Annotated in this window: 53 protein-coding genes and 1 tRNA gene (2 of these 54 running past the window's edge); 25 read left to right on the forward strand and 29 right to left on the reverse strand. The window is 32.2% G+C overall.

Going from position 1 to position 57671, the window contains the following annotated elements; translation table 11 throughout:
* Nucleotides 1-404, forward strand: the 3' portion of a protein-coding gene (gene recA / locus IRZ83_RS06175; RefSeq protein WP_029271301.1) for a recombinase RecA. It extends 604 nt beyond the left edge of the window; the window shows 404 of its 1008 coding nt (coding positions 605-1008); its start codon lies off the left edge, out of view; the stop codon is at nt 402-404.
* 567 nt (nt 405-971) lie between these two features.
* Here the strand turns inward: recA and IRZ83_RS06180 are convergent.
* A complete protein-coding gene (locus IRZ83_RS06180) occupies nt 972-1727 on the reverse strand; it encodes a lysophospholipid acyltransferase family protein (protein WP_029271303.1) in 756 nt (251 codons plus the stop codon).
* Nucleotides 1728-1928: 201 nt separating this feature from the next.
* Here IRZ83_RS06180 and trpS point away from each other — a divergent pair, with 201 nt between their 5' ends.
* A complete protein-coding gene (gene trpS / locus IRZ83_RS06185; protein ID WP_194567547.1) occupies nt 1929-2903 on the forward strand; it encodes a tryptophan--tRNA ligase in 975 nt (324 codons plus the stop codon).
* 79 nt (nt 2904-2982) lie between these two features.
* On the opposite strand, the gene dprA is transcribed toward trpS, so the two are convergent.
* On the reverse strand, nt 2983-4083 hold the full coding sequence (dprA, locus tag IRZ83_RS06190) for a DNA-processing protein DprA (RefSeq protein WP_194567549.1): 1101 nt from the start codon (nt 4081-4083) through the stop codon (nt 2983-2985).
* Nucleotides 4084-4340: 257 nt separating this feature from the next.
* Here dprA and IRZ83_RS06195 point away from each other — a divergent pair, with 257 nt between their 5' ends.
* Together IRZ83_RS06195 and IRZ83_RS06200 are read left to right on the forward strand one after the other, a co-directional pair.
* Nucleotides 4341-5300 carry an SPOR domain-containing protein gene (locus tag IRZ83_RS06195; protein WP_029271309.1) on the forward strand — a complete coding sequence of 320 codons (960 nt, stop codon included), beginning with the start codon at nt 4341-4343 and terminating at the stop codon, nt 5298-5300.
* 130 nt (nt 5301-5430) lie between these two features.
* Complete coding sequence (locus IRZ83_RS06200; protein ID WP_194567551.1) at nt 5431-5874, forward strand: hypothetical protein; 444 nt, start codon at nt 5431-5433, stop codon at nt 5872-5874.
* 35 nt (nt 5875-5909) lie between these two features.
* Here IRZ83_RS06200 and IRZ83_RS06205 read toward each other — a convergent pair whose 3' ends face one another.
* The 8 genes from IRZ83_RS06205 to IRZ83_RS06240 form a co-directional block, all read right to left on the reverse strand.
* Nucleotides 5910-6668 carry a hypothetical protein gene (locus IRZ83_RS06205; RefSeq protein ID WP_194567553.1) on the reverse strand — a complete coding sequence of 253 codons (759 nt, stop codon included), beginning with the start codon at nt 6666-6668 and terminating at the stop codon, nt 5910-5912.
* Nucleotides 6669-6751: 83 nt separating this feature from the next.
* Nucleotides 6752-9031, reverse strand: a complete 2280-nt coding sequence (locus IRZ83_RS06210) for a helix-turn-helix domain-containing protein (protein WP_194567555.1) — start codon at nt 9029-9031, stop codon at nt 6752-6754.
* Nucleotides 9032-9129: 98 nt separating this feature from the next.
* Nucleotides 9130-9696, reverse strand: coding sequence for an OmpH family outer membrane protein (locus IRZ83_RS06215; protein WP_029271317.1), 567 nt, complete (start codon nt 9694-9696; stop codon nt 9130-9132).
* Nucleotides 9697-9936: 240 nt separating this feature from the next.
* Nucleotides 9937-10791: a class I SAM-dependent methyltransferase gene (locus IRZ83_RS06220; protein ID WP_194567557.1), complete on the reverse strand. Its 855-nt coding sequence runs from the start codon at nt 10789-10791 to the stop codon at nt 9937-9939.
* 85 nt (nt 10792-10876) lie between these two features.
* Nucleotides 10877-11383 carry a GNAT family N-acetyltransferase gene (locus tag IRZ83_RS06225; RefSeq protein WP_228520665.1) on the reverse strand — a complete coding sequence of 169 codons (507 nt, stop codon included), beginning with the start codon at nt 11381-11383 and terminating at the stop codon, nt 10877-10879.
* A gap of 111 nt (nt 11384-11494) precedes the next feature.
* Nucleotides 11495-13366 (reverse strand): tRNA uridine-5-carboxymethylaminomethyl(34) synthesis enzyme MnmG, encoded by a 1872-nt coding sequence (gene mnmG, locus IRZ83_RS06230; RefSeq protein ID WP_194567559.1) that lies wholly within the window; start codon nt 13364-13366, stop codon nt 11495-11497.
* A 488-nt stretch (nt 13367-13854) separates the two neighbouring features.
* On the reverse strand, nt 13855-14274 hold the full coding sequence (ybeY, locus tag IRZ83_RS06235) for an rRNA maturation RNase YbeY (protein ID WP_194567562.1): 420 nt from the start codon (nt 14272-14274) through the stop codon (nt 13855-13857).
* Nucleotides 14271-17645, reverse strand: a complete 3375-nt coding sequence (locus IRZ83_RS06240) for a coiled-coil domain-containing protein (RefSeq protein WP_194567564.1) — start codon at nt 17643-17645, stop codon at nt 14271-14273. The genes ybeY and IRZ83_RS06240 overlap by 4 nt, the downstream gene beginning before the upstream one ends.
* 161 nt (nt 17646-17806) lie before the next feature.
* Between IRZ83_RS06240 and gltX the strand changes: the two genes are divergently transcribed.
* Together gltX and IRZ83_RS06250 are read left to right on the forward strand one after the other, a co-directional pair.
* Nucleotides 17807-19312, forward strand: coding sequence for a glutamate--tRNA ligase (gene gltX, locus IRZ83_RS06245; protein WP_194567566.1), 1506 nt, complete (start codon nt 17807-17809; stop codon nt 19310-19312).
* Nucleotides 19313-19444: 132 nt separating this feature from the next.
* Nucleotides 19445-20425, forward strand: a complete 981-nt coding sequence (locus IRZ83_RS06250; protein ID WP_029271329.1) for an SPFH domain-containing protein — start codon at nt 19445-19447, stop codon at nt 20423-20425.
* Between the two features lie 22 nt (nt 20426-20447).
* Here the strand turns inward: IRZ83_RS06250 and IRZ83_RS06255 are convergent, their stop codons facing one another.
* The 5 genes from IRZ83_RS06255 to IRZ83_RS06275 all read right to left on the reverse strand — a co-directional run bounded on the left by IRZ83_RS06255 (nt 20448) and on the right by IRZ83_RS06275 (nt 25017).
* Nucleotides 20448-20702, reverse strand: a complete 255-nt coding sequence (locus IRZ83_RS06255) for a DUF6327 family protein (RefSeq protein WP_029271331.1) — start codon at nt 20700-20702, stop codon at nt 20448-20450.
* A gap of 3 nt (nt 20703-20705) precedes the next feature.
* A complete protein-coding gene (locus IRZ83_RS06260) occupies nt 20706-21056 on the reverse strand; it encodes a competence protein (RefSeq protein WP_194567568.1) in 351 nt (116 codons plus the stop codon).
* 53 nt (nt 21057-21109) lie between these two features.
* Nucleotides 21110-21436 carry a YtxH domain-containing protein gene (locus tag IRZ83_RS06265; protein WP_029271335.1) on the reverse strand — a complete coding sequence of 109 codons (327 nt, stop codon included), beginning with the start codon at nt 21434-21436 and terminating at the stop codon, nt 21110-21112.
* 91 nt (nt 21437-21527) lie between these two features.
* The gene (locus IRZ83_RS06270) at nt 21528-22007 is read right to left on the reverse strand and encodes a hypothetical protein (protein ID WP_194567570.1); all 480 of its coding nucleotides are present in this window, start codon (nt 22005-22007) and stop codon (nt 21528-21530) included.
* Between the two features lie 892 nt (nt 22008-22899).
* A complete protein-coding gene (locus IRZ83_RS06275) occupies nt 22900-25017 on the reverse strand; it encodes a glutamine--tRNA ligase/YqeY domain fusion protein (protein WP_194567572.1) in 2118 nt (705 codons plus the stop codon).
* Nucleotides 25018-25124: 107 nt separating this feature from the next.
* Between IRZ83_RS06275 and folB the strand changes: the two genes are divergently transcribed.
* Together folB and IRZ83_RS06285 are read left to right on the forward strand one after the other, a co-directional pair.
* Nucleotides 25125-25484 (forward strand): dihydroneopterin aldolase, encoded by a 360-nt coding sequence (gene folB, locus IRZ83_RS06280; protein ID WP_029271340.1) that lies wholly within the window; start codon nt 25125-25127, stop codon nt 25482-25484.
* A gap of 93 nt (nt 25485-25577) precedes the next feature.
* Nucleotides 25578-25648 (forward strand) — tRNA-Cys (locus IRZ83_RS06285).
* A 359-nt stretch (nt 25649-26007) separates the two neighbouring features.
* Here IRZ83_RS06285 and IRZ83_RS06290 read toward each other — a convergent pair.
* The 3 genes from IRZ83_RS06290 to rnr are packed head-to-tail and all read right to left on the reverse strand — an operon-like array spanning nt 26008 to nt 29577.
* Nucleotides 26008-26688: a LysE family translocator gene (locus tag IRZ83_RS06290; RefSeq protein WP_029271341.1), complete on the reverse strand. Its 681-nt coding sequence runs from the start codon at nt 26686-26688 to the stop codon at nt 26008-26010.
* Between the two features lie 14 nt (nt 26689-26702).
* Nucleotides 26703-27371, reverse strand: a complete 669-nt coding sequence (locus IRZ83_RS06295) for a head GIN domain-containing protein (RefSeq protein ID WP_194567574.1) — start codon at nt 27369-27371, stop codon at nt 26703-26705.
* Between the two features lie 25 nt (nt 27372-27396).
* Nucleotides 27397-29577, reverse strand: a complete 2181-nt coding sequence (gene rnr, locus IRZ83_RS06300; RefSeq protein ID WP_029271347.1) for a ribonuclease R — start codon at nt 29575-29577, stop codon at nt 27397-27399.
* A 109-nt stretch (nt 29578-29686) separates the two neighbouring features.
* Between rnr and IRZ83_RS06305 the strand changes: the two genes are divergently transcribed.
* Both IRZ83_RS06305 and rpiB read left to right on the forward strand, forming a co-directional pair.
* Nucleotides 29687-29920, forward strand: coding sequence for a DUF2007 domain-containing protein (locus IRZ83_RS06305; RefSeq protein ID WP_029271348.1), 234 nt, complete (start codon nt 29687-29689; stop codon nt 29918-29920).
* A gap of 809 nt (nt 29921-30729) precedes the next feature.
* Nucleotides 30730-31161 carry a ribose 5-phosphate isomerase B gene (rpiB, locus tag IRZ83_RS06310; protein WP_029271350.1) on the forward strand — a complete coding sequence of 144 codons (432 nt, stop codon included), beginning with the start codon at nt 30730-30732 and terminating at the stop codon, nt 31159-31161.
* A gap of 149 nt (nt 31162-31310) precedes the next feature.
* On the opposite strand, the gene IRZ83_RS06315 is transcribed toward rpiB, so the two are convergent.
* On the reverse strand, nt 31311-31580 hold the full coding sequence (locus IRZ83_RS06315; protein ID WP_029271351.1) for a DUF1294 domain-containing protein: 270 nt from the start codon (nt 31578-31580) through the stop codon (nt 31311-31313).
* Between the two features lie 114 nt (nt 31581-31694).
* Here IRZ83_RS06315 and IRZ83_RS06320 point away from each other — a divergent pair, with 114 nt between their 5' ends.
* Nucleotides 31695-33818: a Tex family protein gene (locus IRZ83_RS06320; protein WP_194567576.1), complete on the forward strand. Its 2124-nt coding sequence runs from the start codon at nt 31695-31697 to the stop codon at nt 33816-33818.
* Nucleotides 33819-33916: 98 nt separating this feature from the next.
* Here the strand turns inward: IRZ83_RS06320 and IRZ83_RS06325 are convergent, their stop codons facing one another.
* A complete protein-coding gene (locus IRZ83_RS06325; RefSeq protein WP_194567578.1) occupies nt 33917-35314 on the reverse strand; it encodes a glycosyl hydrolase family 8 in 1398 nt (465 codons plus the stop codon).
* A 109-nt stretch (nt 35315-35423) separates the two neighbouring features.
* Nucleotides 35424-35612, reverse strand: a complete 189-nt coding sequence (locus tag IRZ83_RS06330; RefSeq protein ID WP_029271357.1) for a twin-arginine translocase TatA/TatE family subunit — start codon at nt 35610-35612, stop codon at nt 35424-35426.
* Between the two features lie 210 nt (nt 35613-35822).
* Here IRZ83_RS06330 and IRZ83_RS06335 point away from each other — a divergent pair, with 210 nt between their 5' ends.
* From IRZ83_RS06335 to IRZ83_RS06365, 7 genes are all read left to right on the forward strand, one after another.
* Nucleotides 35823-36323, forward strand: a complete 501-nt coding sequence (locus IRZ83_RS06335; protein WP_194567580.1) for a peptidase — start codon at nt 35823-35825, stop codon at nt 36321-36323.
* An 11-nt stretch (nt 36324-36334) separates the two neighbouring features.
* Nucleotides 36335-37831 (forward strand): GH3 auxin-responsive promoter family protein, encoded by a 1497-nt coding sequence (locus tag IRZ83_RS06340; RefSeq protein ID WP_194567582.1) that lies wholly within the window; start codon nt 36335-36337, stop codon nt 37829-37831.
* A 172-nt stretch (nt 37832-38003) separates the two neighbouring features.
* Nucleotides 38004-39683 carry a DUF6909 family protein gene (locus IRZ83_RS06345; RefSeq protein WP_029271362.1) on the forward strand — a complete coding sequence of 560 codons (1680 nt, stop codon included), beginning with the start codon at nt 38004-38006 and terminating at the stop codon, nt 39681-39683.
* A 7-nt stretch (nt 39684-39690) separates the two neighbouring features.
* Nucleotides 39691-40683, forward strand: a complete 993-nt coding sequence (locus IRZ83_RS06350) for a hypothetical protein (protein WP_194567584.1) — start codon at nt 39691-39693, stop codon at nt 40681-40683.
* A gap of 6 nt (nt 40684-40689) precedes the next feature.
* Entirely contained in the window at nt 40690-41994 is a 1305-nt protein-coding gene (locus IRZ83_RS06355; protein WP_228515124.1) for an MATE family efflux transporter, read from the forward strand.
* Nucleotides 41995-42007: 13 nt separating this feature from the next.
* Nucleotides 42008-43072: a hypothetical protein gene (locus IRZ83_RS06360; RefSeq protein ID WP_194567586.1), complete on the forward strand. Its 1065-nt coding sequence runs from the start codon at nt 42008-42010 to the stop codon at nt 43070-43072.
* A complete protein-coding gene (locus IRZ83_RS06365) occupies nt 43044-44348 on the forward strand; it encodes an O-antigen ligase family protein (RefSeq protein ID WP_194567588.1) in 1305 nt (434 codons plus the stop codon). The genes IRZ83_RS06360 and IRZ83_RS06365 overlap by 29 nt, the downstream gene beginning before the upstream one ends.
* On the opposite strand, the gene IRZ83_RS06370 is transcribed toward IRZ83_RS06365, so the two are convergent.
* On the reverse strand, nt 44317-45393 hold the full coding sequence (locus tag IRZ83_RS06370; protein ID WP_194567590.1) for a glycosyltransferase: 1077 nt from the start codon (nt 45391-45393) through the stop codon (nt 44317-44319). The genes IRZ83_RS06365 and IRZ83_RS06370 overlap by 32 nt on opposite strands.
* A gap of 170 nt (nt 45394-45563) precedes the next feature.
* Between IRZ83_RS06370 and IRZ83_RS06375 the strand changes: the two genes are divergently transcribed.
* The 3 genes from IRZ83_RS06375 to IRZ83_RS06385 are packed head-to-tail and all read left to right on the forward strand — an operon-like array spanning nt 45564 to nt 48701.
* Entirely contained in the window at nt 45564-46547 is a 984-nt protein-coding gene (locus tag IRZ83_RS06375; RefSeq protein ID WP_029271371.1) for a UDP-glucuronic acid decarboxylase family protein, read from the forward strand.
* 19 nt (nt 46548-46566) lie between these two features.
* Entirely contained in the window at nt 46567-47934 is a 1368-nt protein-coding gene (locus IRZ83_RS06380) for an undecaprenyl-phosphate glucose phosphotransferase (RefSeq protein WP_194567591.1), read from the forward strand.
* Nucleotides 47934-48701 (forward strand): glycosyltransferase family 2 protein, encoded by a 768-nt coding sequence (locus IRZ83_RS06385; RefSeq protein ID WP_194567593.1) that lies wholly within the window; start codon nt 47934-47936, stop codon nt 48699-48701. The genes IRZ83_RS06380 and IRZ83_RS06385 overlap by 1 nt, the downstream gene beginning before the upstream one ends.
* Nucleotides 48702-48781: 80 nt before the next feature.
* Here the strand turns inward: IRZ83_RS06385 and IRZ83_RS06390 are convergent, their stop codons facing one another.
* The 3 genes from IRZ83_RS06390 to IRZ83_RS06400 are packed head-to-tail and all read right to left on the reverse strand — an operon-like array spanning nt 48782 to nt 51530.
* A complete protein-coding gene (locus IRZ83_RS06390) occupies nt 48782-49309 on the reverse strand; it encodes an ORF6N domain-containing protein (protein WP_194567595.1) in 528 nt (175 codons plus the stop codon).
* 41 nt (nt 49310-49350) lie between these two features.
* Nucleotides 49351-50661 carry a phenylacetate--CoA ligase family protein gene (locus IRZ83_RS06395; RefSeq protein ID WP_194567603.1) on the reverse strand — a complete coding sequence of 437 codons (1311 nt, stop codon included), beginning with the start codon at nt 50659-50661 and terminating at the stop codon, nt 49351-49353.
* Nucleotides 50661-51530, reverse strand: a complete 870-nt coding sequence (locus tag IRZ83_RS06400; protein ID WP_194567605.1) for a class I SAM-dependent methyltransferase — start codon at nt 51528-51530, stop codon at nt 50661-50663. The genes IRZ83_RS06395 and IRZ83_RS06400 overlap by 1 nt, the downstream gene beginning before the upstream one ends.
* A 130-nt stretch (nt 51531-51660) precedes the next feature.
* Between IRZ83_RS06400 and purD the strand changes: the two genes are divergently transcribed.
* On the forward strand, nt 51661-52935 hold the full coding sequence (gene purD / locus IRZ83_RS06405; RefSeq protein WP_194567607.1) for a phosphoribosylamine--glycine ligase: 1275 nt from the start codon (nt 51661-51663) through the stop codon (nt 52933-52935).
* On the opposite strand, the gene IRZ83_RS06410 is transcribed toward purD, so the two are convergent.
* Complete coding sequence (locus IRZ83_RS06410; RefSeq protein WP_029271378.1) at nt 52927-53157, reverse strand: DUF6341 family protein; 231 nt, start codon at nt 53155-53157, stop codon at nt 52927-52929. The two genes, purD and IRZ83_RS06410, sit on opposite strands and share 9 nt — an antisense overlap.
* A gap of 138 nt (nt 53158-53295) precedes the next feature.
* Here IRZ83_RS06410 and IRZ83_RS06415 point away from each other — a divergent pair, with 138 nt between their 5' ends.
* Nucleotides 53296-54225 (forward strand): DUF6427 family protein, encoded by a 930-nt coding sequence (locus IRZ83_RS06415; protein WP_194567609.1) that lies wholly within the window; start codon nt 53296-53298, stop codon nt 54223-54225.
* Here the strand turns inward: IRZ83_RS06415 and upp are convergent.
* Complete coding sequence (gene upp, locus IRZ83_RS06420; RefSeq protein ID WP_029271380.1) at nt 54220-54873, reverse strand: uracil phosphoribosyltransferase; 654 nt, start codon at nt 54871-54873, stop codon at nt 54220-54222. The genes IRZ83_RS06415 and upp overlap by 6 nt on opposite strands.
* A 111-nt stretch (nt 54874-54984) precedes the next feature.
* Here upp and IRZ83_RS06425 point away from each other — a divergent pair, with 111 nt between their 5' ends.
* Both IRZ83_RS06425 and IRZ83_RS06430 read left to right on the forward strand, forming a co-directional pair.
* Complete coding sequence (locus tag IRZ83_RS06425; protein WP_029271381.1) at nt 54985-55590, forward strand: DUF4254 domain-containing protein; 606 nt, start codon at nt 54985-54987, stop codon at nt 55588-55590.
* A 39-nt stretch (nt 55591-55629) separates the two neighbouring features.
* Nucleotides 55630-56637: a glycosyltransferase family 9 protein gene (locus IRZ83_RS06430; RefSeq protein ID WP_194567611.1), complete on the forward strand. Its 1008-nt coding sequence runs from the start codon at nt 55630-55632 to the stop codon at nt 56635-56637.
* A 105-nt stretch (nt 56638-56742) separates the two neighbouring features.
* Here IRZ83_RS06430 and IRZ83_RS19475 read toward each other — a convergent pair whose 3' ends face one another.
* Together IRZ83_RS19475 and IRZ83_RS06440 are read right to left on the reverse strand one after the other, a co-directional pair.
* A complete protein-coding gene (locus IRZ83_RS19475) occupies nt 56743-56988 on the reverse strand; it encodes a hypothetical protein (protein ID WP_228515122.1) in 246 nt (81 codons plus the stop codon).
* Nucleotides 56989-57425: 437 nt separating this feature from the next.
* Nucleotides 57426-57671: the 3' end of a ferredoxin--NADP reductase gene (locus IRZ83_RS06440; RefSeq protein ID WP_029271384.1), read on the reverse strand. Its footprint extends 807 nt past the window's final position; the window shows 246 of its 1053 coding nt (coding positions 808-1053); its start codon lies beyond the right edge, outside the window — the gene reads right to left on this strand; it ends in the stop codon at nt 57426-57428.

A 57671-nucleotide genomic window follows, 5' to 3' on the forward strand; every position in this document is an offset into this window, starting at 1 on the left:
GAGTTATGTTTGGAAATCCAGAAACTACAACAGGTGGTAACGCTTTAAAATTCTATGCTTCTGTTCGTTTAGATATTCGTCGTTCTTCTCAAATTAAAGACGGTGAAAATGTTATTGGAAACAGAACCAAAGTAAAAGTGGTTAAAAATAAAGTTGCTCCGCCTTTTAAAACTGCTGAATTCGACATTATGTATGGAGAAGGCGTTTCTAAAACTGGAGAAATTCTTGACTTGGCTGTTGAATTTGAGATTGTTAAAAAAGCAGGATCTTGGTTCAGCTATGGAGATACTAAATTAGGACAAGGCCGTGATGCGGTTAAAGCGCTAATTAAAGACAATCCAGAATTAGCTGATGAATTAGAAGCAAAAATTAAAGCTCATATCAAAGAATTAGCAAACGCATAAAACTATAAAGCCAGCAAATTGCTGGCTTTTTTTATTTACAGCCCGACATGTTTTTAACTTGTCGGGTTTTTTATTTCAAAAAAATAAAAAAATGACGCAACCATTTCGCAATAGCGCTATCTAGTTAAATAGACGTAAGAAGTTGATTTGGTACTTGGCCATAAGTACCACTTTCAGAGACTTTTTAGAATAAATTTGGTTGGTTTATGTCAATAAAAATCCGTCGGCTTAATTTGGTGCTGGCGGGTTTTTATTATTTTTTGGGGAAAAATTTATTTTAACGCAACCTTTTTGATTTTTAGCTCTCTTTTATATTATGAAGTTAACTTGAGTTTGACAAAACTCTTTATTATCAACCCATAATATTTTAGTCATGAAAGAGAAAATAGAAGTGTTGTACAGTAAAAACCGAAAAAAAACCAAATTAAAACTACGAAAAGTATTGCGTTTTATTTCAGAAAAAATAATACACAGATAAATTTTGGATATAAATAAGGGGTTATTTTAGTTCAAAAGAAAACCCGACAATCCTGATGCTTAAGGTTTGTCGGGTTATATATTTGGAAATTACTTTTTAGGTTTCTCTTTTTTAAATTCAAGCAATCCTTTGTATATCAATTGTCTAATTTGATCCCGAAGATCTTTTCGGTTTTCGCCGCCTAATCCTTTTGTTTCTACAAATGGCAGGACTTTTACGCGCATTTTTCCTGGGCTTCCACTTAAAAAAGTATATGAAAAACGCTCTTTGTTATCTGCAAAAACAATCGGAACTATCGGAATTTGATGCTCAATTGCTAGACGAAATGCTCCGTCTTTAAACTCATCCAGCAAAACACTTTCGTCATCTGGAACTCCTCCTTCTGGAAAAATACAAATACTAAGCCCTTGATTTAGTCTGTCTTGCGCTCTTTTAAAAACATCATTTTTACTTCTAGAAGAATTTCTGTCAACCAAAATACAAGTTCGTTTGTAAAAAAACCCGAATAACGGAATCTTAACCAATTCTTTTTTTCCAACAAATACAAACGGATTTCTAACTACTGCCAACATTAGCATGATGTCGGTCATCGAAGTATGATTCGCTACAATCATGTAGCTTTTGTTTTTTATTAATTTCTCTTGACGTTCGACTTTATAATAAAAACCCATCCCAAAAAGGATAAATTTAGCCCAAATGCGAGCCATTTTAAAGAAATACGGATATCCACTTTCTGATATAATAGAAATCAGCAAAAACGGCAACATAATCAATATCGGAATGGCCATCAGAATATAAAACCAAATGCGCCATAAAACCCAAAAAACAATCTTAATTCCTTTCATGGTTTCAAATGTAAGAAAAGAGAAATTAATTTAGATTCTTAGCTCATTAGATTTTTAGAATATTAGGCTTTTCTTTTAAAATAAACTTTAAATCCGCTATATGTAAAATAAACTTGCAGAGTTTGCGAAAAACTTTGCGAACTTTGCGGATAAAAAAAATAAACTTGCAATCTTTGCAGTTAAAGAATAAGAAAAACGAGAATGGCAAAAATACTTACTGGTGTTCAGAGTACTGGAACGCCACACTTAGGCAATTTATTGGGCGCAATTATTCCTGCAATTGAGTTATCAAACAATCCGGCAAACGAATCGTATTTGTTTATCGCTGATTTACATTCGATAACACAAATTAAGGACGGGAAAACTTTAAGAGAAAACACATATAGCACTGCTGCTGCATGGCTTGCATGCGGATTAAATCCTGACAAAGTTACATTTTACAGACAGTCTGATGTAACTCAAACAGCCGAATTGACTTGGTATTTAAGTTGCTTTTTTCCGTTTCAGCGTTTGACTTTAGCACATTCTTTCAAAGATAAATCAGATCGTTTAGACGACGTGAATGCTGGACTTTTTACTTATCCGATGTTAATGGCGGCAGATATTTTGTTGTACGATGCCGAATTTGTTCCGGTTGGAAAAGACCAATTGCAGCATTTAGAAATCACACGCGATGTGGCTTCCCGTTTCAATCATCAAATGGGCGAAACATTTGTAATTCCTGAAGCTAAAATTCAAGAAGACAGTATGTTGATTCCGGGAACGAATGGTGGAAAAATGAGTAAGTCGGCCAATAATATTATCAATATTTTCTTGGATGATAAAACACTTCGAAAACAAGTAATGAGTATAGAAACGGACAGCACACCGCTTGAAGAACCAAAAAATCCAGATACTTGTAATGCTTTTGCAATTTATTCGCTTTTAGCAGATGATGCCCAAATTGCAGCAATGAGAGCCAATTATTTAGGAGGTAATTATGGTTACGGTCATGCAAAACAGGCTCTTTTTGAATTGATTACAGAAAAATTTAAAACTGAAAGAGAAAAATACAATTACTACATCAACAATCTTGAAGAAGTAGATGCACTATTGAAAAAAGGAGCTTCAAAAGCTTCAGTTGTAGCTGATGGCGTTTTGGCAAAAGTTCGTCAAGTTCTTGGATTTGAAAAATAGAAATATGGGTCAGGAATTACAACAATTTCAATCAATGAATTTTTGAAAATTGTTGTAATTTTTGACAATTGTTTTTTTATTAGATTGCCTCAAACAATTTTCCCGGCAACGGCCTAATTATACCTTTAAGTTCCATATTCAAAAGAATTCCCGAAATTCTATATATTGGAAAATCGCATTGCAAAGCAATAACATCCAGCAATTCTTTTCCGTTTGTTAACAAGAAATCGTAAATCCTTTGTTCATCAGGTTCTAAATCGACAAACAATTGTTTTTGTATCGGTTTTGCTTTATTTTCAACATCCCAGTTCAGCATATAAATTAAATCGGCAGCACTGCTCAAAACATTTGCTTTTTGTGTTTTAATGAGATCATTACAGCCTTGGCTGTATTTATCTGTTACGCGTCCTGGAACGGCAAAAACATCACGGTTATAATCGTTGGCCATATTCGCCGTAATAAGCGATCCGCCTCGATCTGCAGATTCTATAACAATGGTGGCTTCGGTCATTCCGGCAACGATGCGGTTTCGGCGTACAAATTTTTCTTTATCTGGGTTTGAGGAGCTCCAAAACTCGGTAATAAATCCGCCATTTTCTTCCATTTTTGCAATATATTTTTTGTGCGTTTTTGGATAAATTTGGTTTAACCCATGTGCTAAAACTCCAATTGTCTGCAAGTTGTTTTCCATCGCCAATTGATGCGCGACAATATCAACTCCGTAGGCAAATCCACTTACAATAACTGGATCAAGAGGTGCTAAATCTTCGATTAATTTTTTGCAGAAGTCTGTTCCGTACGAAGTAATCTGGCGAGTTCCGACAATACTGATTAATTTTTTGTTTTTTAAATTTATTTTCCCAGACGAAAAAATCAAAACAGGAGAATCGATACAATGTTTAAGCCTTTCCGGATAATCTTCATCCTGAAAAAAGGAAACTTTTATACCGTCCGATTTAATAAATTCAAGTTCCTGATTGGCTTTTTCAAAAATGGTTTTGTCTTTTAAATTTCGAAGCAATACAGAACCAACTCCATCAATTCCAGATATTTGAGTTGGTTTCATTTTAAAAACAGATTCGGCATTGCCACAATGCATCAACAATTTTTTGGCCATAATATCTCCAACGCCATCCACTTTTAATAAGGCTAATAAATAAAATAATTCTTGATCTGACATGGCTTTTAAATTGTGTTAAGCGTGGCGAAAAATTTTTGAAATCAACATTTTGCAATCGATTTTTAAGAACGGCAAATATATAAATTAGAAGTAAATTCTTTCAAAAAATAAATAATTAAACATTTCTCCTGAGTTTTAATAAAACACTAAATTTATTTAACTAATTGAAAATTAATTGTATATAAAAATATTCGAATTGTTAATAAAAATTGTGAATAAAATTTTGATAACTATATTCGTTGCATAACTTTGTTACTATGAAAATCGAAACTTATATAGCACAGTTATTATATCGTTATCAGTGTGTAACGGTTCCAGGCTTTGGAGCATTTTTAACCGAAATTCAATCGGCACAGCTGAATGAAAGCACAAATTCGTTTTTTCCGCCTAAAAAAATGCTCTCTTTTAACAGTCATCTTAAAAACAATGATGGACTGTTGGCTAATCATATCGCTCACTCAGAAAAAACATCATATGGTTTTGCTGTCAGCGCAATCGCATTCGAAGTTTTAAGCTGGAAGAAAACCTTAGAAGAAGGAGGTTCAATCAGTTTGAAGAATATTGGAGAAATTCGTTTTAATTCTGAAAAAAATATCATTTTTACACCAAACGATCAAACTAACTATTTGGCGACTTCTTTTGGATTAAGCCCGTTTGTTTCTCCAATTGTAAAAAAAGAGATCTTCGAGAAAAAAATCGAGAAAATTACAGAAAAAGAAACAGTTGCATTATATGAGGACGAAGAAAAATCATCAAATTCTCTTTTAAAATATGCTGCATTTTTTGTCTTAGGACTTGGAATCACAGGAAGCATTGGATATCCTCTGTATCAAAATCAGATCGACAGCAAAACACTTATTGTAGAAAGTGCTGTTCAGAAAAAAGTACAAAACAAAATTCAGGAAGCTACATTTTTTATCCAAAATCCATTGCCTGCAGTAACACTTTCAGTTGACTCTGCAAAAGTAGAAATGGCTGAAAAAGTAATGCCTTACCATATTATGGCTGGGGCTTACAGAAGCGAACAAAATGCAAGAAAAGCGTATAACCAACTAATTAAGGATGGTTACCAAGCAAGAATGCTGGGAGAAAACAAACACGGATTATTTCCTGTTTTGTACGGAAGCTACGCAACAATGGCTGAAGCCGAAAAAGCACAAAAAGAAATACAAAAAGGCGAAAATCCAGATGCTTGGATTCTCATCGAAAATCTATAAAATTTTAAAAATCCTATTCAGCCGAATAGGATTTTTTTTGTCTTATTTTATCTTTTTAAAAACCTCATTATACTCCCTACAGATAATTGTACGGCTATTTTTGCGCTTATTTATTATTAAAAATAACGCAATGAATTTTACATTAAAATTATGTTTAGCTCTACTTTTAGCGATGAGTTCTCAGTCTTTTTTTGCACAACAATTCAAAGACCAGAAAACTCAGGAAATTGAATTTAGAAATTCAGAAAATGAAGCAAGAAGAATTTCAGAAGAGAATCATAAAAGACTTGACGACAAAATTTCAGACTTAAAGAAACAACAAAAAGAAGTTGAAACAAAGAAGAAAAACCTCGTTAAATCTGAAAATGATTTAAAATCAACAAAAGAAAAAATCAGCAAATTGGAACTTGCAAATCAAAAGATCGAAAGTAAAATAACAACAACTTCGGTTTCTGATGAAGAAATTCAAAAACAAAGAATAAAAACTAAAGAAAACGAGGTAAGTATTCAAAAACTTAAATTGACGCAAATAACACAGCAAAAAGAGCTCGAAAAGGTTATTTCATCGCTGTAAACAAAAAACCCAATTCAATGAATTGGGTTTTTTGTTTATCGTGGAACAATGATTGCATCTTGAGAAAGTATTTCTTCACCGTTTTGGTAAATCGTGAGTGAAGCTGGCGGCGAATCTGAAGTGCCCAAAACAATAATGTAGCACTCGTAAAGATACGCACCTTTTTTAAAATTGAATTTGCTGTTTCCTCCACTTCCATCTGCAATCCATTTTCCGTTAGAAATTATTAAATCCGGTTCTTCGCTCATGGATTTTTTAATTGACCATGAAGCGTATCTGTAATTTTCATTTCCTAAATCGTCAATTCTTATTCGGAATTTTGATGTTTCTAAAATATAAAGCGGTTTTTTGAAAGTCGCAATAGATGAATGTAATTTTGTTTTCTCTCCAGAGATCAACTTATTTTTAAGAGCGGTCTCTGCTTTAGATTGGTAATTGATACTTATAATTTTTCCGTCAGTATCAATCCATAATGTACCCTGATTCAGCATAATACCGCGCCAGCCAACCTCAGACCAATCTTTCGCCGGATTCGATTTTACTATTTCTGCTTTTAAAGCAGCATCAAAAATTTGATCATATCTCTTTAAAAATTCAGCTTTGTTTTTAACAGCAGGAATAGGATATTCACGACTGAGCGGAAAAGAGATAAAAGAAGCAACTCCAGCTTTGTTATTACTTTTTACATTTGCGATAAAGCTTTTAACGAACTTTTGATATTCTGGTTTTAAATCCTGACTTACAGCATTCTGCAGTGAAAAAATAAGTAATGCAATGTATATTAACTTTTTCATGTTTTCTATTTTACATAATGTTTTTACGAGTAGCTTTTAAATCTACGTTTTTAGATTGTCAACCTAAGATACAAAATTTAAAATCAATTTATGCTGGCTTTGAACATTTTAAGTTCATCCCACGTAAATTCATCTCCATGTTTTTCTTTTAATCCGTTCAAAGATTCTTCCTGATAAAACTCAAAAGCATCACGAAGTGCCAAGATTTTATCGTACGGCAGCACATCAGAAATATCAACTTTTTTGGCTTGAATCAATTTGACTAAGTGCATTTCGATGGTTTGGACTGTGAGTTTTCGAATACGTGCAATATCTTCAATAGAATTTTTCTCGAGCCAAAGTTCATGCGTTTCTTCTACAGTGGTCTTTTTTATGGATTTTGGCTCATTTTTATCGAGTTTTTTCGCCACGTAACGCACAACAGGTTCATCGAGTTTAAAAATATCAGTATTGCTCATATTAAACTCCTCCCGAATTTTCGAAATTTTATCCGTTTTGAAATTCTTAATCTCGGGTGATGTTAGTTTTTCTTTAGAAATTGGTTCTCCAGCCACCACAATTTCTATAAGCAGTTTGGCTTTCATTAAACGCAAAACGGCTTTCGTTTGAAGATCATCTAGAAAAGCTAATTCTTCATAAAACTCTTTTACTTTTTTAAATTTCTGAATTTCAGCCATTTTCTGTAAAAGATCTGTTACCAACTTATCCATTGGCTTAAAGAAATAATCGTATGCCGCCACTACCCTTTCCTGCACAAAAAATAAATCTACAGTTTCTTTATTAAAAATTTTATTGAGCTGCTGGATAAATTTTTGAGCTGGATCTACGAGTGAATCCATTATTTCTAAACGTTTATGTGCCCAAGCAGAATGTTTTGCTTTTTCTGAATTTACGGCATTTTCATTATAACTAAAACGATGATTACGCCATTCTTGAGCGAGATCTGTCCAATTAAAACTGTTAATCAAATAGTTATGAATAAAATTTTTAGTTTCGAAATGCAAAGAATGCTTTAAAACTTCTTCGGTAGCTTTGTTCAAAGCGTAGTCCATTACATCTTGATCGTTAGAAATGCCATTCATTTGTATCGGAGAAAGCAAAATAAGCCCATTTAAAGACGTTAAACGCGATAATGCTACATATGCCTGTCCTGGCAAAAAAACTTGCGATACATCAAGCGCTGCTTTCTCAAAAGTTAAACCTTGACTTTTATGAACCGTAATTGCCCAAGCCAATTTGATTGGATAATGCGCAAAAGTGCCTAAAACTTCTTCTTCAATCTCTTTTGTGAGCTCATTTACTTTATAACGTATATTTTTCCACTCGTATTTTTCAACTTCAATTGTTTTGTTCTCTTCCGGAAAATGCACGAAGATTTCTTCTGGTGAAAGTGACTTGATAACGCCCATTTTTCCATTAAAATAGCGCTTTTCAAAAGATAAATCGTTCTTTACGAACATAATCTGAGCACCTACTTTTAGTTTTAAATTTTCTTCAACCGGAAAAATTTTCTCTGGAAAATCACCCACAACAAAAGGCTGAAAAGTATATTCATTTCCTGCTAAATCACTAATTGCCTGTTCGTTCATAGAATCAGCCTTCACATTATGCGTCGTTAATGTGATGTAGCCCTTATTATTTTTTAAATCGAAATCTGGTTTTACATATTCGTTTAAAATCTCAATATCCTGAGGTGTAATCTGATTGTTTCGAAGATTGTTCAAAACAGATATAAATTTATCATCTGTCTGACGGTAAATCTTAGATAATTCGATATACAACGGTGGATTTTGCTGCATTACATGCGAATGAAAAAAGAATTTTCCTTTATAAAAATTGCGTAAAGTGCGCCATTCTTCATCCCGAATTACTGGTGGCAACTGCAATAAATCGCCAATAAAAAGCACCTGAACGCCTCCAAAAGCGCGTGTGTTTTTACGGACTGTCTGCATCATAAAATCTATAGCATCCAGCAAATCAGCACGAAGCATACTTACTTCATCAATAATCAGCAACTCCATGTTTTTTATGACATTTCGCTTGACATTATTCATTTTGAAATGTCTTCTCAACGTTTCTTTATTCTCAAATTTTACCGTTTCAGTAAACTGTGAATTATTCTCATACGAAGGAATAAAAGCCGAAAATGGCAGTTGAAACATCGAATGAATCGTTACACCGCCAGCATTTAAGGCCGCAATTCCAGTAGGCGCTACAACTACAGTGTTTTTGTGAGTGGTGGCGATAATTTCGCGCAAAAGAGTGGTTTTACCTGTTCCGGCTTTACCAGTCAGAAAGATAGATTTTTGTGTTTGATTAATGAATTGTAAGGTGTAAGCTGCTGCTTCTGAAACGTTTTGCATTTGGCGTATATTGAAAACTAAAAGTATAGCATTTTTATAAAAGAAAAAACCTAAATCTTAAGAGATTTAGGTTTTTAAATAGTTAGTTAACTTGGCAGTTATTTTTTAGCCTCTTCTTTAGGAGCATCTGTTTTTGGAGTTGCTTTGTATTTTTCATTCAAAGCTTTAATCAAATCTTTTGTAATATCAAACTTATCCTCTGCATACAAAATAGTTGCAGCATCTCCTGTTCCGTAAATATAAGAGTAACCGTTTTTCTTTCCGTAGTCTTTAATGAATTTTTTAACTCCGCTTATCAAAGAATCTCTTTCTACACCAATTTCTTGTTGCAATTGTTGAGACAAAGCTTGTTGAGCATAACCCAACTGCTGCTCTCTTTTTTGCAGTTCCGCACCTCTTTGTTGTGCCCAAGCCTGACCATTAGCTTGTGCTTGACTTTGAAAATTAGCAGCGTCTTGTTTAAAACGAGTAATTTCGGCTTGTAATTGTCTTCCCTTTTCTTCTGCTTGAGCTTTGTATTTAGCTTCAAGATCTTTTGATTCAGTGTACTCATTCATCAAAACTGAAGTATCTACGTAAGCTGTTTTTACTTCCTTAACTTCCGTTGCCTTATTACACGAAACAACTAAAATTGAAAGTGCGATAATTACTAATGCTTTTTTCATTTTCTAAATTTCTAATTTTTTTTAAGTATTGAAGACAAAAATATAAAAAAATAAATAGCATTGACATAAAGTTTAAAAAATGCTAGAATTTTATGATATTGTTTTTATTTATGGAAAGAAAAATGTCAATAATTCAACACTATTAAAACTGGCTTTAATAGCTTTTATTAGAAACAACTTCTCAAAAAAGCCGTATTTCCACCTCAATCAAGGTGAAAAAACAGCTTAAATACGCTTAAATTACGTTTGGTTGTTTTTTAAGATGTAAATATGCGATGAATACTCTTTTGTACTGCTCGCCTTTAAATTTGACTTTAAGCCGACGAAAAATGCACTGACGAAATTCATTTTTCCGGTTTTGTATTTTTCAGATAACAAACTCACATAAAAAGAATCAAATTTCATTGGAAGCACTTTTTCTAACTTCATGTCGACTTTTTCAAAAAGAGATTGAATGGCTTTTTTTGAGAAATGCCAAAAGTGAATCGGCACGTCAAAAGCTGCCCAAAATTCTTTATAATGTTTTGCGTCGTACGATTTAAAATTTGGAACCGCAACAATTAATGTTCCAGTTGGTTTTAATAGTCGTTTCAATTCCTGAATTTGAAGTTCTAAATTTGGAACGTGTTCTAAAACATGCCACATTGTAATCACGTCAAAAGAATTACTTTCAAGATCGCTAATTTCATTTACAAAAGAAATTCCTTTTTGAATTGCAATATTTTTTGCTCTCTCACTTGGTTCTACTCCAACAGTTTCCCAGCCATCATTTTTTGCTGTTAATAAAAAATCTCCTGTCCCGGCACCAATGTCTAAAATTCTGCCTTTGCGAGATTGTTCTTTATTGATCAAATTTAGTTTATTCTTTAAGGCAATATTTTTTACAAAATGATATGCTTTTTCAAATAATGAACGTTTATTATCTGTATGCGAAATATAATCCTCGCTTTCATAATATTTTCCTAGATTTTCTAAATTAGGTTGTGGCGATGTAATCAGCATGTCTAAATTTTCGTCATGATACAATTCGAAAATTTCTTTAGAAACAGAATGGTCTTTTACAGTAAGAAAATGTTTTTTGTTTAAAACGTCCATTTTTAATTTTAAGTGTTTTTGGTTTAATTTTATAGTAAACCCCAAAATAGAAAAATTTATTTTAGGGCTCATTTTTATATTTTATTCAGCGTCTCCAATTTATTTTTACAGCCGACATTTTTTCGTTTTCAATTCTTATTTCTGTCAAAACAGTAAAACCATTTTTTAGATAAAACGGCATAGGAGATTTATAAAATTCATTATTTTGTTTTACTTCATTTTCATGATCAATAACCCAACCATTCAAATTAGTATTTTTATTTTTTATTTCATTAATCAAAAGTGAACCATTCCCTTTGCCTTGAATTTTGCTATTCAAAATTATAGCAAACCAATCTTCATCTTCTCTCAAAAAAGTAAATGTCCAACCTATAATTTTATTTGAATCGTCAAAAAGCAAATAATGTTTTGTGCTTGAAATTCCATTTAAATACAATTCAAAATCTTCACTTGTCTTCAAATGTAATCTTGCCGGATATTCGTCATTCCAAAGTTGTCGTAAAAATTCTTTTTCTTCTTTAGATAAAATTTCCTTTTCAACAATTTTCATATCATGAATAGTTTCACGTGGAACAATTTGAATTTGTTTCAAGTTTCAAGTTTCAGGTTTCAGGTTTCACTATACTTAATATCAGATTAAAGTTTTCGATTCCAACAAACTTGAAACTTGAAACTTGAAACCTGAAACTTGAAACCAAAAAATCTATCTCCCCATATAAATCAATAAAACTGAAATATCACTTGGTGACACTCCGCTTATTCTTGAAGCTTGAGAAATTGTTACGGGACGAATCTTGCTTAATTTTTGTTTTGCTTCAATCGACATTGATTTTATTTTATTGTAATCGAAATTTTCCGGAATTTTCACCTCTTCTAAACGAGTTAGTTTATCAGCGTTATTTCTTTCCTTTTCGATATATCCAGAATATTTAACCTGAATTTCGGCTTGCTCTAAAATTTCCTGATCAACATCATTAGCCTCTATATATTCTTTTACTTTCTCAAATTTCATCATATCCTCTAAATCAATTTGAGGACGTGAGAAAACTTTAAACATTTTATCACCTTGCGTAATCAGAGCTGTTTCTTTGGATTCCAAAATCGGATTCGTTTCTGCAATACTTACACTTGTTTCTTTAAAGAAAGCAACCATCTTTTCAGATTCATTTAATTTCTTTTCCATTCGGCGTAAACGTTTCTCAGAAGCAAGACCAATTTCATACGACATTGGTGTTAATCTGAAATCAGCATTATCTTGACGCAACAATGTTCTGTATTCTGCTCTCGACGTAAACATACGATACGGTTCTTCCGTACCTTTCGTAATCAAGTCGTCAATCAAAACTCCAATGTATGCTTCATCACGTTTTAGAATTAAAGGTGCTTTTTCATGCACTTTTAAGTGCGCATTAATTCCGGCCATCAATCCTTGCGAAGCTGCTTCTTCGTATCCAGTCGTTCCATTAATTTGTCCGGCGAAATACAAACCTTCAACCAACTTCGTTTCCAAAGTGTGTTTCAATTGTGTTGGCGGGAAATAATCATATTCAATTGCATATCCAGGACGAAAGAATTTCACTTTCTCAAATCCAGCAACAGAACTCAAAGCTTTGAATTGAATATCTTCCGGAAGCGAAGTTGAGAATCCGTTTACATAAACTTCACAAGTATTCCATCCTTCCGGTTCTACAAATAATTGGTGACGCTCTTTATCTGCAAAACGATTAATCTTATCTTCAATCGAAGGACAATACCTTGGTCCAAGACTTTTGATTCTTCCATTAAACATTGGCGAACGATCAAAACCCTCTCTCAAAATATCATGAACTTGCAATGAAGTATATGTCATGTGACAAGATCTTTGATGCGTTAACGGAACCGTCAAATCCGAATAAGAAAACTTATCCGGTTTTGCATCTCCTTTTTCTTCGTTCATTTTTGAATAATCCAAAGAACGTCCATCAACTCTTGGCGGCGTTCCCGTTTTCATTCGTCCCGCTTCAAAACCTGCTTTGACTAAATCTTCTGTAATTCCAGTTGCAGCGCTTTCGCCTGCTCTTCCTCCTCCAAATTGTTTTTCTCCAATATGAATCAAACCATTTAAAAAAGTTCCGTTTGTCAACACAACAGATTTAGATCGAATCTCAACTCCAAGCGAAGTTCTGATTCCTTTTATTTTTCCGTTTTCAATAATCAAACCCTTTACCATTTCTTGGTAGAAATCCAAATTAGGAGTTCCCTCCAGCATCATTCTCCATTCTTCAGCAAAACGCATTCTGTCACTTTGAACTCTTGGCGACCACATTGCAGGTCCTTTTGATTTGTTCAGCATTTTGAATTGAATTGCAGTTCTGTCTGAAACAATTCCAGAGTATCCTCCAAGCGCATCAATCTCACGCACAATTTGTCCTTTCGCAATTCCACCCATTGCTGGGTTGCAAGACATTTGTGCAATGTTTTGCAGGCTCATGGTAACCAATAAGGTTTTTGAACCTAAATTCGCGGCCGCTGCCGCGGCTTCAGATCCAGCATGACCTGCACCAACTACAATAACATCGTATTCTTCTAAAAACATTTTGTTTTATTATTCTCTGCAAACCGTTTAAGGCGGTTTTCAGAATTAACTTTATTTTTTTTGTTCCACGTGGAACGATCAGAGTTTCATGTTTTGAGTTTCAGGTTTCAGGTTTCAGGTTTCAAGTTTCAAGTTCATGCTCTGTTAAAGTTCCACGTGGAACATTTCTTTAAACATTATAAACTTAAGCTTTACTAAATTTAAAACGTTTCACGTGGAACATTTCAAAGCTTAAATTCGAAATATGTTTCACTTAAAAAACATTAAACTCTTTTATTGAAAAAACGTTTCACGTGGAACATTTACTTTATTCAAAAATGAAACTTTAAACATGAACTTTAAACATGAACTTTAAACATGAACTTTAAATTTAAAACTTGAAACTTGAAACTTGAAACTTGAAACCTGAAACCTGAAACCTGAAACTTGAAACCTGAAACTTGAAACCTGAAACTTGAAACTTAAAACTCTAAACCTAAAACATAATTCTACTGTTCCACGTGAAACATAGCTATTTTTTCGTCTTCTTTCGAACGCATTAATTCAGCATCTTTTTCTGATTTATCTTTATATCCACAGTAGTGTAAAACACCATGAGCCAACACGCGCTTTAATTCTTCTTCAAAAGAAACATTAAAATCTTTAGCGTTGTCCTCTACTCTTTCTACAGAAACAAATATATCTCCGTTGAGTTCATTTCCCACTGTGTAATCAAAACTGATAATATCAGTTAAAGTATCGTGGTTTAAATATTCTACATTGATTTTATGAAGATACTCGTCATCACAAAATATGTAATTTATCTCTCCTTCGTTTTTATTTTCAGAAACGATCACAGCACTTAACCAATCAGAAAATGCTTGTTCGTTGTCTAAAGTAAAATCGGTTTCGTAATTAAAATTGATCATTTTGTATTAAAATATTCTTGAACCTTTTGATTAAAATTCGAGCGCAAAGGTAGTGATTGTCTGTTTAATATCTCAACACTGTTTAAATATTCCAATAATGAGTTTGGTAATGCATTGGAGCGATTAGAAAATTCTGTCTTATTCGTTTCAGATTGACGCTTTGTATCCTGACCTTGTTGTTGAACAGCATTGTTTAATTTTAATAATTCTTGCTTAATATTTAAAATTCTTTGAAGGTTTTCATTTTTAAAACCTTTGTTTAAAAGTTGTTTTTCTGATTGCTTCATTTGATCAATAACAGATTTTCCTTGAGAATCTAATCCCTTCTTCGCTAATTCTTTTTGCAAAGCTTCACGAAGCTTTACTTGTTCTTTATATATTTCCATTATAGCTTCTGCATCACCTTCTCCATCATTTCCATCTTTACCATCGCTGCCTTTTCCTTCATTTCCCTTTCCACCATTCTTATTTCCTTGTCCGTCTTTTCCTTGTCCATCTTTTCCTTGTCCTTGTTTCCCTTCACCACTTTGTTGTCCTTGTTGACCTTCGCCGGGTTTGTTTCCTTCTTTCATTCCTTGCTTCATTTTGTCTCCAAGCCCTTTTTGTTTTTGAATGATATCTGGCAACTGCATTCCTTGTCCGTCTCCTGGTTTAGGTTTTCCAGAACCTGGTTTTGACATAGACATTTGCATGTTGTTTAATAAATCACTCAAAAAATCAGCCAACTTATTTGCAGATGAAGTTGCATATTGCTGGTGCGAAACTCCTTTTGGAACTTGAACATCGGTTAAAGTTTCAATAGCTTTATCAATATTGTACTGTACATTTCCAATTTCTTTAGTTACATCTTCAGCCACTTTAGGATTACGAAGAGAGAGTGCAAACAAACTGTCGTCTACATAACGAAACTGTTGTTTTAAATTTTGCTGAATTTTTATGTTCTTCGTATAGGCAGAAGAACCTAATTTCATCGATTTAAATTGTTTCATCACGTCTTCCTGCGATAAAGAATACGCTAAAAGATTATCTAGAATCTGACGTAACATTGCAACATCTTCTTCTAATTGTTCCTGCTCGCCACCCTCCATACTTTGATCCATTTGCTGTGCCATGCTTTTCATTTTCTTAGAAGCACTTTTTTGTTTTGGCTTTGCGGAAGCATTGTTTTTTTTACCTAATTCTTCAGAAGCTTTTTGCAAATCATTCTTTACATCTTTTTCTTTTGAAGCATCCGAAGGAAGGTCTAAAGGAGATTTTAAAGTTTTATTTTCATCTTTTAAGTCTTTTAAATCTTCCTGGATTTTATCGAATTCTTTATTAATTTCATCTTGCTTTTCTTTTGTATTCTCTTTTTCTTTATCTGAAAGCTGTTCTTGTTTCTCAGAAAGTTTATCTAATTTTTCAGCAACTTGTTCTGCTTTCTTAGACACATAAAAACGTTTGGTCAGTTCAACCAATTGTTCCAAATTACGAGATTGGTTTTTACTGATTTGTTTGAACTTTTCCATTTTATCAAACAGTTCTTCACTGTTTAATTTATCATTTAAGTTCTTCAATACATCTAAAAGTTTTTGATTTTTCTCTAAATCTTTCTCGGCATTATCTAAACGTTTTTGTAAATCATCTGCCGTTTTATCTTTTTTATCGTCTTTGAATTTGTCTAAATTCTTATTCATTTTCTCAGAAAACTGTTTCATTAATTCGTCTTGCTGTTTCTGGCGCTTGATAAAATCGTTAATCTTTTGCTGATCTTTAAATTCTAAATTGTCTTTTTCTTTTCCTGTATTCTGAATCTTATCCATCTCAGAAAATTGCTTTTCCTGATTCTTTAAAGATTTAGATAAGCTATTAATATTTTGATTTTGCTGTTGCAGTTCTAAATCATGAACTTCATCTGTAGTAGAAACTCTATCTGAAAAAACAGATGACTTTGTACTCTTAAAACCGTGTGGGGCATCGTTATCAAAAACTTCAAAATAGTATTCATATAATACTCCTTCTTCAACTGGCAAATTACTTGGGAAAGAAAAAACGAACTGATCAAAGACTGCTTGCTTTACCGGAATGGTTCCACGCTTGGCAGTGTTTGGTTTGTTACGTTCATAATATACCACTTGCAATTTTGACAATCCATAATCATCTCCCAATCTACCCAAAACATAATTTTTATCCAGCTTTAAACTGTCTGGAGCAGTACTCACATTGATAGTTGGATGCTGATCTTTAATCACTGACAGCTGATAATTCAGCTTTTCGTAGTTTTTAACCTTATTGTTAGATGTAAGAATTTGATATTCTGTGTTTTGACTGATACTTTTAGCTAATTTAAATTCATTTTCAGCCTTATTGAACTTAAAAGTTGCTTTATCCTCTTTCCATACTATTTCCTGAGTAGATTGTGTATTCATTTTCCAGGTAACTAAAGTTCCTTCAGGCACAATTGCGTTTCCAGTTCCTTGAATGATTTCTGATTTTTTCTTTAGATAAGATGGAAAATTCAACACCATTTCAAAGTTGGCAATTGAGGGAACCGTAATTACTTTCAACTCATATTCCGCAGATGAAACTGAATTTCCTTCAAAATAAAACTCAATATTTTCAACTGGCTTTTCAATCTTGAATTCAAACTTTCCTGGTTGAGACGATTCCATAAAATAACTTTCGTCACCAATATGAATCATTACATTTTCAGGAACTACATTTCCAACTGATTCCATTTTGATAACGAAATCTTTGTTTTGTTCTGTTTGCAAATTAGAATTTAAAACCACAAATTTGAAAGGAGCCGGAGGCAAAAATGTAGCATTGAAATGCACTACTCTATTTAAACTTTGAGAAATAATATTACTGTTTCCTGAAATGTAAAACACGGCAAAAAGCAAAATTGGAATAATTGCTAATGGCAAATATTTCTTGTTTGATTTAAAATTGACAGCATTTCCAAACGGAATTGGCTGCAATGAATTTGCTTTTTGTTCTATTGAAGCCAACATTAATTCTGAACTTTCGGCGGAATTTTCAGAAGCTGAAAGCTGCAAAAAGTTAGTTAGTTTATCGCTTACTTCTGTAAAATGATTTCCGATAATTTTCGAAGCCTGATTATAATCAATTCCTTTTTGAAGTTTGAACAACTTGAAAATTGGAAACAAAATAAATCGAAATAAAAGAAAAACTTCTACTCCTATAAAAAGCCAAAATAACAATGTTCTTCCTGTTGGTTTTAGCCAAAGGAAATACTCAATAAAAAGCGTGAACAAAAAATACAATAATCCAAAACCGGTAAAAAGAAGTATTCCTTTTATCAATTCATTCGTGTAATATTTTTTAATAAAAGCCTCTAACTTTAAATATATAGCAGATGTTGTTTTCAAAATAAAATCTCTTATGATTATAACCTATAAAAGTAGTAATTTTAATTAGATAATGATCAATGAGATAAATAGTCAATAAGCTATAAACAAAACATTAACTCATTAAAGTCATTTTCTAATTTTCTAATTAGAGTTGTATCTTTGCATCAAAATTTAAACAAATGTCAAAGCAAGTTCGTGTGCGTTTTGCACCAAGTCCAACAGGACCTTTACATATTGGCGGTGTTCGTACTGCCCTATTTAATTATTTATTTGCCAAAAAAAACAATGGTGTTTTTTATTTAAGAATTGAAGATACAGATCAGACTCGTTTTGTTCCAGGTGCTGAAGCTTATATCATGGAAGCACTAGAATGGTTAGGAATTGCTCCAGAAGAAACCGTTGGAAAAAACGAAAAATTTGGTCCGTACAGACAAAGTGATCGTAAAGATTTATACCAAACTTATGCTGATCAATTGATCAATTCGGGTTGGGCGTATTATGCTTTTGATACTCCAGAAGCTTTAGATGCACATAGAAAACAACATGAAGCAGAAGGAAAGACATTTATTTACAATCATCATAATCGTGAAAAACTAGATACCTCTTTAGTCATTTCTGCTGAAGAAGTTTCTAAAAGAATAGCAAATGGAGAGCATTATGTAATACGTTTTAAAACGCCGGTAGATGAAACTTTACATCTAAAAGATATCATTCGCGGCGATGTAAAATTTGAAACTAATCTTCTAGACGATAAAGTTTTATTTAAAAGTGACGGAATGCCAACCTATCACTTAGCGAATATTGTGGATGATCATTTGATGGAAACCTCACATGTAATTCGTGGTGAAGAATGGCTTCCATCGATGCCACTTCACGTTTTATTATACAGAGCTTTTGGCTGGGATGCTCCCGAATTTGCACATTTACCTTTGATTTTGAAACCAGTTGGAAATGGAAAATTATCAAAAAGAGATGGAGACAAATTAGGATTTCCTGTGTTTCCTCTTGAATGGAAAACGGAAGAAGGCATTTCATCTGGTTACAGAGAGAAAGGATTTTTTCCAGAAGCAGTTGTAAACTTCCTTGCTTTGTTAGGTTGGAATGATGGAACTGATAAAGAGTTGTTTTCATTAGAAGAACTTGTTGAATCTTTTGACTTAAACAGAGTTCATAAATCTGGAGCAAAATTTGATCCAGAGAAAAACAAATGGTTCAATCATCAATATTTAATCAAACAAAATGATGCTGATTTAGCGAAAAGCTTCTCTCCTATTTTGATTGAAAAAGGTGTTGATATATCTAAATATGATGTTACAAGAATTGTTTCATTGATTAAGGAAAGAGCTCATTTTGTATCTGAATTTTGGGATCTAACAGATTTCTTTTTCCAGGCGCCTACATCATATGATGAAAAAGCAAGCAAAAACTGGAAGGAAGAAACTCCAGCTTTAATGCAGGAATTGATTTCGACACTTGAATACATTGACGGTTTTGATTCAGCAAATATCGAAGCAATCGTAAAAGATTGGTTAACTAAAAATGAAATTGGAATGGGCAAAGTAATGCAGCCTTTCCGACTAAGTTTGGTTGGCGCTTTAAAAGGCCCACACCTATTTGACATCGTAGAAATAATCGGAAAAAAAGAAACTATTTCGAGAATTCAAAAAGCGATAACTACATTATAATTAAAAATTCGATTTATATACAAACGCTAAGAAACATCTAAAAAATGTTCTTAGCGTTTTTTTATATTTTAAAAAATTTAAATAAGGAGAATTTTCGTAATTTACCAGATCAAAATCTAAATCAATATCACCATGAATCCAGTACTTATTATCTTTTTAGTCCTCGCTTTCTTTATTTTCATGTCTTCCTTTTTTACTGTTAAACAGCAATCATCTGTTGTAATCGAAAGATTTGGTAAATTCTTAAGTGTGAGAAATTCAGGATTACAATTAAAAATTCCAATAGTTGACAGATTGGCCGGACGTGTAAATCTTAAAATTCAACAATTAGATGTTATCATCGAAACCAAAACCAAAGACAACGTTTTTATCAAAATGAAAGTTTCGGTTCAGTTTAAAGTAATTCAGGAAAAAGTATACGATGCTTTTTATAAATTAGAATATCCACACGATCAGATTACAGCTTATGTTTTTGATGTCGTTCGTGCTGAAGTTCCTAAACTAAAATTGGATGATGTTTTTGAAAGAAAAGACGATATCGCCATTGCAGTAAAAAGAGAATTGAACGAAGCAATGACAACTTACGGATATGATATCATCAATACTTTGGTTACTGATATTGATCCGGATATTCAGGTAAAAAATGCAATGAACAGAATCAACGCAGCCGACAGAGAAAAAACTGCAGCTGAATTTGAAGCTGAAAGTTCAAGAATCAGAATCGTTGCAAAAGCAAAAGCTGAAGCCGAAAGTAAGCGTTTGCAAGGTCAGGGTATTGCAGATCAGCGTCGTGAAATTGCAAGAGGATTGGTAGAAAGTGTTGAAGTTTTAAATAATGTTGGAATTAATTCTCAAGAAGCTTCTGCCCTAATTGTTGTTACGCAGCATTATGATACATTGCAAGCAATTGGAGCTGATGCAAATTCGAACTTAATTTTACTTCCAAATTCTCCACAAGCCGGAAGTGATATGCTGAATAATATGGTTGCATCGTTTACAGCTTCAAACCAAGTTGGTGAAATGATGAAGAAAAACAATAAAAAAATTGAAAAACCAAAACCAATTCAGCCACAATCAGGTTATGAAGATGACATTCAACCTGAAACAAAATAATGACAAAAAACAAAAAAGAGGCTTAATTGCCTCTTTTTTTATTTATAAACCAATTGATCGCAAAAGGTAAAATCGATTGCAAAATCTTTGGATAGTTGTTAGAAAAATAATCTTTATAAGAAGAAAAAAAGCCGTTTACAATTTTTTGCGGTGTGATGCTTTCTTTGGTTTTCTGAAAACTTAAAACTAATTTTTGATAATTAATATCTTTTTGGAGTTTCAAAATTTCTAAATCTCTTTCGATTTCTGCGTATGATGAGTATTTTTTTGGCTCCATAAATTAGTCGTTAAAAAAGATTTCTGAAAATTTCTCCAAAATAGGACCTTCTACAAATTTGTCTTTTATAAAGAAAAGTAAAATTGTAAAAACAAGATAGATCCCTCCTACTGTCAAAAATCCAAGTGCATTGCTTTCAAATAAAGATGCAAAACCGTACGCTGCCGCAAAAGATCCAAAAATCAAAACCATACTAAAGCACAATAAGATCAATGTAAATTTAAAAATTAAAGTTGTTGATTTCATGGCAACCTTAAAACCCCAAAGTTTATAATACGCTAAATGACTATCTAGATAAACTTTAGCTTGATCTTGAATATTTTCAGTGTTTTCTTTTAACTCTTCAAAAGCCATATTTATTATTTTGATTAAAAAAACTCAGAATTGCTTCTGAGTTTTTTGGATTATTATTTCTGAAGTTTCGCATTTTGCGCTTTTAAGTCAGCTAGTTTCGATTCTAAAAATGTAATTACTTCTTCCGTTTTATGACTTACATTTGATAATAAATCATCTAAAGTTCCATCAAGATTTTGCGTTGCACTAGAAAATTTTTCACGAAGAACTTCAGAACTTGCATCTATAGAATCCTTCAAATTATGCTTTGCATCATCTAAACCTTCTTTCAATTTAGCACGCGTTTTTGATCCTTTATCTGGAGCAAATAAAATCCCGATCGCTGCTCCTGCCGCCGCACCTGCTAAGATGGCTGCAATAGTATTTAAGTTCTTTGACATAATATTAAAATTTAAATGATTAATAAAGGTAGTCTTTTTTTGATTTATAAAATATTGATAAATTGATATTTACAAAAATTTAATAATACAATTAATAAACATAGGCAACAGCTTCATATTTACCATCTGGTTTTTCAATAATGCTCACAAAAGGATAACCGTTTAAAGCTGACTTACCTTTGATTCTTAAAGCTGTTTGGTTTTGATTTGCAATTGGCGATTCGCCTTTTGTTCTTGTCGAAACACCGCTAAAAGTTGCCGCTTGTTTTAAACCAATTGTCTTTTCTTGAGGCAAAACGGTTACCATTTTGTAATCATCTTTAGAATCAACTATTACCTTATCTGAAATTTTTTGCGTTTGTTTTGTTTGTTTATTGGTAATTTGAGAAACGGCATATTTGCTAATTTTAATTTCTTCAGCACTTTCATTCAGCGAATAATAAATCAAATCATTTTCACTTTTAATAAAATTAACTTCCAGCTGTTCTCCATTATGTTTTGTAATTTGATGCGTCTGAGAAATTGCAATATTGGCAAATAAAATAGATAGCGTAAAATATAGGATCTTCATAAAATATAATTTAGGGGATTACTCATTTCTGTCAAATGAAATTCAAAATTCAAAATAATCTATTAAACCAATTTCATGAAATTTAAAATTATGAAATGCTTTAGAAAAATATTTTTACGCTCGAAATATTACCAAAACAAAACCACAATTAGAATTGATCATAAAATCAATTTTTAGAATCTGTACTTTGAATTAATTCTAAAATCAAAAAATATATATTTTTTAACTTTTACAATAATCCGATTAGATTCTTAAGCATCATTTTGAAATTCTAACATTTCAGATTGACCTTGATAAAAATACCAACTTTATAAACAATTGTATGTTAATAACCCGTTAAACTACGAAAAACAACGTATAAAACTTAAATAAAGCTTAAAAATCAACAATTATTCAAAAGATGAGTTAAGAGATAGAAGAAGTAAAAAAATGTCTTAAAAACGATTTATGAAAGCTGATTTTAATCTATTTATATTATAAAATTTATATTTTTAATAGATTTTATATATAATAATAAATACCAATTAAAATTTAATTTTAAATAATTAAATATAATAATTAGTACGATTAAAAAACTGGGTTACTTTAGCTTAATTTTCTGCTTTTAAAAATCAATTTTAAATCTAATTAATAAATTCAACGTTATAAACAATTTGTTGTTAATAAGCTCTCAGACGCTGTAAAACAAGAGCTAAAACTAAAATTAAGCACTCTGTTCAATGATTTTTTAAAAGATGATTAATGAGTCGGAAGAAGTAAAATCATAGTTTAAAAACGATTTATGAAAGTCGTTTTTAAACTAAAAATTTTATAATTTTATTAATTTCAATAGAAAATATTAATAATAAAAAAAGCGCTTATAAAAAGCGCTTTATCATAGATTCTATTTATTTTACTTCTTTACCATTTCTGATAAAATTTCAATTTCTCTCTCCGAAGTATTTTTGGGAGGATTTGAATATAATTTTAAAATTTCATCATCAAACTGATTTTTGAAACTTGCTTCTTCAATATCTCTCAAATTTAATAATGCTTTAGATCGAACATAAGTTGATTCACTTTTTAAAGACATTGAATATAATTTCTTAATATCTTCTTCTTCAAAATCTGTCGATTTCCAGATGCCATATTTCAAAATAAATTGAGCAAACAACAACGAAGCCTTATTATTATTGATATTCTTCTTTAAAGAATTCTGTAAAAGTGAAAAACTAGTAACATTTTTGATGTTCTCCCCTATTGCGCTTTCAATTGCAATACGTTCTGGTTTGCTTTCAACTTTAAAATATTTGTTGATTTCTTTTAAAGAATTATTAATGCTGTTTTCTTCTTTTTTACCTTTTTCTTCCCAGGCATCTTTAAGTCCAACAGTTTTGTTAAACACTAATTTTGAAGTAGTTGAGTCTTTATCAACAGTGAAATAACCTAAACGTTGAAACTGAAATTTATCCTCATTTTGAGCTGTTGATAAACTTGGTTCAACATATCCAGTAACGATTTCTAACGAATTTGGATTCACAAAATCTAAGAAATTTTTCTCTTTATAACTGTCTGGAGCTTCATCTGTAAACAAACGATCGTATAAACGAACTTCTGCTTCAAGCGCATGTTGAATAGAAACCCAATGTAATGTTCCAGATACTTTTCTTTGGCTTGCTTCTGTTCCGCTTCCGCTTAAAGAATCAGTATCATAAGTAACATGAATTTCTGTAATATTTCCATCAGCATCTTTTATAACAGATTCACCTTTAATGATGTATGCATTTTTAAGACGTACTTCTTTTCCTAATGTCAAACGGAAAAATTTAGCCGGAGCTTCTTCTAAAAAGTCTTCTCTTTCGATGTATAATTCACGAGAAAAAGGTACTTTTCTGAAACCTGCATTTTCATCTTCCTGATTATTTTCAGCTTCTAACCACTCTTCTTTTCCTTCTGGATAATTTGTAATTACCAATTTTACTGGATCTAAAACAGCCATTACACGAGGTGCAATTTTGTTCAAATCTTCGCGAATACAAAATTCTAAAACCGATACATTAATCAAATTATCACGTTTTGCAATACCAATTGTATTGGCAAAATTACGTAAAGAAGCAGCTGTATAACCACGTCTTCTTAACCCTGAAATGGTAGACATTCTAGGATCATCCCAACCGTTAACATGCTTTTCTTTAACTAGTTGCTGTAATTTTCTTTTACTAACAACAGTATGTGATAAGTTACGTCTTGCAAATTCTCTTTGCTTCGGACGCAGTTTATTTTCGTCTAAAATCTGGTCTAAAAACCAATCGTATAATTCACGGTGAGGCAAGAATTCAAGTGTACAAAATGAGTGTGAGATTTCTTCTAAATAATCACTTTGTCCGTGTGCCCAATCGTACATTGGATAAATTTTCCAGGCATCTCCAGTTCTATGATGATGCTTGTGTAAAATTCTGTACATGATAGGATCACGCATCAACATATTGGTTGATTTCATGTCTATTTTTGCACGAAGAATATGTGTACCAGCCTCAAATTCACCGTTTTTCATTCTTTCGAATAAATCTAAATTTTCTTCAACAGAACGATTTCTGTACGGACTATCTGTACCTACAGTTGATGGCGTTCCTTTTTGAATGGCCATATCTTCAGAAGACTGGCTGTCAACATAGGCTTTATCTTTTTTAATTAATAAAACAGCCCAATCATACAATTGTTGAAAGTAATCAGATGCATAACGTTCTTCTGCCCAGATATAACCAAGCCATTCCACATCTTTTTTAATGGCGTCAACAAATTCCTGCTCTTCTTTTTCTGGATTTGTATCGTCAAAACGTAAATTTACAGGTGACTGATAATCAATACCTAAACCAAAATTTAAAGCAATAGAACTAGCGTGTCCAATGTGTAAATAACCGTTTGGTTCTGGTGGAAAACGAAAATGAAGTTTAGTTTGCGAAAGACCTGATTTCAAATCTTCCTCTATGATTTGTTCAATAAAATTGAGTGATTTCTCTTCTGATGCCATTATTTTATAGTAATTTTAGCAAAGATAAAAAAAAGGTTTCAGGTTTCAGGTTTAAAGTTATTTAACTAGCATAAAACCTGAAACTTTAAACGTGAAACAATACAAAAATGGGAGTTATAAAACTAAAAAACATTCGCACTTTTTCATACCATGGATGTTTAATTGAAGAAGGAAAAATAGGATCTGACTATACTGTTGATCTGAAAATTACAACCAATTTACAAAAATCAGCACAAACAGATCATCTTTCAGACACGGTTGATTACGTACATTTAAACAAAATTGTTACTGAAGAAATGGCAATTCGCTCGCATTTATTAGAGCATGTAGCAAAAAGAATCAATATTCGTGTATTAGCTGAAATTGAAACCATACAAAAAACAACAGTTTGGGTTTCTAAAATAAATCCGCCTATTGGTGGTGATGTTGAATCAGTTACTATAAAAATGACTGAAATTAGAAAATAAGTATTCGCAATAAAAACGTAATTTTTTAAAATACTTTACATTAAGCTTTTGAATTTTAAAGATTTTAGTTACTTTTGCCGTCCGTTCAACTACGGCGTCGTGGCCGAGCGGCTAGGCTGGGCTCTGCAAAAGCTCCTACTCCGGTTCGAATCCGGACGATGCCTCTAAAACCTTCAAGGAAACTTGGAGGTTTTTTTTATGTATAATTTTTGTAAAAAATTAGATAAAGATGTAGGTTCGAATCCAGACGATGCCTCAAAAAGAGATACAGAAATGTGTCTCTTTTTTTTGTGCTCATTTTTTCGCAATCTTTTCATTTCGACCGATGGGAGAAATCGCACTCGTATATCGACAAAGATTGGCTATCATAGCTACGGAATTACTTGTGCGATTTCTCCCTTCGGTCGAAATGACAAACTTTGTGTGAATAACTTAGTAAGATTGCTTCGTTCCTCGCAATGACTTATAACCATAAAAAAACCTCTGAAATTCAGAGGCTTAATTTATATTTTTGAGTTATTAACTACTTCTTTTCAATTTTTTCAAAAGCATTTCTAACCATTTCTTTTTCTTTTGGAAACCAGCCTTGCGTTATTAATACAAATCCAAAAACCATCAAAACAATACTAATTCCTTTTTTGATTTTAAGGATATTTGTTGGTGTCATTTTAGATTTTAATTGTTTGGCCAATAATATTTTAAGGCAATCAACTATTAAATAAGTAATAATTACTGAGGCAAAAAAAGTAATCATTCTTGAGTTTTGCATTTCTAATTTTGGTCCTACAGAAATGATAACTGCCAGCCAAAAACCTAGAACTCCAATGTTGATAACGTTCAATAAAAATCCTTTTATAAACAAACTGCCGTAGTTTCTTTTGATGATATCACGATCTATTTCTTCGTCATCAATTTTTTCGTCATTTCGTAATCTTATGAAAGAAATAATGCCATAAGCCAGCATAATTATGCCACCAAAAATAAACAGCGCCGGTTTATCTTTTAAACTCTGAATTAATCTGTAACTTCCTAAATAAGCAATTGCTATAAAAAAAACATCACCTAATACTACACCAAAATCAAAGACAATTGCAGCTCTGAATCCTTTTGTAATACTGGTTTCTAGTAATATAAAAAATACTGGACCCACCATAAAACTTAAGAAAAGTCCCCATGGCAGTCCAGCCAAAATATCATTTATCATTCAAATACAATTTGTTATTTTACTTCTTCGATTTTACCTCCAAAAACTGTTTTTTGATTAATTTGTTTAGGTTTTCCATAAATGTAAATAGAGCCTCCTGCGCTTACTTTGGCATCTACGAGGGTAGAAGCATTTACATCTGCTTTTCCTCCCGCAGAAACGCTGACAGTAGTTTGAGACGTACTTAATTTACTTGCTAAAAGATATCCTCCTGCACCAAGACTTGCATCTTGATTATCTGCTTTACCAGTTAAAGTAATTTCTCCGCCAGAAACTGAGCTTACTTTTAGTTTATTAACATCTAAATCAACGTTAATTTTTCCGCCTTCTTGGGCACTTACTTTTAAAGCAGTTGCTTTAATCGCTTCTGTACTTGAAACATACGCACCTTCATTAACATCTATAAGCTCAATATGTTTGTAATATACGGTAATATCAAGATCATCTCCAGATAATAATTTTGGAAAAGGCATTCTTAATTTTAATAAACCCTGTTTGTTGACAACTTCAACTTCTGATTCTCTTGCTCCTTTAATAACAATTTTATTTTCAGACGACTGAACTAGTTTTACACTTAATTTATCGAATACTTTTACCGAATCAAAATCTCCTAAATCTTTGGTAACCTGACCAAAAGACAACTGTGCAAATAAAATTACAGCTCCTATAATTAACTTTTTCATACTTTTATTTTTTTTAAATTAAACCTTATTCTGCTCGTCGTAAAAAATGAAAATCAAGTTGTTTTTTAACTAAATCTGCATTTTTTACTTTAACATAAATTTCATCTCCTAATTGTAAAATACTATTTGAAGTTGCTCCAACCAAAGCATATTGCTTTTCATCAAAAGTATAGTAATCATCTTTTATTTCTCTGATTCTTACCATTCCCTCGCATTTGTTAGAAACAATTTCAACATAAATTCCCCATTCTGTAACTCCTGAAATAACTCCCAAAAATTCTTCGTCCTGATGATCCTGCATGTATTTAACCTGCATGTATTTAATACTGTCACGTTCAGCGTTTGTCGCTAAACTTTCCATATTCGAACAATGCAGACATTTTGTTTCGTACATTTCTTCATTTACAGAAGCTCCTCCATCTAAATAATATTGCAGCAAACGGTGTACCATAACGTCTGGATAACGACGAATTGGCGATGTAAAATGGCTGTAATAATCAAAAGCTAAACCATAATGTCCAATATTTTCTGTCGAGTATTTGGCCTTGCTCATACTTCTAATCGCAAGAGTATCAATTAAGTTTTGTTCTTTTTTACCGTTAACTTCTTCCATCAAAGCATTCAGTGATTTCGAAATATCGCCTTTGTTACGGAAATCTATTTTATAACCAAATTTAGCAATTACGGTTTGCATCGCAATTAATTTGTCTTCGTTTGGTTCATCGTGAATTCTGTAAACAAATGTTTTCTTTTGTTTTCCAATATATTCAGCTACTTTTCTGTTGGCTAAAAGCATGAATTCTTCAATCAAATGATTCGCATCTTTTGAAACTTTAAAATAAACTCCTTCCGGTTCTCCTTCAGCATCCAAATTAAATTTAACTTCTACTTTATCAAAAGAAATAGCGCCATTCTGCATTCTTTTCTTTCTTAAAATCTTCGCTAATTCATCTAATTTTAAAGTTGCTTCTGTAATTTCATCTGAAACCACATAAGATTCTCCGGTAATTGAAACATCAACAGGAATTGTATTGTCTTTTGTTTCAATGATATATTGTGCTTCTTCATAAGCAAATCGCTGATCTGAATAAATTACTGTTCTTCCAAACCATTGGTTGATAACTTGTGCGGTTGGAGAAACTTCAAATATGGCAGAGAACGTATATTTCTCTTCATTTGGACGCAATGAACACGCAAAATTAGATAAAACTTCCGGAAGCATTGGCACTACTCTATCAACCAAATAAACCGAAGTTGCACGTTGATAAGCTTCATCATCTAAAATTGTTCCTTCTTCCAAATAATATGAAACATCGGCAATGTGAATTCCAATTTCGAAGTTTCCATTTTCTAATTTTTTGAAGGACAAGGCATCATCAAAATCTTTGGCATCTTTTGGATCTATCGTAAACGTAAGCGTATCACGCATATCACGGCGTTTTGCAATCTCAGATTCCTGAATCGAAGTATCTATTTTTTGTGCAAATACCTCTACTTCTACCGGAAAATCTGCCGGTAAACCATATTCAGCTAAAATGGCGTGAATCTCAGTATTGTGTTCTCCAGGTTTTCCTAAAACTTTAATTACAGATCCAAACGGACTGTCAGCTCTTTTTGGCCAGTCTTCAATCGTAACCAAAACAACATCACCATTCTCTGCTTCTCCAATTTTATCTTTCGGAATAAAAATATCCGTATACATTTTAGGATTCGCAGTAGAAACAAAAGCAAAATTTGCCTGAATGTCAATAACTCCAACAAATTCTGTTTTATTTCTTTCTATAACTTCAATTACTTCACCTTCAGGTCTTTTTCCTTTTCTTCGGTTATAAACGTAAACTTTTACTTTGTCTTTGTCTAACGCACGATTCAAATTATTCGTCGGAATAAAAACATCTTCAGTAAAATCAGGACAAATAAAATAGGCCGTCTTTCTGCTGGTCATATCTATTGTTCCTTCGTAATAATCCTGGCTTTCAGCTTTTACTAAATATTTGCCAGGTTCTGTCTCTATAATCTTCTTTGAAGCAGCCAGAATTTTTAAATCTTTTATAATCTGATTTCTGCTTTTCGTATCATCAAGTTCTAACTTTGCTCCTATCTGCTTATAATTGAATGATTTATTAGGGCTTTGCGATAAAATTTTTACTATCTTACTAGAGAAATCTTTCTCATTATTTATCGGCTTTCTAATTTTCTTACTCATATATCTTTTCTTAAAGGTTTAAAATTACAAATAAGATATCAGATAATAGATTTTAACAATTAGAATTATTAAAAATATAACTTTTCGTACATTTACAAAAAGACTCTATATGGAAAGCTTTAAAACCATTGCAGTATTCAATTATACGCACGAAACCGTCGTTCTGAAACACTTATTAGAGCAAGAAGAGATTCCGTATTTTTTTGAAAATGAAATAACGCTTTCTGTTGCTCCAATGTATTCGGCGGCCTTGGGTGGCATCAAACTCAAAGTTCACCCAAACGATTTCGAAGAAGTACAGCAAATTTTAGACAGTCTAAACAATCCACTCAAAATCGTTTAAATCGTTTCTTTTTTCTTCTCAAAAATTTTTTTTTCCTTTTTCAACTTTCAAAGTTGTCAACATATATTAAATACAACAAAAAAGAAATTTTAAATTTAATTAATTTTTGATGGTTATTATAGCTTGTTAATATGTCGAATAATTTTATTTTTAAATGTATTGAAATGAAGTTTTGCTTAGTTATATAGAGTTATCAACATACTTATATTTAGTTAAAGGATTAATTTTTAAGCCTTTTTCATTTTTAATTAACAACGGTTGACAACCAAATTTGAGTTCATTTTGTAGATAAGTTCATATCTCGATTTTTGTTGAAAATGACATTTTTGATATTGATAACTTTTCTAAAAATTCATGAAAGTTTATTAGGTTTTTTCATTCCAGTTTTGGATTAGGTTTTTTTTCGACACAACCAAAAAAAACTTCTAATTTTCTATCCGAACTTATCAACAAATAATGTTAATTTAAAGTTAACTGAATATCAACGAATTAGCATTTGGTATTAACATTCTAAAATTTTAACAAAATCCATGCTTATTATTTATTGATTATGAGATACTTATAAAGTTATTGATAATGTTAATAAGTGTCAATGATTTGATAGTAAGACTATTGTGAAATATGATTTTTTTCCCACCAATTCCCTATATCTTCTAATTTTAATTTGAATATAAAATGTGTTTTTAAATGTTTACAAAGAAAACAATTAGTACATATTCGTGAAATTCTTAGCGAACTTTTTTATAATTAATGTGTGGCTGCAAATTTCTTTGGTTAAATTTGCAAAACACAACTTAATAGTATTAAAAATGAAAATTTCGATAGGAAACGACCACGCAGGACCGGATTATAAAAAAGCAATTGTTGCAATGCTTAAAGCAAAAGGATATGAAGTAACCAATTACGGAACAGATTCTGAAGATTCTGTTGATTATCCTGATTTTGGACATCCAGTTGCGAATGATGTGTCTGAGGGAAAAGCTGATTTTGGAATTGTCATCTGCGGAAGCGGCAACGGAATTGCCATGACTGTAAACAAACATCCAAAAGTTAGAGCTGGCTTATGCTGGACTAAAGAAATTGCATATTTAACACGCCTGCATAACGATGCGAATATTGTGAGTATTCCGGCGCGCTTCACTTCTATTCCGCAAGCGGTAGAAATTGTTGAAACGTTTTTAACTACTGCATTTGAAGGCGGAAGACACCAAAATAGAGTGAATAAAATTGCTTGTTCGTAAAGAGTAAAAAAAATCGGGTGCTTCGCACCTAAGAAATAGTAAACCGGGCGGATTTTTTAATTCATCCGGTTTTTTGTTTAATAATCTTAAAGTCAGTTGCTTAATAAAAAATTAAAATACCTCTTAGGAGTTATTAACATTGTGAATATCTATATTTTATCCGTTAATTTAAGATAAATCAAAACGGCCTGAATCAAAAGAATTATTATGAATTTGATGATAAAGGAAGTCTTGCTTGTTTTATGCCTAAACAAAAACATTGCTGTTAATAAGCCTATTGTGCCGCCAATTGCTTCCAGAAAAAACAATGTATTCTCAGGAATTCTCCGCTTATTTTTTCGGGCTTGATATTTATCGTATCCAGCAAGAACGAATAGGATGATATTTATAAATAAAAAATAAAATAATAAAACTTTCATTGGCTTAAAATTGAAACAAAGATATTATTTTAGCCGAATGATTAATGAATTTGTTTCTGTATTTTAACAAGTAAATTATATCATTTTATAACAAGAATTTATTTCATTAAAAGTATGACTAATATTCAATTCATTGCCAAGTCTGTTCAAACAGCAGCGATCAACATTCAAAACACGGTTAAATTATTAGAAGAAGATTGTACGATTCCGTTTATCTCTCGTTACCGAAAAGATACAACCGGAAATCTTGACGAAGTTCAAATCGAGCAGATTGCAAAACTTCAAAAAGAATACGAAACACTTGTAAAACGTAAAGAAGCAGTTCTTAAATCTATTGAAGAGCAAAAAGCACTTACTCCAGATTTGAAGCAGAAAATCGAACAAAGTTTTGATTTGCAGGAAATTGAAGATTTTTACCTTCCATACAAAAAGAAGAAAAAAACAAAAGCAGATGTCGCGCGCGAATTTGGTTTAGAGCCTTTAGCAAAAATCATTATGTCTGAAAATGATGTTGATGTCGATTTTATTTCGACACAATACATTAATGAAAATGTTATAAATGAAGAAGCAGCAATTCAAGGTGCCAGAGATATTATTGCCGAATGGATTAACGAGAATATTTACGTTCGTAAACAATTGCGTCGTTTATTTAATAGGAAAGCGACAATAGGAACTAAAGTAGTAAAAAAGAAAAGCGAAGAAGAAGGCGCACAAAAATTCAGTCAATATTTTGATTGGGAAGAACCTTTGACAAAAGCACCCTCACATCGATTATTAGCCATGCTTCGTGCAGAAAACGAAGGTTATGTAAAGTTGAAAGTTGATGTTGATATTGATGAAGCATACGATATTATTGATGAAATAATCATTAAAAAACAAAACAGCACGACGGCTCATTTGCAATTAGCAATCGAAGACAGTTATAAAAGATTATTGAATCCAGCGATTGGAAATGAAACTTTGCAGGAAGCAAAAGCAAAAGCCGATGCTAATTCAATTCAGGTTTTTGCTAACAACTTGGGACAGTTATTACTGGCTCCGCCTTTGGGCGAAAAAAGAATCTTAGCAATTGACCCAGGATTTAGAAGTGGCTGTAAAGTAGTTTGCTTGGATGAAAAAGGCGATTTGTTATACAACGAAACGATTTATCCACATGCGCCTCAAAATGAAGAAGCAATGGCGATTAAAAAAATCCGTTCGATGGTAAATGCTTATCAAATTGATGCTATTTCTATCGGTAACGGAACAGCTTCGCGCGAAACTGAATTTTTCATAAAAAAAATTGCGTTCGACAAACCGCTGCAAGTTTTTATCGTTTCTGAGGCCGGAGCCTCTGTTTATTCGGCTTCAAAAATTGCGCGAGAAGAATTTCCAAATTATGATGTAACCGTTCGTGGATCAGTTTCGATCGGAAGACGACTTTCAGATCCATTGGCAGAATTGGTAAAAATTGACCCAAAAGCAATTGGAGTAGGACAATACCAGCACGATGTTGACCAGACTAAACTAAAAGAAGAATTGGATAACACCGTAATTCGCTGCGTAAACTCGGTTGGAATTAACATCAACACCGCAAGTAAACATTTACTGAGTTATGTGAGTGGAATAGGAGAGAAGCTGGCTGAAAATATTGTACAATACCGTTCAGAAAACGGTCCGTTTGAGGACAGAAAACAGCTGAAAAAAGTGCCTCGCCTAGGCGAGAAAGCGTATCAGCAAGGCGCGGCATTTATCAGAATTTCGAATGCAAAAAATCCGCTGGATAATTCGGCAGTGCATCCAGAGGCTTATCCGGTTGTAGAGAAGATGGCGAAAGATTTGAAACTTTCAGTAAACGACTTAATTGCGAACAAAGAGAAAACAGCGCTTATTAAGGCAGAAAATTATATTACACCTGAAATTGGTTTGCTTACGCTGAAAGACATCATAAAAGAGCTTGAAAAACCCGGATTAGACCCAAGAAAGTCGGCAAAGGTTTTTGAGTTTGATGCAAACGTAAAATCGATCAAAGATTTGAAAACCGGAATGATATTGCCTGGAATTGTGAATAACATTACCAACTTTGGCTGTTTTGTTGATATCGGAATCAAAGAAAGCGGATTGGTTCATATTTCGCAATTGAAAGCTGGTTTTGTCAGCGATGTAAACGAAGTGGTTAAATTACACCAACATGTTGATGTTAAGGTTACAGAAGTCGATGAAGATAGAAAGAGAATTCAGTTGACTATGGTTTTGTAGAAAATCCTAATTTTTAAATTCCAAATTCCAACTTTGGAATTAAACATAAAAAAAACTCCCAAACGAAAATAGTAGTTTGGGAGTTTTTATTTTTAGGATTATTTCAAAATCACCTTTTTGGTGACGCTTTTAAAATCATCATTGGCTATTTTTATAAAATAAATTCCTGGAGCATAATGAGCTAAATTTATTTCTGTAGTTTCTGAAGTTGTTTTTTGTTGAAGGATAACATTTCCTAAGATAGAAATTACTGAAATAGTTGATTGCTGAGGTGCGTTAACTGTAATTCGATCAGCACTCGGATTTGGAAAAAGCGTAACAGTAGATTTTTCAATATTAAAATGATCATTAGACAGATTGGCATTTAATGGTAAATAGAAATTACCTGTTAACAAAAAGGAGTATAATGTTTTTAGGGTATGATTAAAATAACTGTTTGGTTCGTTTAAGTTTTTTAAATCAAGGTAAGAAGCATCTAAATGTGTTTGATTTTCTCCTCCCATAGCGGCGCAGGCAAACGCGCCTACAAAAGTAGCATTGTGCCATTGTCCGCTTAAAGATCCGTCCTGATTGTAACCGTCTTTTATATTTAAAGATCCGCCTAGATTGACACGCACAAAATCCGAAGATTTTTTAGAATACGTTTTTGCATCTGCAGTCCCGTACCATAAATAATCTACCGCAATGCGCCAAGGAGTTCTTGCAGCGTCGTACGAATAGGTTTTTCCTCCTTTATTATAACCGCCTGCTTGCGAAGAATAAGCTCCTGAAGCTTCACACCAGTCTGAAACTAAACCACCCACAGCATTGTTTACAGTAAGATTGTTGTTGATAATGGTATATGATTTTGCAGCAACTGAATTCCAAAAAGCGGTGTCATTTGTAAAAGTTCCGAATACTCTGTAATAAGCAGGCGAAAAATAAGATGGATTGGTAATTTGGCTTCCGCCGAATTGATCTCCAGGCTTTAGAACAAATGTATTAGCCTCTATTTCGTGCGCCTTAATTGCAGCGATTAAGGTATTGGCATCATTTTTATAATTAATAGTTCCGGCACTTGCCCATTGAAAATCGGCAACGATAAGTGCAAAAGCAACATCTAGTTCGGCATCAGTTGCGCCATTTGCGCCATTAATTCCTGAACAGCCGTTGATTTTCCAATTCATAACACCATTTGCATTCACATTGTCTTTGTAGTAAAGCCAAAGACCATCAAAAAGAGTTTTGTCGGCAGCATAAACCGCTAGAAGCATTCCGTATCCAATTCCTTCAGAGACGGTTTGATTTGGGTCATCAAACTTAACTCGAAATCGGCCATTGCTGCAGGCTTCTACAAAATTGGTTTTCCAAAGGTCGTAGTTGTTTTTGGCATCCTGGCTGTTTTTAGAACTAGCCATCAAGCCATTGGCAAAGGAAATATTTGCCGGAAAGGGTTGCTTTTGTGCGTTACTTTTGAGGCACAAAAAGGCAACAGTAATCAGAAGTAGGTTTTTCATAATTATTGTTAATTGATTTAGGGACTCTAAAAGTAGGTTATTTTACACAAATAAAAAAAAACCCCAAACTGCATTTGCAGTTTGGGGTTAATAATAAGGTTATAAATACTTATTTAATTTCTTCCTCTTCTTTTTTAACAGGAGGTACAGGTGCAGTTTGATCGTCTTTAGCAGCGTTCTTGAATTCTTTGATTCCGCTTCCTAAACCTTTCATTAATTCTGGAATTTTTTTACCTCCAAAAAGTAATATCACAATACCTACTATTACGAGGATTTCTGTAAGACCTAATCTTCCCATGGTTGTATATTTAATGCCGAAGCAAATTGTTTTTCTAATTTTAAGCAAAGGTATATAGAAATATACGAACAAAAAGTGTTTTTGGATTAAAATATTTGATTCTGGTCACGTTAAATATTTTATAAAATCGTAAATTAAGCGGATTGGTTAAAATTTATCGAGCATCAACAAGACGATTAATTATTATATTTGCTCGTATAAAGAACCAAAATGGCCAAGAAAAAACATGATTTCAGAAAAAAATTATTCAACAAAAACCGGCTGGTAATTTTGAATGAAAATACTTTTGAAGAAATTTTCTCTTTCAAACTCAACCTTATGAATGTTTTTGTTGTCTTTTCTTTAGGCGGGATCTTCTTAATTTTAATCACCACTTTTATTATTGCTTTTACGCCTTTGCGGGAATTTATTCCGGGATATTCTTCTTCTGAATTGAAAAAAAATGCAACCAAACTAGCCATAAAATCAGATTCGCTAGAAACAGCCTTAAAGAAAAACGAAGCGTATATTCATGGCATTCAGAAGGTCTTGAGAGGCGAACTGGATTACGCAAAATTTAATAAAGATTCTATTTTAGCAGATACAGAAGAGCATTCAGGCTTAAAAATGAACGCTTCTGAAGAAGAAATTAAATTAAGAGAAGAAGTTGGAAAAATAGAGAAGGAGCCGGGCGAAAAAGTGCCAAGTAAAAACAAAACCAACAAAAAATAATACCACAGCAAATGTCGATTAAATCTGTAGCTGCAAAATTATTTGCCAGCAAAATATATTACAAAACGCTTGCCTGGTCGAATAAACCAGTTGAAACGCAGCAAAAAGTTTTTAAGAGTTTAATAAAAAGCGCAAAAGAAACTCAGTTTGGTGCAGATCATCATTTTAGTAAAATAAAAAATGTTGAAGATTTTCAAAAAAATGTTCCGGTAAGAGATTATGAGGATTTAAAACATTACATCGAAAAAGTGGTCAAAGGTGAAGAAAACATTCTATGGAAAGGAAAACCGCTTTATTTTGCAAAGACTTCAGGCACAACTTCGGGGGCAAAATTTATTCCGCTAACGAAAGAATCAATGCCGCATCATATAGAAGCCGCGCGAAATGCGATTTTACATTATATTCATGAAACTGGTAATGCCGATTTTGTTGACGGAAAAATGATTTTTTTGCAAGGAAGCCCTATTCTGACTGAAAAATACGGAATTAAATTTGGACGACTTTCTGGAATCGTAGCGCATTTTGTACCTAAATATTTGCAGCGAAACAGAATGCCATCTTGGGAAACCAATTGTATTGATGATTGGGAAACTAAAGTTGATGCCATTGTCGACGAAACGATAAAAGAAGACATGTCTGTTATTTCTGGAATTCCGTCTTGGGTTCAGATGTATTTTGAACGTTTGCAGCAAAAAAGCGACGGAAAAAAGATTGGCGAAATATTCAAAAACTTTAATTTGTTTATTTACGGAGGTGTTAATTACGAGCCATACCGCGCTAAGTTCGAAAACATGATTGGCAGAAAAGTAGACAGCATAGAATTGTTTCCGGCTTCTGAAGGTTTTTTTGCGTATCAGTCCCGAAATTTTGGGATCAAAAACGAAGAAGGAATGCTGCTGTTATTGAATTCGGGTATTTTCTACGAGTTTATAAAAGCAGATGAATTTTTTGAAAAAAAACCAAAAGTGCTGACCATTGGAGAAGTAGAAATAGGTATAAATTATGTTTTGATTATTTCTACAAATGCTGGGCTTTGGCGTTATAATATTGGAGACACGGTTCAGTTTACAACTTTATTTCCGCATCGTGTTATCGTTTCTGGCCGAATCAAACATTTCATTTCTGCTTTTGGAGAACATGTTATAGCCAACGAAGTCGAAAAAGCACTGAAAGAAGCAACTCAGGGAACCAAAATTGTAATAAACGAATTTACTGTAGCACCACAAATAAATCCGTCAAGCGGATTGCCGTATCACGAATGGTTTGTAGAATTTGAAAATGAACCTGAAAATTTCGACGCCTTCGCGGAAGCGATTGACGACTCAATGCGAAAGCAAAACATTTATTACGACGATTTAATAACAGGAAATGTTTTGAGAAAAGTAGTGGTAACCAAAGTTTCTAAAAATGGATTTCAAGAGTATATGAAATCGCAGGGAAAATTGGGCGGACAAAATAAAATTCCGAGATTATCGAATGATAGGAAGATTGCGGATAATTTGAAGTAAGAAAAAGAAGAGAATATGAATTATTCAAATTGTCAATCCTAATTTGAAATAAACGTTATAATTAAATCACATTTTTAGTTTTCGATTGAAATAATAGTAATATTTCCTAATTTCGTTTAATTAAAACACTTAGATTATCTTCTCGACAAGAAGATTTTTAAAATAAAAATACATGAAAGAAACCAAACATATATCAAGATCTAGAGCACAGGAATCATCTGCAGCGATAGAAAGAATGTACATTACAATGCGCCACTTATTCAACCGCGGTTTTTATAAGCCAATGGGAGTTTCGGGCGATGGCTTAAGAGAATCATTATTGGCATTGCGCCCAGAAATCTACGGAAATATAGGAGAAGAAAAAGTAGAGTTAAACGGACTTTTGTATGTTATAGAAAGACTTCCGATAGGAATCGAACAATGCCGTTTTATCAATTTAACTTCGGATGAAGGTTATTCTAAATCGCATTTTCAGGCAATTGTTCCTCCAAAAAGAAGAAGAAATTGTTACCGAATTGACGAAGAACAAATGAATGTCGAAATCACGCGCGGGCGATCTGACATTTACGATATTCTGACGCATTTGACTTTTATTTTCATCGAATCCCATAAAATTAAAAATAGAGTTTTACTAGACGACGGAGGCGAAGTTTCGCGTGACTGGCTTAAATTAGAACAAGCCGTAATGCAGACGAAAAAATTGTCTTTAATAGAAAAAGAAAAAGCAATTTCGCACGTTGCCAATATCTTAGCAAGAACTTTTGAAGAGGTTTTAGATATTTACGACGCTTTTGGATCTGAAAATGCACCAGACCGTTTCCTGCACGTTATTTATTGGTTAGGAAAACTAGCCATCGAAGAAGTGATTGAAAACAATAAAAGAACAATAACATTCAGTCCCGTTTTAAGAGAACGTTTAGGACACCATATTCACGGTGAAATTTGGGCAACAAATATCAAGGAAGTTTTAAAAGCTAATGATCTTTTAAAGCGGCCAATTCATGTTATTAGTGCGAACATGCACAGTGTCATGAATTCGATTTTTGCTACTCCTTTATTAACATCAAAATTCAAAGGCAAATCAGATTTCTTTATTTATGAAGAATTAAGCAAATCTGGCGCAAAAGACACCAGAGCTGTTGTTGAAGAAGTGGCGTTGAAAAACGGAATGATTTCAATATTAGATACATCAGGAACAAACATCGATGTTCAGATTTTTGATACTGCAAAAATTGACTGGACAAAAACCGCATTTCCAAAAGCAGCACTTGACGAGAACAAACCTGTTATTATCGTAATGGATTATGCCTTTGGAGAACAAGCATACGAAACAATCGACGAGCTTTTAAAACCATATAAAAAAGAAACTTTATTGAATGTTCAATCTGTCTCTATAATGGGTAAGGCTGGAATTTTAGAAGGCGGAAAAGGCGATATTATGATTCCGTCGGCACATATAAATGAAGGAACTGCAGATAATTATTTCTTCGAAAATGAACTTACAGGCGCTATGTTTGAAGGAAACGACATTGCCGTTTTTGAAGGCGCAATGGTTACTGTTTTAGGAACTTCTTTGCAAAACAGAGATTTGCTGAAATTCTTTCACGAATCGACTTGGGGCGTAATTGGTCTTGAAATGGAAGGTTCTTATTATCAAAAAGCGATTCAATCGGCATCAAAAATTAGAAAAAGCGTACCGCATGATATTAAAGTTCGTTATGCATATTATGCTTCAGATAATCCTCTTGAAACCGGAAGTACATTAGCTTCTGGCGGATTAGGAACAACTGGCGTAAAACCAACGTATTTGATTACCATTAAAATTTTAGAACAAATTTTCAACGTAAAATAACCAATAAATGAGTACAAAAGTACCCCATAACAACTCCGATCAGGAAATTGATATTTTTCAGCTTTCAAGAAGTATTGGTAATTTTTTCGAGCGCGTTAGCAGATCTGTTTTTCGAGCAATTCAGTTTTTTATTCGAAACTGGATTATCGCGCTGATTCTAGTTGTTTTAGGGTTTAGTTTAGGCTGGTATTTAGATTCGAATAAAAAATCATTTCAGAATCAAGTTATTGTAACGCCAAATTTTGAAAGTGTTGATTATTTATACGCCAAAATCGATTTGATACAATCTAAAATTGTTTCTGGAGACACGGCTTTTCTTAAAAATGTAGTTGGAATTTCGCATCCAAAAACAATCAGAAAAATCGAAATCAAGCCAATTCCTGACGTTTATAAATTTATCGAAGACAAAGAACAAAACTTCGAACTGATAAAAATAATGGCTGAGGTTGGCGAGGTAAAAAAGGTTTTAGAAGATAATGTTACAAGCAAAAACTATACTTTTCATACCATCTCTTTTATTTCAAATCAGCTAGCAAACGAAAAAGAAGTTGTTGATCCGCTGTTGAAATTCTTAAACAATTCGACCTATTATGCTGAAATTCAAAAAATTGGATATAAAAATTTAGAACGCGAAATTGCACAAAACGACACGATAATTGCTCAGATTGATAATGTTTTGAATGGCTTTTCGAATACAGTAAAAAACGGTTCTAAAAACGAAAAACTGGTTTATTACAATGAAAATCTGCAACTCAACGACATTATAAAAACCAAACAAAAACTGGTTCTTGAACAAGGAAAAAACCGAATTAAATTAATCACTTTTGGTAAGATTATCAAAGAGATTAATTCGACGCTTAACATAAATGAAAATAAAACTGTAAACGGAAATTTCAAAATTTGGCTGCCGCTTTTCTTTATTTTGATTTTTATTTTGACTTATCTTTTCAAGAAATTTTATCGCAAACAACTTGCAATTTCAAATGCAAATCAACTTTAAAAACAATTGAAAACCATTCTTATTTTCAAAAGATTTTCTCAAAATCCGTTTTTAAGACAAAGTTTTAACACCTTGTTTTTAAGAATTTTAGGAGTTCTTTTGTTATTTGGTTTTACAGTTTTTCTAACAAAATCATATAGTCCAAAATTGGTTGGGCAATATGATTTTGTTCGTTCTTTTCTTCTCTCCATCGGAAGCATTTGCCTGCTGGGTTTTGATCAGTCTATTTTATATTTTAAAGGAAAACTGGCAAGTCAGGGTGCGCTGGAAGAATTGAAAAATATATATATCAAAATGCTGGGAATGCTTTTTTTTACTTCCGTTTTAGCATTGCTGATTATTGCCCTTTTAAGCAAAGAATTAATTAACAATTATTTTGCGGATCAGCAGGTATATTCGATTTTATTAAAAGGCGCCGCAACCTTGTTTTTCTACGGAATTTCGACTTTAAATACAGAAATTTTCAGAGCTTTAGATAAATTATATGTTGCCGAATTGTTTCGGAATATCTTGAAATATATTCCTTTAATTATAGGCTCAATTTTGCTTTTTTATTGGCACGAAGAAACCTATTTGGTGGATGTTTTTTTACTCGGATTTGTTTTTCTTTCGGTTATAAGTTCCGTTTTTGTTTTTCTTTATTTTAATAAAACAGAAACCGTGAATAAACTTGAAAAATTTTCTCATAAAGAAGTTTTTTTAAAATCATATCCAATTGCGATAAGCGGTATGGCGATGTTTTTATTGATGAGTTTCGATATTATGTTTTTGAAAAAATACCGGAATGATGAAACAGTTGCCTTTTATTCTGTCGGCGTTAAAGTGATGACGATTGTTTCAGTTATTATTTTGACCATAAATATTACAGTTTCGGCTAAAATTGCGGAGTATTTTTCAAGTCATAATAAAACAGAATTAGTTAAGATGCTTAGAAATAGCGCGCGATTAATCTTCGGAATAACATTTCCTGTAATTTTATTAATCAGTTTTTCTTCTGAACATGTTTTATCTTTTTTCGGACATCAATATATAGTCGCAAAACAAGCTTTTTTAATTTTGATAATTGGCCAGGGAGTTTGTTCTGCATTTGGTTCAGCGCCAGTTTATTTGAATATGACTGGAAGACAGCATATTTTTCAGGTTATTTTAATGGTGGCTGTTTTGCTTAATTTTGTTTTAAACCGATTTTTAATTCCAGAATACGGAATGATCGGAGCGGCGATTGCGTTTGTTTCGAGTTCGCTTTTTTGGAATATAGTTGCCGCTATTGTTATTTATCAAAAAGACCGAATCAAAATTTTTTTACATTAAGAATCAATTTAAAATGCAAAACAAGATTAAAAAAAGTACAGCAGCATTTTGGCTTATTGCCTCAGCCAATTTGGTTGTAGCATTTGCTGCCTATTTTGTTTTGCCTCCCAAGTTTTTTTACGACGCTGCAATTATAGCGTATGATAAAGGAAATGAAATAGGTTATTTTGGAAGTTATCCGCTTACGATTTTATTGTATAAAATTTCAGGTTTGCGTTATTTGCCTTTTCCGGTAATTGCCTTAATACAATTTCCGATTTTGATGTTTGTTTTATATAAAATCGGAATTCCAGATAACTTCGAAAAAATAAATATCAAGAACATTCTGGTTTATATGGGTATTTTGATGATAGCTATTTTTATGTCAATGCCTTCAAAAGAGTTTATTACGTTTTTGTATGTATCTCCAATTGTTTTCTTGTGCTTAAACGATCAAATTTCACTAAAGAAAACAATTGTATACGTTGTTCTTTTATTGTTGATTTTTGGCGCGTTTTATCGCCCATATTATGCTTTGATTCCAATTATTGGAGGCGGCATGTACTTGGTAAGCCGGGTAACTTTTAAAAACAAAACCGTAACCACCATTTTTTATGGTTTATTAATTGCTGTTTTTTTATCTTTCAGTCACGGAATTATAAAAGGGAAATACCTTTCAGAAATTAGCCGAGAAGTGGTAAACAGCGACCGAGTAGGTTCTGCAGATGCCAATTCGATAATTATTTCGCCCGTAAAAACAGATACTTGGTACGGAGAAATTGTTGGTATTTTTTATGGATTTTTCACTGTTAATGTTCCGGTAAACGGATTAAAACATATCTTTTCTCCTCAAATCATTACCTTTATAATCTGGCAGCTTTTCTTGTTTTATATTTTGCTGGTTCGTTTTTCAAAATGTTTAAAAGAAAGAAAAAGATATCCAAAAGAACTTTTAATTTTACTGATTATCTTTTCGTTTTTTATTGTACAAGGCGTTTTTGAACCCGATTTAGGAACCGCCGTTCGTCATAAAATTGGTATTTTTCCATTAATTTATTTTGCGTTATACTATGAATATTTCCGAAAAGAACTTCAATAAAATATTCAATGTTTTCTTGTGTGTGATTGCGATTGCAATGATTTTTAGAAAACCGTGTTCGCTTTTTATTATTTTTTTTGGGGTTTTTAGCTTGATTTTCTTCAAAAAACTAAAATTTAATAAAACTTCATTCATTTTAATTGTTTGTATTGCCTCACCAATTTTGTTGGAATTATTGCTTTTTTGGAATAACGATTCGTTCTCAAAAGGACTAAAAGCAATAGAAAAAAGTATCTCTTTATTATTATTTCCCATTTTTATTATTGGGAATTATCAGCGTGTAAATTTTTTGAAAACGGCTCAGATTTATTACATCGTAACAACTATTATAATGTTGTTTTTCTTGATTCGATTTAATGTTGTTTATCCGGAGTTAAGTGCAAAATATTTTAACGGAATTGATTTGTTCGAAATAGGATATAAGTTTGCAGACAGCATTGGTATTCATGCTCCGGCGTTAAACATGCATTTGGCATTTGTTTCTGTCTGTGCGCTGTATTTTGTTTTTTACAGCTTTCATAACAATGAAAAAACGGCAATTAAAATGTTGCGTTTTGTCATTTTTCTTTTGTCATTTTTCTTTGTTCTTTTCGTAAATACACGAATGGCTTTAATGAATGTCTTGGCAGGATTTATAATTGTTTTCTTTTTTGAATTTAAAACAAAATTCAACTTAAAAAAGATGGCAATAGCAAGTGGAACGGTACTAATGTTATTAAGTGGTATTTTGTTTTTCTATGTAAAGGAAAATCCATACATGAAAGAAAAATATTCGACGGCGACTTTTGCTTATATGGATAAAGTTGGAAAACTAGATGAAATTGATCATCCTGAAATTAAAGTTTACAATTCACTGGTAACGCGAGTTTCAATCTGGAAATCAGCTTGGGAATTATCAGTTAAAAATCTTCCTTTTGGAGTTGGTGCATCTGATGGAAAACCAGAATTAAACAAATATTACAAGCAGACCAATCAAAAATTTTTAGCAAAATACGAATTTCCGACACACAATCAGTTTCTCGATTTTTTATTAAAGTTTGGAATTCTGGGACCAATTGTAGCGTTGCTTTACATGTTAACTATTGGCTATCTGGGCTATGATCTCAAAAATGCGATTATACTTTCGTTCTTTCTGATCTTTTTCACGTCAAATTTAACCGATGATTTTTTGCTTCGTTTCGACGGAATTGCCTTTAGCGGTTTGTGGTCATCGATTTTTGCAAGCTATTGGCTTCAGCAAAAAACTACTTCTGGTAAAGTTCCAGAAGCTGTTTAAAATTTTTGTTTTTATCGAATAAATCTTCGCATCTTTTTAAAGCATTTTTACCGAAAGAAATTCGGTTTTTCTCATCGCTTAAAACTTTAAAATAGTCATTTAATTTCTCAATTTCATCAAATAAAAATCCGGTTTGATTGTGAACGACGACATCTTTATTGCCAATAATATTAGTTGCAATTATAGGCTTTTCTAAAACCATTGCTTCTAAAACGGCAATTGGCAAACCTTCCCAAAGAGAAGTCTGAAGGTAAATATCAATCGAATTCAAATTTTTAAAAACAGTATTTTTATCTAAGATCCAGCCCGTAACCTTAATATTAGGAGCTGTAATGAAAGGATTTAATTCGCCATCGCCAATCCAAAGAAAATTATAATCAGGAAATCGTAATGCAATTTCGTTAAACAATTTAGGATTTCTTGCAGCTGTAATTCTGCCCACAATTCCGATAGTCAATTTTGTATTTTGATGAGGTAAAAAATGTCTTCTAATTTCACTAATATCAACTCCATTTCGAATTAATTTTGAAGGTCCTATTTTTTGCGCGATTTCAAATTCGGTATCGCCACAGGCAACGATTGTTCCTCCAAAAAAACGTTGAAAATTTTTTTCGATTCCCGCATATAATTTTTTTGAAGAGTTAGAAATATCAGTTCTTAGAAAAGCATAACCGTGCGGCGTGTAAAAAATTTTCTTTTTTCTGAATAGAAAAAAATATGCGATTCGGCCTAAAACTCCAGCTTTAGATGAATGAAGATGAATAACATCTGGATTGATTTTTTTGAGTTCTTTTCTCAATTTCAAAATCGATTTTAAATCTTGAAAAGGAGCAATTTCGCGAACCATACTAATATGAACCAAAGGAACGTTTGGAGAAAAATCAGCTTTTATTTGTGTCGGGTTCACGCCATTTCTGTGACCACTATAAATAATAGCAGTTGTTGCAGTTTTGGCAATTTCTTCATTCCCAAAGAAAGTAGACAAATCTTTAAAATAAGTATAAACGCCGCCCTCAAGTGCTTCAACAACATGTACAACTCTCAAAACAAATAAAATTTAGTTTTGTAAAAGTAGAATAAACCAATTGATAATAAATTAAAAATTTTAACCCTGTATTTTAGTAAAATTTTTAGCGAATTTAAAAGGTCAGATATTTTAGTACATTTGTGGATATTTGCAGCGAATATCAAAAACAAAGGTTCAAGAAAATCATTATGAAAAGAATACTTATTACCGGAGCGGCGGGTTTTTTAGGATCACATTTGTGCGATCGTTTTATCAAAGAAGGTTATTATGTTATCGGAATGGATAATTTGATCACTGGCGATCTTAAAAACATTGAACATTTATTCAAATTAGAACATTTTGAGTTTTATCATCACGACATTACGAAATTTGTTCATGTTCCTGGTGATTTAGATTATATATTGCATTTTGCTTCGCCTGCAAGTCCGATCGATTATTTAAAAATTCCGATTCAAACTTTAAAAGTCGGATCATTAGGAACGCATAATTTATTAGGTTTGGCAAGAGTTAAAAAAGCGAGAATTTTGATAGCTTCAACTTCAGAAGTTTACGGAGATCCATTGGTTCATCCTCAAACCGAAGAATATTACGGAAACGTAAATACAATTGGGCCAAGAGGAGTTTATGATGAAGCCAAACGTTTTCAGGAATCTATCACAATGGCATATCATACTTTTCACGGTGTAGAAACAAGAATCGTTCGTATTTTTAATACTTACGGACCAAGAATGCGTTTAAATGACGGACGTGTAATTCCTGCTTTTATTGGTCAGGCGCTTCGTGGAGAAGATTTAACAATTTTTGGAGACGGAATGCAAACGCGTTCTTTCTGCTATGTTGATGATCAGGTAGAAGGTATTTTTAGATTACTGCATTCAGATTATGTGTATCCGGTAAATATTGGAAATCCAGACGAAATTACAATTAAAGATTTTGCAGAAGAAATCATTAAACTTACAGGTACAAACCAGAAAGTAGTATATCATCCGTTGCCAATAAACGATCCGCTGCAACGCCAGCCAGACACTACAAAAGCTAAAGAATTATTAGGCTGGGAAGCAAAAGTGAGCCGTTCTGAAGGAATGAAAATCACCTATGATTATTTTAGATCACTTTCTAAAGAAGAGCTTTCAAAAGAAGAGCATAAAGATTTTTCGAGTTACATAAAATAGCAGCTGAAAAAAAACATTTATGACCGCGTTTCAAACAGGAAGATACTCAAAATATATCAGGCCAATTAGTATCTTAATCGATCTAATGGTTATTGCTGTTTTGAATTTTTTTGTTTTTCAAAAATTGGTTTCAAATTTTTGGCTATACATTTTATATCAGTATGCAGGATGGGGCTTAATTGCTTTTTCTATAAAGTTTTATGATGTTTACAGATTTACGACACCAATTGAAATCATTTCAAAAATAGTAAAGCAGGGAATTTTATTTCTCTTAATTGTAATTGCTTTTTTTCCGTTTTTTAAAGAAGCTGTTTTTAGCGAAACTGCGATTGCTTTGTTTATTTCTTTAGTGATTTTACTGGTAACGATTTTTAAATTTTCATTGTTTTTTTATTTAAAAGAATATAGAATAATAACGGGAAGCAATTATAGAACGGCTGTTATTATTGGGTTTACTCCAGAAGCAATTCGGCTTAAAGATCTTTTTGAAACCAGAAAAGATTACGGATATCGGTTTCTCGGATATTTTTCAGACAAAAAAGCCAATCAGAATATTGCCGGAAAATTAGCCGATTTAAAACCTTTTGTGATTGATAATTTAGTCGACGAAATTTATTGTTCTCTAAACGAAGTGTCCAACAATTATTTGAAAGATTTAATTGATTTTGCAGACGAAAACAATAAAACAATAAAATTTATTCCGGACACAAAAGAGATTTTTTCTAAGAATTTAAAGATAGATTATTACGATTTTTTTCCGGTGCTTTCGCTAAAGCAAACCATGCTGAATGAGCCCGCGATAAAATTTTTCAAACGTACTTTTGATGTTGTTTTTTCTATTTCTGTAATCGTTTTTATATTATCATGGCTTGGTCCGTTATTGGCGATTTTAATAAAGTTAGAATCTAAGGGGCCTGTTTTTTTCAAACAAGGAAGACCCGGAATTGATGAAAACGAATTTGTTTGTTATAAATTTCGTTCGATGCGAATTAATAAAACAACTGAAAAAGAGGCTTCTAAAGATGATCCACGTGTTACGACAATTGGTCGATTTATGCGAAAAACAAGTATAGACGAATTGCCGCAATTTGTAAATGTTTTATTGGGAGACATGTCTGTTGTGGGTCCGAGGCCGCATCTTTGGTCACAAAATAAAGAGTACGGCAATAAAGTAAAAAAATATATGATCCGTCATTGTGTTAAGCCAGGAATTACCGGTTTAGCTCAAGTCAGTGGTTTTAGAGGCGAAATTACAATGGAAAGAGATATGATTAACCGCATAAAATTTGATGTTTTTTATATCGAAAATTGGTCGCTTATTTTAGATTTAAAGATAATTTCTCAGACGGTAATAAACATTTTTAAAGGCGATAAAAAAGCATATTGATGAATGAATTAGTCTCTATTATAACGCCAACATTTAATACCGAAAAATACATTCGGGCAACTTTGCAATCGGTTATAGAGCAGAGTTATCAGAACTGGGAATTAATTCTGGTTGATGATGCATCTACAGACCAAACTGTTGCAATTATAAAAGAGTATGCTCAAAATGACAGCCGGATAAAACTAACTGAATTAACCAAAAATTCAGGAAACGGTTTTGCGAGAAATGTTGCCTTAGAAAAAGCAAATGGAAAATACATTGCATACTTAGATGCGGATGATTTGTGGTTTACGACGAAGTTAGAAAAGCAGATTCAGTTTTTAAAAGCAAACAATTTACCTTTCACTTTTAGCTTTTATGATTGTATCGATGAAGACGGAAATTCATTAAATAAAAGAGTAGAAGCGCCACTAAATCTCACCTACAATCAATTGTTTTTCTGCAATTATGTTGGAAATCTAACCGCTATTTACGACGCTGATTATTTTGGTAAAATTGTAATTAAAGCGACTCAAAAAAGACAAGATTGGCGTTTGTGGCTTACAATTTTAAAACAAATTAAACAAACAAAACCTGTTCCGGAACCTTTAGCCTTTTATAGAATAAGAAGAGATTCTATTTCTTCTTCAAAATTCAAATTGATAAAGCACAATTTTGGCGTTTATAGAGAATTCCACGGTTTCAATTTTGTGTTTTCTGTTTTGTTGATGACTCGGTTTTTGTTTACACAGTTGGTTATTAAACCAAGATATATAAAGAACATATAATTCTCCATCTTTTAGGTCGCAATTTGCGACAAACAGTTTTGTTCAAAATTTGAGATAACAAATTGTTACCTTGAAAAATATTATTTTTTATATCCAATTTTCACCCTTTTAGTTTCATCTTCCTTTTTATCAGTCAATTCATCTAAATAAGAAAAAACCAATTCAATATTTTTATCATGATTCTCTAATTTCTTCTGAATCTGAAGAATATCAACTTTAATTTCTGTTGTATCGAGAAGCATTTGCCTCACTTTCGTGAAAATACGCATGATTTGAATATTAGTTTGAATTGCTTTGTCGCTATTTAAAATACTTGAAAGCATTAATATTCCATGTTCTGTGAATGCCATTGGTGCATATCTTAAACCAATCTTATCAGAATTGGAGGTCGCAATTTGCGACCTCCAATTTTCAAATTCCTCTTTAGTTAATTCAAACATAAAATCCTCGGAAAAGCGATTTCGATTCCTTTTGACTTGTTCTTTTAATCGTTTTGTTTCTACTCCATAAAGTAAAGCCAAATCACGATCCAGCATCACTTTTTGTACGCGGATAAAATATATTTTATTAGAAATTGTTTCTTCAGAAAGTAAAGATTGATCGTCCATGAGTTTTTAAATAAAAAAACAAATGTAAGATTTTATTTATATTATAAATGAGATTTGAATTGCTTTAATTTGCCGCGATTGGTTCTTTCTAAAACTGTTTTTCTGGTAAAAGTGAAGTTTAAATTAGGTTCAAGATATAATGCAATTGCTTCTTCTATTTTCTGAATTTGATCTGAAACTAATGCTGTTTCAGCAACATATTCAATTTCAAAAGAATCTAATGTAGTTTGTTTGATAATAAATTCTTTTACGTTTCCGTCATCTTCAATAATACTTTTGGTTACGTAGTAAAACGTCAATCCAGGCGATTTTTTTCCGCTTGGTAAAATGGCTACGTCATTTGTTCTGCCAATTAGTTTTTTAAGAATTGGTTTTTGTAATGTACTTTTTTCATCTAAAATTCCAATATCGCCAATATCGTATCGAATAAAAGGATTTGCTTTATTGAATAGAGAACTAATGACAATTCGGCCCTCTTTCCCGTAAGGGAGAACTTTATTGTTTTCATCTAAAATTTCGACAAAAAGCGTTTCAGCATTAATTTGCCATTCGCCCTGTGGATTTTCAAAAGCAATTAAATCAAGTTCTGATGCACCGTATTCATTGATAATGGGAATGCCAAATTGCTTTTCTAAAAGTTTTTTATCCGATTCAAAAAGCATTTCTGAAGTCACAAAACAGGCTTTTAGTGTTGGACATATTTCATTTAAAACAATATTTTTCTTCTCTAGATATTTAGCAAATAAAACAATAGAACTCGTATAACCGTTGACATAATCGAATTTTTTCGATTTGAATTTTTTCAGAAATTTTTCTAATATTTCATCAGATAAATCAAAAACCGGAAATCGAAAACGTTGGCTTAGAAAATCCTTAAAACGTTCTTTTTGGTATCCAATAAAATCCATCGGAATGCCATAAAAACGCGCCTGATAAGAATGATTAAAATCGATCTCGAACCAGCCGAAACGCATAATATTTGAAGCCCAGGTTAAGGCATGTGAATACTTATCTTTAGCAAAAATAAAAGGAGTTCCGCTCGATCCAGAAGTTTTGTTGAGGTAAACATCTTTTAAAGAATACCCTTTTGAAAGCCTTTCTTCTAAAGGTTTTTGAAGATTCTGTTTGTTTAAAATTGGCAAATCTTCCCATTTCGGAGCAATTGTACTTCCAACTAATTCCTGATAAAAGGAATTGTTTTTAAGATGAAAATCGACAATTTCCTTTTTCTTATTCTGAAGAAAAACAGCATATTTATCTTCAGATAAATTCACAATTTGATACAATTCGGCTTTGGCTTTCTTTATCGGAAAACCATTTAATCGAAGTGTGATATCAAACAGACGAATCATTATATTTTTAGAACAATATTAATACTGCCAGCGGTCAATTCTTTTTCAGAATATTTTGAAAAATCCTGATGTAATTTTAAATTTCTGAACTTTTGTTCTTGAGGAGAATTTGGTCCAGGATTATCGTGAGAAATATAAACAATTTCTAAATCTAAAGATTTAAAAATGTCTAAATATTGAGGCAATCTCAAACGGTTATGATAATCAAACCGTGTTTGTATTTTATCCCATTCTTTAGAACTGTATTTTAAAAACTCCTGAAGAGATAACGATTGATCAGAAAAAGCCCTGTGATCGCTGGGAGAAATAAAATGAATAATGTAAGATCCTTTATTTAAGGACTGCTTAAATTTTTCATGCATTTTAAAAATATCTTCGGGTGTAACATGTTCTAAAACAAATCTTGAAAATACAATATCGACTTTTGGAATATTGGCGTTTATTATATTTTGAGAAGGAAAATAGTGAACATTTTCTGGCAAGGAATAAGAGTTGTTTGTGCTTACAGCAATATCATTTTTGTATGTTTTTGAAAATAATGAATTGAATTTTTCAATGTTTATTTTTTGGTAATGCTTATTAATATCAAAACTATAAATTTCTTTAAGCTTATATTTATAAAGTAATATATAGGGAGAAATTGGCAGCCATCCTGAACCAATTTCAATCGCCGATTTGTTTTGTAAATCGACTTTCAAATTTGCAAAGATGTTTCCAAAGGCGCTTAATGTATTTTCAGTACTTCTTAATTTTGCTTCAATATTTTTATTCTCAGAAACATTTTGTAATTGGTGATAGATTTTCGAACCTAAAGAATCCGGAAGAATACTCAGGGTTTTAAAAATATAGGTTTTTAAATAATGTTTCATGAGGTAAATTTTCATCAAAAATAATATTATCCAACTACTAACACAGAAGAATCACGAACTTTTTAAGATTTAATTATTTTTTACGTACAAAAGCAATTATTTTTGCACCACAACTAAATACAACTATACCATGACAATTTTATTATTGGGATCAGGCGGAAGAGAACATGCTTTTGCGTGGAAAATGATTCAGAGTCCGCTTTGCGAAAAACTTTTTGTTGCACCAGGAAATGCAGGAACAGCTGCAATTGCTACAAATGTTGCAATGTCTCCAACCGATTTTGATGCGATAAAAGCATTCGTACTTGAGGAAAATGTAAAAATGGTGGTTGTAGGACCAGAAGATCCTTTGGTAAAAGGAATTTACGATTATTTTAAAAATGACGAAAATTTAAAACACATTCCGGTAATTGGGCCATCAAAATTAGGAGCTCAATTAGAAGGAAGTAAAGAATTTGCAAAAGAATTCTTGATGAAACATAATATTCCAACTGCCGCTTATGATAGTTTTACGGCTGAAACAGTGGAAAAAGGATGCGAGTTTCTAGAAACGCTACAGCCTCCATACGTTTTAAAAGCAGATGGTTTAGCAGCAGGAAAAGGAGTTTTAATTATTCAAGATCTTGAAGAAGCTAAAACAGAACTTAGAAACATGCTGGTTCACGAAAAATTTGGAGCAGCAAGTTCTAAAGTTGTTATCGAAGAATTTTTAGACGGAATAGAATTGAGCTGTTTTGTTTTGACAGACGGAAAAAGTTATAAAATTCTGCCAACTGCAAAAGATTACAAACGAATTGGAGAAGGTGATACCGGATTAAATACAGGCGGAATGGGAGCAGTTTCTCCAGTTCCTTATGTTGATGCTGTTTTGATGGAAAAAATCGAAACTAGAATCGTAAAACCAACAATCGAAGGTTTCCAAAAAGACGGAATCGAATATAAAGGATTTGTGTTTATTGGTTTGATCAATGTAAAAAACGAACCAATTGTTATTGAATACAATGTGAGAATGGGAGATCCGGAAACGGAAGTTGTGGTTCCGAGATTAAAATCTGATTTGGTTGAATTGTTTCTTTCAGTAGCAAATCAAAAATTAGATGAATTCGAATTAGAAGTTGATCCAAGAAGTGCTACAACAATTATGGTGGTTTCTGGCGGTTATCCTGAAGATTTCGAAAAAGGAAAAGTAATTACAGGATTAGAAAATATTACAGATTCGATAGTTTTTCATGCAGGAACAAAATTAGATGGCGAAAATGTCGTTAGTAATGGAGGACGTGTTTTGACAATTACATCATACGGAGACGATTTTCAACAGGCCATAAAAAAATCTTACCAAAACATAGATAAACTAAATTTTGATAAGATGTATTTTAGAAAAGATATTGGCTTCGACTTACTTTAAGAAAGAGTGAGCTGTAGTATCTTGATTTTCAGTTCCGGCGTCATCAAAAATGCGTAATTGTTTAATCCAATAAACGATTGCGCATGCGCAGATTATCATAAAAATCCAGTTAATTGTGTTTGCACCAAACCAAGTAATTAGTTCCAAACGACGCAAAAAGTCAAGAGGAGCAAACAAAATGTTAACGAATAAGTATTGTATTCCTTCAAAAAAAGCTGTCATAATTTATAAAATTATATGTTATTATTGTTTTTAACGCATTGAAGACAAAATTCAATTAATAGAATCTTTTTTCAACTTGTTGGTTTTTCCTTTTAAACAAGTATTATATTTACAATCACAAAAGTATAAAATATCCTTATGATAACAAGTGTTTTTAAAAAATCTACACCATTAAATTATTCATTGGTTGTAATTTTAATACTGGTTTTCTTTTTTCTGTTTCAAATTCAAGAACCATCTTGGGTAAGTTCTTCTTTTTTGGCTTTTCAAAAAATGAGTTTGCTGTGCTTTATTTTTGCTTCTTTTTTCTTAATTAATTTTATTGTAAAGAAGAACGGACTCAGCAAAGACAACGGATATACGATATTTTTCTATTTGTTGTTCCTTTTGTTTTTTCCTACCATATTTAATAACCCGAATGTAATATATGCCAACTTTTTTCTCCTGCTGGCACTTCGAAGATTAATATCACTTCAATCATTAAAAGCATCAAAAGAAAAGATATTCGATGCATCTTTTTGGATTTTAGTTGCTTCTTTATTTCAATTTTGGTGTATTCTTTTCCTAATTTTGGTTTTTATATCGATCATTTTTCACGTTTCTAGAGATTATAGAAACTGGGTTTTGCCCTTTATAGCGCTTTTAGCCGTTGCATCCATTTTTTATATGATCTCTTTAATTTTTCATTTTGATGCGTTTGAATTTTTCGAAAAACGCGCAGTAATGGATTTTAGGATCGATTATTTTAAAAATAATTACGAAAACGGAGCGCTTTCAATATATGTTGCCGTAGCCTTGTTTTTTGTAGTTTCGATTTTGACAACCTTATCAAACAGACCTCAAATTGTACATACTTCGTACAAAAAAGTAATCGCTTATTTTTTTATTGCTGCTTTTGTTTTTATAATTTCTCCGAATAAAAGCAATGATTTGCTGCTGTTTAGTATTGCACCTTTAAGCATTATGGCATCGAGTCATGTTGAATATATGAAGCAGAGACTAAATAATGAGATCGTATTTTACGTGCTTACTGCCTGCAGTTTGTTTACGTTTTTCTCGCAATTATAATTTACTACCGTAAGCCAGATCGCCGGCATCTCCAAGACCAGGAACAATGTAGTTTTTCTCGTTTAATTTTTCGTCTAAAGCAGCAACCCACAAATGACAGTTATCGGGAAGATTTTTTTCAAGATAAGCAACTCCTTCAGGTGCAGCAATAACAACTACAATATGAATTTCATTTGGAGTAGCATTTTCAACCAGTTTTTTATGAACCGCTACAATAGATTGTCCCGTTGCCAGCATGGGATCAAGAAGCAGAACTGTTTTATTGTTTAAGTCTGAAATCGCTTGATATTCAACTAAAATTTCAAATTCGTCATCATTATTTGGATGAAATCTGCAGGCCGAAACAAAGCTGTTTTCTGCATGATCGAAATAATTTAAAAAACCATTATGAAGTGGCAGTCCAGCTCTTAAAATTGGACATAAAACCAAATCACTTTCTATTTGAGTTGTTTTTTTAATGCCGAGCGGTGTCTGAATTTCAACATCTTTATAAGGTAAAACCTTGCTGAGTTCATACGCCATAATTTCTCCAATTCGCTCAATATTTCTTCGAAAACGCATACTGTCTTTTTGAACATTTACATTTCTGATCTGGCCCAAAAAATGATTTAAAACGCTGTTATTTTCAGATATATAATGAATTTTCATATGTTATTTTTAGTATTATCAATGATTTGTAAGATGAAAACGAAAAAATAATCGTTTTTTTCACACTATAAAAGTATAAAAAGTATCTTTGTCTCTCTAATAATTAAAGACATGTTTTCAAAATTAGCTTATTCTGTTTTCGAACAAAGCATCAAAGATTATCATCAATTTGATAATGTTGATCAGCCTATAAATAATCCTTATCCTAAGGATAAATTTGAACATTTATTATATTTAAAAAACTGGATTGACACGGTGCAATGGCATTTTGAAGATATTATTCGTGATCCTCAAATTGATCCGGTAGCCGCTTTGACTTTAAAAAGAAGAATCGATGCTTCAAACCAAGAACGTACTGATATGGTCGAATATATCGACAGTTACTTTTTGCAAAAATACAGTAATGTACAAGCAAAAGACGGAGCAAAAATCAATTCTGAAAGTCCAGCTTGGGCTTTTGACAGATTATCTATTTTAGCTTTAAAAATTTATCATATGCAGGAAGAAGCTAATCGTGCAGAGGCTTCACAAGAACATAGAGATAAATGTCAGGAAAAACTAAACATTCTTTTAGAACAAAGAAGTGATTTGTCTACAGCAATTGAAGATTTATTGACAGATATCGAAAATGGAGATAAATTCATGAAAGTGTACAAACAAATGAAAATGTACAATGACGATGATTTGAATCCTGTTTTATATCAAAACAAAAAATAATTGGCAGAATTGTCCAATACAATTAAGCATATAGCCGTCATGAGACTATCCGCAATGGGAGATGTCGCCATGACGGTTCCTGTTTTACGTGCTTTTGTAAAACAGTATCCAGAGGTAAAACTGACGGTAATTTCTCGTCCGTTTTTTAAACCATTTTTTGAAGGAATTCCGAATCTTGATTTTTTTGCTTTTGATGAAAAAGAACGCCACAAAGGGTTTCTTGGACTTGTGCGTTTATATACCGACGTAAAAAAACTCAGAATTGATGCTTTTGCAGATCTTCATAATGTTTTAAGATCTAAAATTGTGAGTTTGCTTTTCGCTTTAAGCGGAAAAAAAAGAGCTACTGTTGATAAAGGCCGAGAAGGAAAAAAAGAATTAACGAGAGCCGAAAACAAGATTTTTAAACAATTGCCAACTATGTTTGAAAGACACGCAAAAGTGTTTGAAGAACTTGGTTTTCATTTAGATTTATCCAATCCTACTTTTCCTGAAAAAGCAGTTTTAAGTGCCGAAATTTTAGAAATTATCGGAAATCAAAATCAAAAATTAATCGGAATTGCACCTTTTGCGCAATACGATTCTAAAGTTTATCCGATAGATTTAATGAAAGAAGTTATTGCAAAATTGGCTGAAAATCCAGCTTATAAAATTTTGCTTTTTGGTGGAGGAAAAAAAGAAATCGAAATTCTGGATTCAATTTCAAAACCATTTGAAAATGTAATTAATGTAGCTGGAAAAATTAAATTTCAGCAAGAATTACAATTAATCAGCAATCTTGATATTATGCTTTCTATGGATTCTGGAAATGCACATATTGCCGCAATGCTGGGCGTAAAAGTAATTACACTTTGGGGCGCAACTCATCCGTACGCAGGATTTTTGCCTTTTAACCAAAGTTTAGAAAACGCATTAGTTTCAGACAGAAATCAATATCCAAAATTGCCAACATCTGTTTACGGAAATAAAATCGTTGAAGGTTACGAAAATGCGATGAGAAGTATTTTGCCAAAAGAAATAATTGACAATATTCAGAGTTTAGTTTAAATTTCAACAAAAAAAATCAAATTCCAAAAGTGAGGAATGTCAAAATAAAAAATTCCAAATCCCAATTGTAAAGTTGGAATTTGGAATTTTCTATTTTCACAAAGATTATAAATCAAGAAAAAGATATCCCATTGGTTTCTTTTTGTTTCTATCAACTACAATTTTAACAAAATGATTTTCTTTCTCAGTAGCTAACAAAATGTGTTCAAAATCATCGGTTGAATTTCTGTAAACTTTTTGTACCAATTCAGATTCTTTAACTTTTTTAGATAAAATTTTAGCCGCTTTTAATTCACTTACATAAGGCCAAATATTAAAAAAACTATCATTAGAAATTGATATTTCTGTCATTCCCCCAGTCATTGATGAATTGTACTTTTCTTTTGAGAGTAGTTTGGGAGCTTTCTTTTTTCTTTTAATTATGAAGTAGAGGCATAAAAATGATGTTACTACAAAAAGTAATATAAAAGTTAAACGGAGGTAGTGATGCATTGCCATAATATTTAATGTTTTAAAAACGTGTTGACAATTTAGATATAGCTGATAAATACGATCTTTATATAAAGAAAGTACATTAGCACAGTACTAATATAGTAAATTTATGCCATGTTTTTTAAAAAATATTCAATTTTCTGTATCATTTTTTGCCTATTATGCTTTTGATCAGAAAATACCCTTCAAAGATACCCTGCAAAATGAAATTTATAAAAAAGAGTTGTACAGGATTATAAAAAAAAATTCCAACTTATTAAGTTGGAATTTCTAATTTTTAATTTGAGATCTAACGATTATACATCATCATAATCTACATAAATAGATTCTGAAGTTGGATGTGCTTGACACGTTAAAATTAAGCCTGAAGCAATTTCTTTATCAGTTAAAATTGAGTTTTTTGTCATTTCTGCAGACCCACTTGTAACGCGTGCTAAACAGCTGCTGCAAATACCGCCTTGGCAAGAATACGGAGCATCAATTCCTTGTTTTAATGCAGCGTCTAGAATAGTTTGTTTTTGAGACATTTCAAAAGAAACTTC

The sequence above is a fragment of the Flavobacterium sp. JLP genome (genome assembly GCF_015350755.1).
Taxonomy (GTDB): Bacteria; Bacteroidota; Bacteroidia; order Flavobacteriales; family Flavobacteriaceae; genus Flavobacterium.

Excerpts from the sequence above, each read along its gene's own strand:
- IRZ83_RS06210 (WP_194567555.1), bottom strand. The coding sequence starts at position 9,031 with ATGCAAAACGTTTCAGAAGCAGCAGCTTACACCTTACAATTCATTAAT.
- IRZ83_RS06410 (WP_029271378.1), bottom strand. The coding sequence starts at position 53,157 with ATGACAGCTTTTTTTGAAGGAATACAATACTTATTCGTTAACATTTTG.
- IRZ83_RS06375 (WP_029271371.1), top strand. The coding sequence starts at position 45,564 with ATGAAAAGAATACTTATTACCGGAGCGGCGGGTTTTTTAGGATCACAT.
- IRZ83_RS06205 (WP_194567553.1), bottom strand. The coding sequence starts at position 6,668 with ATGAAAAAGTTAATATACATTGCATTACTTATTTTTTCACTGCAGAAT.
- IRZ83_RS06295 (WP_194567574.1), bottom strand. The coding sequence starts at position 27,371 with ATGAAAAAGTTAATTATAGGAGCTGTAATTTTATTTGCACAGTTGTCT.
- IRZ83_RS06345 (WP_029271362.1), top strand. The coding sequence starts at position 38,004 with ATGAAAGAAACCAAACATATATCAAGATCTAGAGCACAGGAATCATCT.
- IRZ83_RS06215 (WP_029271317.1), bottom strand. The coding sequence starts at position 9,696 with ATGAAAAAAGCATTAGTAATTATCGCACTTTCAATTTTAGTTGTTTCG.
- IRZ83_RS06350 (WP_194567584.1), top strand. The coding sequence starts at position 39,691 with ATGAGTACAAAAGTACCCCATAACAACTCCGATCAGGAAATTGATATT.
- IRZ83_RS06265 (WP_029271335.1), bottom strand. The coding sequence starts at position 21,436 with ATGTCAAAGAACTTAAATACTATTGCAGCCATCTTAGCAGGTGCGGCG.
- IRZ83_RS06320 (WP_194567576.1), top strand. The coding sequence starts at position 31,695 with ATGACTAATATTCAATTCATTGCCAAGTCTGTTCAAACAGCAGCGATC.
- folB (WP_029271340.1), top strand. The coding sequence starts at position 25,125 with ATGGGAGTTATAAAACTAAAAAACATTCGCACTTTTTCATACCATGGA.
- gltX (WP_194567566.1), top strand. The coding sequence starts at position 17,807 with ATGTCAAAGCAAGTTCGTGTGCGTTTTGCACCAAGTCCAACAGGACCT.
- dprA (WP_194567549.1), bottom strand. The coding sequence starts at position 4,083 with ATGTCAGATCAAGAATTATTTTATTTATTAGCCTTATTAAAAGTGGAT.
- IRZ83_RS06360 (WP_194567586.1), top strand. The coding sequence starts at position 42,008 with ATGCAAAACAAGATTAAAAAAAGTACAGCAGCATTTTGGCTTATTGCC.
- IRZ83_RS06365 (WP_194567588.1), top strand. The coding sequence starts at position 43,044 with ATGAATATTTCCGAAAAGAACTTCAATAAAATATTCAATGTTTTCTTG.
- IRZ83_RS06290 (WP_029271341.1), bottom strand. The coding sequence starts at position 26,688 with ATGATAAATGATATTTTGGCTGGACTGCCATGGGGACTTTTCTTAAGT.
- IRZ83_RS06400 (WP_194567605.1), bottom strand. The coding sequence starts at position 51,530 with ATGAAACATTATTTAAAAACCTATATTTTTAAAACCCTGAGTATTCTT.
- purD (WP_194567607.1), top strand. The coding sequence starts at position 51,661 with ATGACAATTTTATTATTGGGATCAGGCGGAAGAGAACATGCTTTTGCG.
- IRZ83_RS06325 (WP_194567578.1), bottom strand. The coding sequence starts at position 35,314 with ATGAAAAACCTACTTCTGATTACTGTTGCCTTTTTGTGCCTCAAAAGT.
- IRZ83_RS06415 (WP_194567609.1), top strand. The coding sequence starts at position 53,296 with ATGATAACAAGTGTTTTTAAAAAATCTACACCATTAAATTATTCATTG.
- IRZ83_RS06270 (WP_194567570.1), bottom strand. The coding sequence starts at position 22,007 with ATGAAGATCCTATATTTTACGCTATCTATTTTATTTGCCAATATTGCA.
- IRZ83_RS06305 (WP_029271348.1), top strand. The coding sequence starts at position 29,687 with ATGGAAAGCTTTAAAACCATTGCAGTATTCAATTATACGCACGAAACC.
- IRZ83_RS06340 (WP_194567582.1), top strand. The coding sequence starts at position 36,335 with ATGTCGATTAAATCTGTAGCTGCAAAATTATTTGCCAGCAAAATATAT.
- trpS (WP_194567547.1), top strand. The coding sequence starts at position 1,929 with ATGGCAAAAATACTTACTGGTGTTCAGAGTACTGGAACGCCACACTTA.
- ybeY (WP_194567562.1), bottom strand. The coding sequence starts at position 14,274 with ATGATCAATTTTAATTACGAAACCGATTTTACTTTAGACAACGAACAA.
- IRZ83_RS19475 (WP_228515122.1), bottom strand. The coding sequence starts at position 56,988 with ATGACAGAAATATCAATTTCTAATGATAGTTTTTTTAATATTTGGCCT.
- IRZ83_RS06255 (WP_029271331.1), bottom strand. The coding sequence starts at position 20,702 with ATGGAGCCAAAAAAATACTCATCATACGCAGAAATCGAAAGAGATTTA.
- IRZ83_RS06315 (WP_029271351.1), bottom strand. The coding sequence starts at position 31,580 with ATGAAAGTTTTATTATTTTATTTTTTATTTATAAATATCATCCTATTC.
- rpiB (WP_029271350.1), top strand. The coding sequence starts at position 30,730 with ATGAAAATTTCGATAGGAAACGACCACGCAGGACCGGATTATAAAAAA.
- IRZ83_RS06260 (WP_194567568.1), bottom strand. The coding sequence starts at position 21,056 with ATGGCTTTTGAAGAGTTAAAAGAAAACACTGAAAATATTCAAGATCAA.
- IRZ83_RS06180 (WP_029271303.1), bottom strand. The coding sequence starts at position 1,727 with ATGAAAGGAATTAAGATTGTTTTTTGGGTTTTATGGCGCATTTGGTTT.
- IRZ83_RS06430 (WP_194567611.1), top strand. The coding sequence starts at position 55,630 with ATGAGACTATCCGCAATGGGAGATGTCGCCATGACGGTTCCTGTTTTA.
- IRZ83_RS06335 (WP_194567580.1), top strand. The coding sequence starts at position 35,823 with ATGGCCAAGAAAAAACATGATTTCAGAAAAAAATTATTCAACAAAAAC.
- IRZ83_RS06395 (WP_194567603.1), bottom strand. The coding sequence starts at position 50,661 with ATGATTCGTCTGTTTGATATCACACTTCGATTAAATGGTTTTCCGATA.
- IRZ83_RS06220 (WP_194567557.1), bottom strand. The coding sequence starts at position 10,791 with ATGGACGTTTTAAACAAAAAACATTTTCTTACTGTAAAAGACCATTCT.
- IRZ83_RS06380 (WP_194567591.1), top strand. The coding sequence starts at position 46,567 with ATGACCGCGTTTCAAACAGGAAGATACTCAAAATATATCAGGCCAATT.
- IRZ83_RS06195 (WP_029271309.1), top strand. The coding sequence starts at position 4,341 with ATGAAAATCGAAACTTATATAGCACAGTTATTATATCGTTATCAGTGT.
- mnmG (WP_194567559.1), bottom strand. The coding sequence starts at position 13,366 with ATGTTTTTAGAAGAATACGATGTTATTGTAGTTGGTGCAGGTCATGCT.
- IRZ83_RS06200 (WP_194567551.1), top strand. The coding sequence starts at position 5,431 with ATGAATTTTACATTAAAATTATGTTTAGCTCTACTTTTAGCGATGAGT.
- IRZ83_RS06390 (WP_194567595.1), bottom strand. The coding sequence starts at position 49,309 with ATGGACGATCAATCTTTACTTTCTGAAGAAACAATTTCTAATAAAATA.
- IRZ83_RS06250 (WP_029271329.1), top strand. The coding sequence starts at position 19,445 with ATGAATCCAGTACTTATTATCTTTTTAGTCCTCGCTTTCTTTATTTTC.
- IRZ83_RS06385 (WP_194567593.1), top strand. The coding sequence starts at position 47,934 with ATGAATGAATTAGTCTCTATTATAACGCCAACATTTAATACCGAAAAA.
- IRZ83_RS06425 (WP_029271381.1), top strand. The coding sequence starts at position 54,985 with ATGTTTTCAAAATTAGCTTATTCTGTTTTCGAACAAAGCATCAAAGAT.
- IRZ83_RS06275 (WP_194567572.1), bottom strand. The coding sequence starts at position 25,017 with ATGGCATCAGAAGAGAAATCACTCAATTTTATTGAACAAATCATAGAG.
- IRZ83_RS06330 (WP_029271357.1), bottom strand. The coding sequence starts at position 35,612 with ATGGGAAGATTAGGTCTTACAGAAATCCTCGTAATAGTAGGTATTGTG.
- upp (WP_029271380.1), bottom strand. The coding sequence starts at position 54,873 with ATGAAAATTCATTATATATCTGAAAATAACAGCGTTTTAAATCATTTT.
- rnr (WP_029271347.1), bottom strand. The coding sequence starts at position 29,577 with ATGAGTAAGAAAATTAGAAAGCCGATAAATAATGAGAAAGATTTCTCT.